General features: G+C 31.4%; 50 protein-coding genes and 3 tRNA genes. 30 read left to right on the top strand and 23 right to left on the bottom strand.

From position 1 onward, the window contains the following. The first annotated feature begins 9 nt into the window (after positions 1-9). The gene (locus QHG34_RS13765; protein ID WP_282630802.1) at positions 10-2,232 is read left to right on the top strand and encodes a TonB-dependent receptor; all 2,223 of its coding nucleotides are present in this window, start codon (positions 10-12) and stop codon (positions 2,230-2,232) included. A gap of 80 nt (positions 2,233-2,312) precedes the next feature. Next, positions 2,313-2,663, top strand: coding sequence for a lysozyme inhibitor LprI family protein (locus QHG34_RS13760; RefSeq protein ID WP_282630801.1), 351 nt, complete (start codon positions 2,313-2,315; stop codon positions 2,661-2,663). A 78-nt stretch (positions 2,664-2,741) separates the two neighbouring features. Here QHG34_RS13760 and QHG34_RS13755 read toward each other — a convergent pair whose 3' ends face one another. The 3 genes from QHG34_RS13755 to QHG34_RS13745 form a co-directional block, all read right to left on the bottom strand. Beyond that, positions 2,742-7,115 carry a S8 family serine peptidase gene (locus QHG34_RS13755; protein WP_282630799.1) on the bottom strand — a complete coding sequence of 1,458 codons (4,374 nt, stop codon included), beginning with the start codon at positions 7,113-7,115 and terminating at the stop codon, positions 2,742-2,744. 139 nt (positions 7,116-7,254) lie between these two features. After that, positions 7,255-7,614 carry a hypothetical protein gene (locus tag QHG34_RS13750; protein WP_282630798.1) on the bottom strand — a complete coding sequence of 120 codons (360 nt, stop codon included), beginning with the start codon at positions 7,612-7,614 and terminating at the stop codon, positions 7,255-7,257. Between the two features lie 59 nt (positions 7,615-7,673). Next, positions 7,674-8,519 (bottom strand): glycoside hydrolase family 25 protein, encoded by an 846-nt coding sequence (locus QHG34_RS13745; protein ID WP_282630797.1) that lies wholly within the window; start codon positions 8,517-8,519, stop codon positions 7,674-7,676. A 49-nt stretch (positions 8,520-8,568) separates the two neighbouring features. On the opposite strand from QHG34_RS13745, the gene menA reads away from it, so the two are divergent. Further along, positions 8,569-9,534, top strand: coding sequence for a 1,4-dihydroxy-2-naphthoate octaprenyltransferase (gene menA / locus QHG34_RS13740; RefSeq protein ID WP_407080916.1), 966 nt, complete (start codon positions 8,569-8,571; stop codon positions 9,532-9,534). 17 nt (positions 9,535-9,551) lie between these two features. After that, a complete protein-coding gene (locus QHG34_RS13735) occupies positions 9,552-10,232 on the top strand; it encodes a metal-dependent hydrolase (RefSeq protein WP_282630796.1) in 681 nt (226 codons plus the stop codon). 31 nt (positions 10,233-10,263) lie between these two features. Here the strand turns inward: QHG34_RS13735 and QHG34_RS13730 are convergent, their stop codons facing one another. Then, positions 10,264-11,016: a PA3715 family protein gene (locus tag QHG34_RS13730; protein WP_282630795.1), complete on the bottom strand. Its 753-nt coding sequence runs from the start codon at positions 11,014-11,016 to the stop codon at positions 10,264-10,266. Positions 11,017-11,155: 139 nt separating this feature from the next. On the opposite strand from QHG34_RS13730, the gene QHG34_RS13725 reads away from it, so the two are divergent. The 3 genes from QHG34_RS13725 (at position 11,156) to QHG34_RS13715 (ending at position 14,582) form a co-directional block, all read left to right on the top strand. After that, positions 11,156-12,787 carry an ABC-F family ATP-binding cassette domain-containing protein gene (locus tag QHG34_RS13725; RefSeq protein WP_282630794.1) on the top strand — a complete coding sequence of 544 codons (1,632 nt, stop codon included), beginning with the start codon at positions 11,156-11,158 and terminating at the stop codon, positions 12,785-12,787. 101 nt (positions 12,788-12,888) lie between these two features. Further along, positions 12,889-13,692, top strand: a complete 804-nt coding sequence (locus QHG34_RS13720; protein WP_282630793.1) for a helix-turn-helix domain-containing protein — start codon at positions 12,889-12,891, stop codon at positions 13,690-13,692. Between the two features lie 125 nt (positions 13,693-13,817). Then, complete coding sequence (locus QHG34_RS13715; RefSeq protein WP_282630792.1) at positions 13,818-14,582, top strand: hypothetical protein; 765 nt, start codon at positions 13,818-13,820, stop codon at positions 14,580-14,582. 28 nt (positions 14,583-14,610) lie between these two features. On the opposite strand, the gene QHG34_RS13710 is transcribed toward QHG34_RS13715, so the two are convergent. After that, positions 14,611-15,189: a PhnA domain-containing protein gene (locus QHG34_RS13710; RefSeq protein WP_282630791.1), complete on the bottom strand. Its 579-nt coding sequence runs from the start codon at positions 15,187-15,189 to the stop codon at positions 14,611-14,613. 111 nt (positions 15,190-15,300) lie between these two features. Between QHG34_RS13710 and QHG34_RS13705 the strand changes: the two genes are divergently transcribed. After that, positions 15,301-16,152 (top strand): ATP cone domain-containing protein, encoded by an 852-nt coding sequence (locus QHG34_RS13705; RefSeq protein WP_282630790.1) that lies wholly within the window; start codon positions 15,301-15,303, stop codon positions 16,150-16,152. Between the two features lie 41 nt (positions 16,153-16,193). Here QHG34_RS13705 and QHG34_RS13700 read toward each other — a convergent pair whose 3' ends face one another. Next, positions 16,194-16,661 (bottom strand): DUF4268 domain-containing protein, encoded by a 468-nt coding sequence (locus tag QHG34_RS13700; RefSeq protein ID WP_282630789.1) that lies wholly within the window; start codon positions 16,659-16,661, stop codon positions 16,194-16,196. A gap of 118 nt (positions 16,662-16,779) precedes the next feature. Between QHG34_RS13700 and QHG34_RS13695 the strand changes: the two genes are divergently transcribed. From QHG34_RS13695 to QHG34_RS13680, 4 genes are all read left to right on the top strand, one after another. Further along, positions 16,780-17,268 (top strand): TlpA family protein disulfide reductase, encoded by a 489-nt coding sequence (locus QHG34_RS13695; RefSeq protein WP_282630787.1) that lies wholly within the window; start codon positions 16,780-16,782, stop codon positions 17,266-17,268. A 271-nt stretch (positions 17,269-17,539) separates the two neighbouring features. Next, entirely contained in the window at positions 17,540-18,505 is a 966-nt protein-coding gene (locus QHG34_RS13690) for a zinc metalloprotease (RefSeq protein WP_282630786.1), read from the top strand. A 92-nt stretch (positions 18,506-18,597) separates the two neighbouring features. Continuing rightward, positions 18,598-19,053 carry a hypothetical protein gene (locus QHG34_RS13685; protein WP_282630785.1) on the top strand — a complete coding sequence of 152 codons (456 nt, stop codon included), beginning with the start codon at positions 18,598-18,600 and terminating at the stop codon, positions 19,051-19,053. A gap of 1 nt (position 19,054) precedes the next feature. Beyond that, on the top strand, positions 19,055-19,954 hold the full coding sequence (locus QHG34_RS13680; RefSeq protein WP_282630784.1) for an MBL fold metallo-hydrolase: 900 nt from the start codon (positions 19,055-19,057) through the stop codon (positions 19,952-19,954). A gap of 47 nt (positions 19,955-20,001) precedes the next feature. On the opposite strand, the gene QHG34_RS13675 is transcribed toward QHG34_RS13680, so the two are convergent. Continuing rightward, the gene (locus tag QHG34_RS13675; protein WP_407080915.1) at positions 20,002-20,943 is read right to left on the bottom strand and encodes an NAD(P)H-dependent flavin oxidoreductase; all 942 of its coding nucleotides are present in this window, start codon (positions 20,941-20,943) and stop codon (positions 20,002-20,004) included. A gap of 168 nt (positions 20,944-21,111) precedes the next feature. Between QHG34_RS13675 and QHG34_RS13670 the strand changes: the two genes are divergently transcribed. From QHG34_RS13670 to QHG34_RS13655, 4 genes are all read left to right on the top strand, one after another. Next, a complete protein-coding gene (locus QHG34_RS13670) occupies positions 21,112-21,333 on the top strand; it encodes a DUF2795 domain-containing protein (protein WP_019976296.1) in 222 nt (73 codons plus the stop codon). Positions 21,334-21,461: 128 nt separating this feature from the next. Continuing rightward, positions 21,462-24,584 carry a preprotein translocase subunit SecA gene (gene secA / locus QHG34_RS13665; protein WP_282630783.1) on the top strand — a complete coding sequence of 1,041 codons (3,123 nt, stop codon included), beginning with the start codon at positions 21,462-21,464 and terminating at the stop codon, positions 24,582-24,584. Between the two features lie 113 nt (positions 24,585-24,697). Further along, complete coding sequence (locus tag QHG34_RS13660) at positions 24,698-25,201, top strand: YqiA/YcfP family alpha/beta fold hydrolase (RefSeq protein ID WP_282630782.1); 504 nt, start codon at positions 24,698-24,700, stop codon at positions 25,199-25,201. Further along, positions 25,201-25,722: a hypothetical protein gene (locus tag QHG34_RS13655; protein ID WP_282630781.1), complete on the top strand. Its 522-nt coding sequence runs from the start codon at positions 25,201-25,203 to the stop codon at positions 25,720-25,722. Before QHG34_RS13660 ends, QHG34_RS13655 begins: the two co-directional genes overlap by 1 nt. 45 nt (positions 25,723-25,767) lie before the next feature. Here QHG34_RS13655 and QHG34_RS13650 read toward each other — a convergent pair whose 3' ends face one another. The 7 genes from QHG34_RS13650 to QHG34_RS13620 form a co-directional block, all read right to left on the bottom strand. Then, positions 25,768-27,414, bottom strand: a complete 1,647-nt coding sequence (locus QHG34_RS13650) for a dipeptidyl-peptidase 3 family protein (protein WP_282630780.1) — start codon at positions 27,412-27,414, stop codon at positions 25,768-25,770. Positions 27,415-27,996: 582 nt separating this feature from the next. Next, complete coding sequence (locus QHG34_RS13645) at positions 27,997-28,821, bottom strand: hypothetical protein (protein ID WP_282630779.1); 825 nt, start codon at positions 28,819-28,821, stop codon at positions 27,997-27,999. A gap of 86 nt (positions 28,822-28,907) precedes the next feature. Further along, positions 28,908-28,983: transfer RNA gene (locus QHG34_RS13640), tRNA-His, on the bottom strand. Between the two features lie 43 nt (positions 28,984-29,026). Next, positions 29,027-29,102: transfer RNA gene (locus QHG34_RS13635), tRNA-His, on the bottom strand. Between the two features lie 43 nt (positions 29,103-29,145). After that, positions 29,146-29,221, bottom strand: a tRNA-His gene (locus QHG34_RS13630). 116 nt (positions 29,222-29,337) lie between these two features. Then, positions 29,338-30,039: a bacillithiol biosynthesis deacetylase BshB1 gene (gene bshB1 / locus QHG34_RS13625; protein ID WP_282630778.1), complete on the bottom strand. Its 702-nt coding sequence runs from the start codon at positions 30,037-30,039 to the stop codon at positions 29,338-29,340. A gap of 3 nt (positions 30,040-30,042) precedes the next feature. Beyond that, the gene (locus tag QHG34_RS13620; protein ID WP_282630777.1) at positions 30,043-30,639 is read right to left on the bottom strand and encodes a glutathione peroxidase; all 597 of its coding nucleotides are present in this window, start codon (positions 30,637-30,639) and stop codon (positions 30,043-30,045) included. 252 nt (positions 30,640-30,891) lie between these two features. Between QHG34_RS13620 and QHG34_RS13615 the strand changes: the two genes are divergently transcribed. Next, positions 30,892-31,956: a 3-oxoacyl-ACP synthase III family protein gene (locus QHG34_RS13615; protein WP_282630776.1), complete on the top strand. Its 1,065-nt coding sequence runs from the start codon at positions 30,892-30,894 to the stop codon at positions 31,954-31,956. Positions 31,957-32,029: 73 nt separating this feature from the next. On the opposite strand, the gene ccsA is transcribed toward QHG34_RS13615, so the two are convergent. Continuing rightward, positions 32,030-35,323: a cytochrome c biogenesis protein gene (gene ccsA, locus QHG34_RS13610; protein ID WP_282630775.1), complete on the bottom strand. Its 3,294-nt coding sequence runs from the start codon at positions 35,321-35,323 to the stop codon at positions 32,030-32,032. A 270-nt stretch (positions 35,324-35,593) separates the two neighbouring features. Here ccsA and QHG34_RS13605 point away from each other — a divergent pair, with 270 nt between their 5' ends. The 4 genes from QHG34_RS13605 to QHG34_RS13590 all read left to right on the top strand — a co-directional run bounded on the left by QHG34_RS13605 (position 35,594) and on the right by QHG34_RS13590 (position 38,832). Continuing rightward, the gene (locus QHG34_RS13605) at positions 35,594-36,031 is read left to right on the top strand and encodes a CC0125/CC1285 family lipoprotein (protein WP_282630774.1); all 438 of its coding nucleotides are present in this window, start codon (positions 35,594-35,596) and stop codon (positions 36,029-36,031) included. Positions 36,032-36,606: 575 nt separating this feature from the next. Beyond that, positions 36,607-37,863: a Y-family DNA polymerase gene (locus QHG34_RS13600; protein ID WP_282630773.1), complete on the top strand. Its 1,257-nt coding sequence runs from the start codon at positions 36,607-36,609 to the stop codon at positions 37,861-37,863. 7 nt (positions 37,864-37,870) lie between these two features. Further along, positions 37,871-38,317: a LexA family protein gene (locus QHG34_RS13595; RefSeq protein WP_282630771.1), complete on the top strand. Its 447-nt coding sequence runs from the start codon at positions 37,871-37,873 to the stop codon at positions 38,315-38,317. A gap of 56 nt (positions 38,318-38,373) precedes the next feature. Next, a complete protein-coding gene (locus QHG34_RS13590) occupies positions 38,374-38,832 on the top strand; it encodes a hypothetical protein (protein WP_282630770.1) in 459 nt (152 codons plus the stop codon). Positions 38,833-38,867: 35 nt separating this feature from the next. Here the strand turns inward: QHG34_RS13590 and QHG34_RS13585 are convergent, their stop codons facing one another. After that, the gene (locus QHG34_RS13585; protein ID WP_282630769.1) at positions 38,868-40,241 is read right to left on the bottom strand and encodes a hypothetical protein; all 1,374 of its coding nucleotides are present in this window, start codon (positions 40,239-40,241) and stop codon (positions 38,868-38,870) included. A gap of 314 nt (positions 40,242-40,555) precedes the next feature. Between QHG34_RS13585 and QHG34_RS13580 the strand changes: the two genes are divergently transcribed. Beyond that, complete coding sequence (locus QHG34_RS13580; RefSeq protein ID WP_282630768.1) at positions 40,556-40,804, top strand: type B 50S ribosomal protein L31; 249 nt, start codon at positions 40,556-40,558, stop codon at positions 40,802-40,804. 131 nt (positions 40,805-40,935) lie between these two features. Further along, positions 40,936-42,108: a proline dehydrogenase family protein gene (locus QHG34_RS13575; RefSeq protein ID WP_282630767.1), complete on the top strand. Its 1,173-nt coding sequence runs from the start codon at positions 40,936-40,938 to the stop codon at positions 42,106-42,108. Between the two features lie 54 nt (positions 42,109-42,162). Here the strand turns inward: QHG34_RS13575 and QHG34_RS13570 are convergent, their stop codons facing one another. The 4 genes from QHG34_RS13570 to QHG34_RS13555 form a co-directional block, all read right to left on the bottom strand. Beyond that, positions 42,163-42,474, bottom strand: a complete 312-nt coding sequence (locus QHG34_RS13570) for a hypothetical protein (protein WP_282630766.1) — start codon at positions 42,472-42,474, stop codon at positions 42,163-42,165. 20 nt (positions 42,475-42,494) lie between these two features. Further along, positions 42,495-43,019 (bottom strand): hypothetical protein, encoded by a 525-nt coding sequence (locus tag QHG34_RS13565; RefSeq protein WP_282630765.1) that lies wholly within the window; start codon positions 43,017-43,019, stop codon positions 42,495-42,497. A 46-nt stretch (positions 43,020-43,065) separates the two neighbouring features. Then, positions 43,066-43,377 carry a cupin domain-containing protein gene (locus QHG34_RS13560; protein ID WP_282630764.1) on the bottom strand — a complete coding sequence of 104 codons (312 nt, stop codon included), beginning with the start codon at positions 43,375-43,377 and terminating at the stop codon, positions 43,066-43,068. An 82-nt stretch (positions 43,378-43,459) separates the two neighbouring features. Further along, positions 43,460-44,032, bottom strand: coding sequence for a hypothetical protein (locus QHG34_RS13555; protein WP_282630763.1), 573 nt, complete (start codon positions 44,030-44,032; stop codon positions 43,460-43,462). A gap of 153 nt (positions 44,033-44,185) precedes the next feature. Between QHG34_RS13555 and priA the strand changes: the two genes are divergently transcribed. Next, on the top strand, positions 44,186-46,645 hold the full coding sequence (gene priA, locus QHG34_RS13550; RefSeq protein WP_282630762.1) for a replication restart helicase PriA: 2,460 nt from the start codon (positions 44,186-44,188) through the stop codon (positions 46,643-46,645). Positions 46,646-46,702: 57 nt separating this feature from the next. On the opposite strand, the gene QHG34_RS13545 is transcribed toward priA, so the two are convergent. The 3 genes from QHG34_RS13545 to QHG34_RS13535 are packed head-to-tail and all read right to left on the bottom strand — an operon-like array spanning position 46,703 to position 47,991. Continuing rightward, positions 46,703-47,080 (bottom strand): hypothetical protein, encoded by a 378-nt coding sequence (locus QHG34_RS13545; RefSeq protein WP_282630761.1) that lies wholly within the window; start codon positions 47,078-47,080, stop codon positions 46,703-46,705. Between the two features lie 12 nt (positions 47,081-47,092). Then, positions 47,093-47,440: a hypothetical protein gene (locus QHG34_RS13540; protein ID WP_282630760.1), complete on the bottom strand. Its 348-nt coding sequence runs from the start codon at positions 47,438-47,440 to the stop codon at positions 47,093-47,095. Positions 47,441-47,490: 50 nt separating this feature from the next. Beyond that, positions 47,491-47,991 carry a GbsR/MarR family transcriptional regulator gene (locus QHG34_RS13535; RefSeq protein ID WP_282630758.1) on the bottom strand — a complete coding sequence of 167 codons (501 nt, stop codon included), beginning with the start codon at positions 47,989-47,991 and terminating at the stop codon, positions 47,491-47,493. Positions 47,992-48,142: 151 nt separating this feature from the next. Between QHG34_RS13535 and QHG34_RS13530 the strand changes: the two genes are divergently transcribed. The 6 genes from QHG34_RS13530 (at position 48,143) to QHG34_RS13505 (ending at position 57,487) form a co-directional block, all read left to right on the top strand. Then, complete coding sequence (locus QHG34_RS13530; RefSeq protein ID WP_282630757.1) at positions 48,143-48,832, top strand: ABC transporter ATP-binding protein; 690 nt, start codon at positions 48,143-48,145, stop codon at positions 48,830-48,832. Between the two features lie 62 nt (positions 48,833-48,894). Beyond that, the gene (locus QHG34_RS13525) at positions 48,895-50,124 is read left to right on the top strand and encodes an ABC transporter permease (RefSeq protein ID WP_282630756.1); all 1,230 of its coding nucleotides are present in this window, start codon (positions 48,895-48,897) and stop codon (positions 50,122-50,124) included. Beyond that, complete coding sequence (locus tag QHG34_RS13520; RefSeq protein WP_282630755.1) at positions 50,124-51,380, top strand: ABC transporter permease; 1,257 nt, start codon at positions 50,124-50,126, stop codon at positions 51,378-51,380. Before QHG34_RS13525 ends, QHG34_RS13520 begins: the two co-directional genes overlap by 1 nt. A 25-nt stretch (positions 51,381-51,405) precedes the next feature. Further along, positions 51,406-52,542, top strand: coding sequence for an efflux RND transporter periplasmic adaptor subunit (locus QHG34_RS13515; RefSeq protein WP_282630754.1), 1,137 nt, complete (start codon positions 51,406-51,408; stop codon positions 52,540-52,542). Positions 52,543-52,998: 456 nt separating this feature from the next. Beyond that, on the top strand, positions 52,999-56,037 hold the full coding sequence (locus tag QHG34_RS13510; protein WP_282630753.1) for a SusC/RagA family TonB-linked outer membrane protein: 3,039 nt from the start codon (positions 52,999-53,001) through the stop codon (positions 56,035-56,037). A gap of 13 nt (positions 56,038-56,050) precedes the next feature. Next, positions 56,051-57,487 (top strand): RagB/SusD family nutrient uptake outer membrane protein, encoded by a 1,437-nt coding sequence (locus QHG34_RS13505; protein WP_282630752.1) that lies wholly within the window; start codon positions 56,051-56,053, stop codon positions 57,485-57,487. The last annotated feature ends 184 nt before the right edge of the window (positions 57,488-57,671 follow it).

Raw genomic sequence — 57,671 nt, 5'->3', positions numbered from 1 at the left:
TTTTACTCTATGAAAAAAAATCTTATCTATTTAGGAATATTTTTCGGATCACTTTCAACAACATATGCTCAAACAAATGATAGTATTTCTACAAATCTTAATGACGTTGTAGTTGTAGCTTCTCGTAAACCTCAGAAAATAGCCGATTTGGCTGGTACTGTTTGGGTAATTAATCAAGAACAAATAGCTCAGCAAGCAAAAAATGGAGTTCCATTAAAAGAAGCTTTAGCTATTATGATTCCTGGGATGGATGTTGGTTCGCAAGGACGTTCTAATTATGGTCAAAACATGCGTGGGCGTTCTATGTTAGTGATGTTAGATGGTGTTTCGTTAAATAGTATTCGTAATATTAGCCGTCAGTTGGATGCAATTGATCCGTTTAATATCGATCGTATTGAAGTTTTATCTGGAGCAAGTGCAATTTATGGTGGAAATGCAACAGGTGGAATCGTAAATATTGTAACTAAAAAAGCTTTGAAGAGTGGAATTAGTGGTGATACTGAATTAGGAATTAGAACTGGTTTTGCAGGTAGTGATGATCATGATTGGCGCGCTGCTCAATCTATTGCTTATAAAAATGATAAGTTTACAGGACGAGTTGCATTGGCTTTTCAACAAAATGGAGGAGCTTATGACTCGGATGGAGATCAAGTTTTTGCAGATATTTCTCAGTTAGATTTACAATACAATCGTTCTTTTGATGTTTTGGCTACAGCTGGTTATAAATTTAATTCTAAGCATCAAATCAATGGATCTTTTCAATATTATAATTCAAAATTTAACGGAGATCGTAGTTTGTATTTAGGTGAAAACATTAGTGCTTTAACAAAAGGAGATGCTTCTGTTTTAGAAATGCGTGATGGTTTTGATTCAGATAAAAACCCAGGTACAGAGCGTGTTATGGGGACATTGAGTTATAATGGTACAAATATTTTGGGAGGACAAGACGTCTATGTACAATTTGCAAGTCGACTAGAAAAATTAGGATTTTATCCTTTTCCAGGTACAATTGCTTTGCCAAGCGGTACTGTTCCGTATATGTCTGCATCGCAGCAGAACACTACTTATACAGGACTGAAAGCTGTTTTGGTTAAGGATTGGAATAAATTTAAATTAACGTATGGTGTTGATGTAGATTTTGAGAAATTTGACGGACAACAAAATGTGTTTGATTCTAAAAAATCATTATCAAGTGGTGGATTAATCAATAAAACAATCTATACAGTAGATCGCTATCCAACAAATCATTCAACAAGTTTTGCAGGTTATGCGCAAGCGGAATATGAAATTTTGCCGAAATTAAAAGTTTCTGGAGGAATTCGTTACCAAGATATTTCGATTGATTTGGACGATTTTATTGGTTCTGCTCAACAAGTACAAATGCAAAATGGTTATGGAGCTTCTGCTGACTACATTCCTGGAGGAAAAAGTAGTTACAACATGACAATGTTAAATGCAGGTTTGTTGTATAAAATAAATGAAATGAATCAAGTTTGGGGAACATATTCTCAAGGAGTTTCTTTAGCTGATCCTTCTAAATTTTATGGTTACGGAAACTACAAATTTAATCAAACAACTAATCATTGGGACTTAGCTTCTAGTGTTAATGTAAAAGATTCGCCACTTTCTGGAGTTAAAACAGGACAGTTTGAAATTGGTTATCGTTTCAAAACAACGAACGGTTTTAAAGGTCAAATATCTGGATTCATCAGTAATTCGGACAAAAATATTGCTCTAAAACGTGAAGGTTTAAATCTTTGGGTAGAAGTTGTTGATCAAAAATTACGCAATACTGGAGTTGAAGCAGAGTTTTCTTACACAAATAATGGTTTTTATATTGGAGCAAGTACATTGTTGATTAAATCTGAAGTTGAGAAAAATGGTGATTGGCAAAAACAAGATGTTTCGACTTCTGGACCATCAAAAATTACAGCTTTTGCAGGTTATGGATTTGATAATTGGAATTTCAGATTTCAAACATTACAAAGTTTAAAATACACAGATGGTTTGAAAAATGTAATTGATTCGTACAACACCTCAGATTTAATGATTGGTTACAAATTACCTTTCGGGAAAATAAATCTTGGTGTTCAGAATATCTTTAATACAGATTATCAAACAATTTGGAGTGCAAAATCTCAAGTTTTATATTCTGCATATAAAGTTCCAGAATTATTTAACTATGCTGGACGCGGAAGAACATTTAATTTGAACTTTACGTATAGTTTCTAAATAATTAAAAGCGAATCATTTGATTCGCTTTTTTTGTATATTTAATCAAAATCAATCAAAATCAATCAAAATCAATCAAAATGAAAAAATACGCTGCACTACTTCTTTTTTTGTCAATTATGTCTAATGTAGTTTCAGCTCAAACACAAGCTGAGATGAATACTGAAGCGATGAATGCTTATAAAGAATCTGACAAAGAATTGAATATTTATTATAAAAAATTAGTCAATACTATTGATAGTAAATCCAAAGAGAAATTAATTAAAACACAAAGACTTTGGATACAATATAGAGATACTTATTGTGATTTTGACACTAGTCCTTATGAAGGAGGAACGATTAAACCATTAATGAAATATTCGTGCTTAAAAACGTTAACTGATCAACAAATTGATAATTTGAAGAATAGTTATAATAGGAGAGATGATTAATTTTTATCAGGAGAATTAACCAATGTTATTTTTAGAATAGAAAAGGCTCGATATTTATCGAGCCTTTTTGTTTTAAGTTTATTTCTTAATTAATTTAGTTTTGTAAGCTTTACCGTTATTTTTAATAACAAGTATATAAGCTCCACTTGATAAATTAGAAATATTAAGTCCTTGATTTGTTATTTCGTCCTCTGAAAGTCCTTTAGAAATAACTTTTTTACCATCGATAGAATAGATTTCTACTTCAGCCTTACCAATTAGTTTTTCAGCAAATTTTACTTTAACCACATCAATTACTGGATTAGGGAAAGCAGAAATTTCACTTATTTTATTAAGATCTAATGTAGATAAACTACTTACGACAACAACAGCGTCTGGAGATGCATCTGATTTATTGATTTGATCATAAATAGCATACAAATTATATGTGTAAGTACCATTTGCAGTTATAGAATTATCAATATAAACAACATCTGCTGCAGGCACAGTACCAATTACTTTTTTATCTCTTGTAATTTCATAAGAAGTAATATTGCTTGTTGGACCTACACTTAAAACACTCCAATTAGTAGGTTTTGTAGTTGCTTCGGTAGAATTATCAGGAACTACAGCACCATTGCTAGTATCAAATTCAGGTTGCGCTAAAATTGCTTTGTTCGCTTCAATTACTGGTTTGTTACCGATATACATTTCAGTAAACATTCCTGGTTTAGAGATATTAATGTTATCTAAAGCAATATAGGTGTTTTTGTCAGATTTTACATTAGAGCTTAGGAAAGCTAATCTAAATGGAGTTCCGTCTACATTGTTACCTAAATCAAAAGTTTTAAATATTTTGTTTACAGATGTAACAGCAGGACCATCAAAGATAAGTGTACCAGCTTTTATTTCAGCCTCTGTCAAATCTTTTACTTTATCAGTTTTTACAAAATAAATTTTTAAATTATCATTTCCAGCAGTAACACTTCCATAAATAGTCATACTTAACTCCTTATAATCAAGTGGAAGATTAGAAACTACAGGTGATATTAAATAATCATTCGTCGCCTGTGCTTGAGATGATATGTATGCAAAATAATCAGTTGTATTAGGTGAAAAATATGTTCTTCTCCATTTTACATTATCTGTATTACCATCTAACAGTTCCCATCCTGCAGGAGGAAAGGTTGTAGATTGAAAATCTTGCGAAAGCAAACTTATTTTGTTTCCTGGGATTGGTTTTTCCCAAGCAAGATTTACTTTACCATCTGTTAATACAGCCTTTAGATTTTGAGGTGCATTCGTATTTGCATCTACCTTTATAATGTTATTTCCTGTGACAACACTTTGATTACCGTTGTATAAAGCAGTGTATTTTACACTATATGTACCAGCTTTATTAAATTTAACATTAAGATGCTCAGAATTAGCAGATGAGCCTTCTAAATATTCAAATGCTCCTGTTTCGTTAGGAGTAATTTCCCAAACATGAGAAGAAGGATTAGGGAAACCAGACGTAGTGTTTGTAAACTGAACATTTTCTTTAGAGTAGATACGAGGACGATCTATACTAAAACCAGCTTTTATTGTAGGTGCTACAGCTTCAATCTGATTATTTAATGTTGCATTCCCAGTTCCTAAGCTGTTTGTAACATTAAGTGTAATGTTGTATTTACCTTCTTTATCGAAAATCACACTAGGTGTTTCACTATTTGCAGTTGTACCATTTTTATAAGTTACAGTATTTGGTGTAATTGTCCATAAATATGAAGTAGCTGTTGGATTAACAACATTTTCATTTAACAATTTAACTTCTGTTGCAGTTGTAATTGTTTGTGAACCATCTTGTATAGTGTAATTTATGAATGGATTAGGACTTGCACTTTCAATATTTTCAATTTTGAAGTTTTCTAAACCAATGTTATAACTGTTGTTTGCTGAAGAAAAATGATGTAAACCTAAATATTGTATACCATCAGTAGTAGCTGTAAAAGTAAATTCTCTTTTAATCCATGCACTTGGTAGTGTTTGATCCCAAGTAAATTTGTTAATAGAATTAGTCATAGCAGCAATTGTGCTTGCAGCTCCTGTAAAAATTTCTAAATTTTCGTTTCTTGAAGTATTTTGAGAAAACTTCATCGTGTAATACGAAACTTTGTATTTGGAACCAGCTTTTAATTTTACAGGATTTGTAAATAACCAATCATCAGCTTTAGCTCCAGCAGGGAAATTCCATGCAACAGGAGAGCCATTCATAATATAATTAGCTTGTGAAGAAATGACCCAAGTTTTACTATCTTTATTTTCATCAATTACTTTCCAACGAATATCATCCATTAATAATGTATTAAAATCTTGTAACATAGAAGATCCATTTTTAGAAAGATCTATAATAGATGATTTAAAACTTTTCTCTTTGTAGTTATTTGATTTAATAATATCTTCTGTTGATATAATTTCTGCTTTTACAGTATAATTGTAGTAAGGAATAGAAAAATCAAATGTTGTAATTACTTCTGTAGAAGCTCCTGCAGCTAAACTAGCAACTGAAGATGTTGTTTCGTTTACTATTTTACCATCTTGATCTTTAGTTGTAAATTTTACATCAAATGGACCAAAGTTATCTGTTCCATTATTTTTAATAGTTGTCCCTACTTTTGTTTCAATTCCTATTTCGTCATCCGGAACTTTACTTTCAATTTTTTCAAGAGATAAATCTTTATTTGTTGTAAGTCCAGTTACACTAAGTCCATAGTCTACACCATTTGCTTCAAGAGTTTTTTTGTGAGTAAATGATAAAGTAATAGTACCAGTTTTTGGATTTGGAATATAAATTTGTTCTATATTATCTACAATATTGTCTCCAGTTGTAGCTACATTAGCTGGATTGGCTGGATCTAATTTGTAAGGAAGGTATACAACGCCATTTTGTTCTACTCTCAAATCTAAATCATCCATTAATTTAGGAGTTCTATCATTTAGAAAGGATGCATCTCTAGTACCAGTTTTTGGTACTCCAGGTCTATCTAACCAAGCTAATGTAGCTTTAAAAGGAACACCTTCAATAGTATTATATGTTAATGTAACAGTTTCTCCATTTTTAAGATTCCCTTCTTTATAATCAGCATTTTTACCTTTGTTTTCGATATTATCAACAGAGGCTTTTGCATCAATAAGTCCAAAACCATAAATATAATCAGGACCTAAATTACCCGCTTCTTTTGCTGTATTTGTAATAATACTTTTTATAAGAGCTGAAGTAAAATAGTTTCCTGTTTTTTTCTTAGCAAAATCCTGTATTAATGCTATAGCTCCAGTTGTAGATGGAGTAGCCATAGATGTACCACTCATTTTTTCATAAGCACTATCAGAATCAATAGATGTAGAGTATAAGTTTGAACCATCTGCAACAACTGTAGGTACTATACGTCCATCATCTGTTGGTCCCCATGAACTAAAACTAGTCATTATAACACTTTTAGGACCTTGATAATCTAATACTGGTAATACAGCACCAACAATAATAGCATTTTTGGGTAAACTTCCTGTACTTACACAATCATATCCTGTTGCACCTCCATCTTTTTCACCAAGAGTTGTACCTGTACCTGCTGTAGAAGGACCTTCTCCTCTATGATTACCAGCAGATCGTACAAATGTATGCCACGGAGCAGCTTTTAATAGAGCATCTATAGTTTTATCTCTATCAGAATAAAAACCAAACTTATAATCTATTGTAGGACTAACATTACTATCTCCTGACCAAGAATAGGTTGAAGTATTACTATTGTAGGTATACCCTGCATTTTGTCCATAAGAATGGGTAGAGATTAATCCTTCTTGATTAGATAATGACGTATTAACTTCTGATTCTAAGCTGTTAAAATCATAACTAACAATTTTAGAGTCAGGAGCCATTCCTTTTGATAAAGGGTCAATACCAGTAGCTAAAATAGTTCCTGCTACGTGAGTAGAGTGAGCACTAAGTTCATTGACAATAGATCCAATATCGTTACCTATACTTATTTTTCCTTTTAACTCTTGGTGTGTTTCTCTAATACGACCTGCATCCCATTCTAAAACTTTAATATCTTTTCCAGTCAAATTATAACCAGAAATTCCACCTACTTGAAGCTGATTAACACCTGATGTTATGGCAGAATATACATTATCTGTAGAGATATAAATAGGATTTCCATTATCTTCGATTCCTACAAGTTGTGTAATTCTACCATTTTTTTCAACAATTCTGTACGGAATGTTTTTTTGTTCTGAGATAGACTTTAATGTCTTTTCCGGAATAATAGAAGTTTTTAATTGTTTGTTCAATAAATTTAATGCAGTTAAATCTGTTTTTGCTTTAAGAATTTTAGCATCTTCAGCAGTTTGTGCATTTAAATTAATAGAAAGTAAACATAAAAATCCGGCAGTAACAAATACTGTTTTGGGGTTTCGAAAGTAAATTTTCTTCATATTTAATGTTATTTTTGAGTAACGAAAATATAAAAAAAATGTTAAGAAAGAGATTGTTTTTAAATGAAATACTCTTTAAACATAGCTAGTTAGCGATAATTTACTGTTAAAAAAATGATGAAAAACAAAGAAATTAGAATTATTTTTTATTAGAAGTTTCCTCTGTTCGTAATTCTTCTGTGTTTTTTAAATTTATAGTAGAATTTTCTTCTGTCGAAATATAAATCGGAGTTCCATCTTTTTCGATATCTATAAGTTGCGAAATCCTTCCATTTTTCTCAACAATTCTAAACGGGATATTAAGTTTTTTGGCTTGTCTTTTCAATCTTCGTTCAGATTTTGGACAAGTATCGGTTGTTGATTTTAAATCATTTAATGCTTTTTGATCAGTTTTTGCTTTTAACTTTTCTTGATCTTCCTTTGTTTGAGCAAAAGCATTTGAAGTTAATAACAAAAGAAAAGCAGTAAAATATAAAGTATTTTTTAAAGTTGATTTCATCATTAATAGTTTTATAATAGAATATCAAAAATAATACCTATTAAATTTATATCAAATTATTAAAGTGTCAACCCTTCCAAATCATCAACTGTTCCGTTGTAGATATTTACATCAACTTTGTAGCGTTCAACACCATCTATGGTTGCTTTTTCGGTAAATTGCCAAAAATCCCAATGACCTTTCATTTCTTGCACCCAAAAATTGTAATTAGCGATCCAAATAATGTAACCATCAAAATGATCTTGTAAATAATCTTCGAAATATTTGTCCGATGTGTAAATAATCGGTTTGATATTGTAATGCTCCTCAACTATTTTGCACCAATTCTTGATTCCTTCCACTAAACGATCCATCGATTGTGTTTTAGGTAAAGTTTCTATATCCAAAACTGGAGGCAAATCACCGTTTTCTAATTTTACTTTTGCAATAAAATTTTGTGCTTGTAAAGTTGAATTTTCGTCTGGACGATAAAAATGATAAGCACCACGCATAATATTATTTTCTTTCGCACCTTCCCAATTATCCTCAAAAGTCTCATCAATAGATGAAGTTCCCATTGTAGAACGGATAAAAGCGAAATTTATCGGATACAAATTGTAAATCGTATGCATTTTCGTCCAATCAATTTTTCCTTGATAATGCGAAACATCAACACCAAAAGTTTTGAGATAATATTTATCCATCACCTCAATATTTCGGATATCAAATTTTGTAACTTTATCATCAACCAATTTTTCGCCTTTCAGCGATTTTTCTACAACAGAAAAATAGTAATGTATACCATGGCGATAACGATACGCAAAAAAAATAACACACAAAATCAGCAAACTAATCACATAAGTCGAAAGTTTGATTTTTTTTAATGTATTAAAAATAGATTGTTGTGTTTTCTTTTTACGAGGCATTTTAGTAGTTGAAATAGATAAATTCTATGCAATATTACTTCAATTTTCGATGATAAAAAAAGTAAAATCTTCATTATCTTTGTTCAGTATGAAAAAATGGATATTAGCCGCAAGGCTTCGCACATTACCACTTTCTTTGAGTGGATTATTATTGGCTGGATTTATTGCAAAATCAGAAGGAATCTTTCGAAATGATATATTTTTCTTATCTCTTTTAACAACTTTGGCTTTTCAAATTTTATCAAATTTCGCGAACGATTATGGCGATGCGGTAAAAGGAACAGACGCAAATAGAGTAGGAGAACAGCGTGCTGTAGCATCTGGATTGATAACTCAAAACCAAATGAAAGTTGCCATCGGTATTATGATTGCGATTTCTTTAGTTTGCGTTGCTGCGTTATTGTATGTGTCATTTTATCCAAATGATATGAAATACATTTACATTTTTCTTGGCTTGGGTGTTGCTTCTATTTTTGCAGCAATGGCTTATACAATGGGGAAAAAACCATATGGATATATTGGTTTAGGTGATATTTTTGTGTTCTTATTTTTCGGGATTTTAGCAGTTGCTGGTGGAGAATTTTTATATTCAAAAGATTTTCAATGGCAAATTTTATTACCTGCAGCGTCTATGGGATGTTGGAGTGTAGCAGTGTTAAATTTGAACAATATGCGAGATGTGAAAAATGATGTCAAAAACAATAAAATTACCGTTGCATCAAAATTAGGTTTTCAAAAAAGTAAATATTACCAAATGGCTTTAATGACGATTCCATTCGCATTAAGCGCATTATATGTAACGATGTCACCACTTAAACAAGGTAAATTATCTGGTTTTGTATTTTTAATTTTAATCTTTTTTGCGAACGCCATTCGTCGTCAAATTTTTGCAGTGAAAGATCCGAAAGATTTCGATCCATTCTTGAAACAAGTAGCAATGTTAGCTTTATTTTTCGCTGTATTATTAGGATATAGCTTAATCGGTTTCGATTTTATTGATACTTTAATTCGTTAATCACAAAAAAATATATAATGAAAATTCAATACTTAGGACATGCCTCTCTTGCGATTGAAGCAAATGGTAAACATATTGTTGTTGATCCATTTATTACACCAAATGAATTAGCGAAAAGCATCGATTTCGAAACTTTAAAAGCAGATTATATTGTCATTACGCATGCACATCAAGATCATGTGTATGATGTTGAAGAATTGGCAAAACGTACAGGCGCTTTGATTATTTCGAATGCAGAAATTGCTTCTTATTATTCGGAAAGAGGCTTGAAAGCACACGGAATGAATACGGGCGGTAAATTTAGTTTTGATTTTGGTTCGATTCAATCGACGATTGCATTTCATTCGAGTTCATTTGCTGATGGAACGTATGGAGGAGATCCGAATGGTTACATTATCGAAAGCGAAGGAAAGCGTGTTTACATCGCTGGTGATACAGCTTTGACGTACGAAATGAAGTTGATTCCAGACACAATTGGACAACTTGATTTAGCAATTTTACCAATCGGAGATAACTTTACTATGGGTGCAAAAAGTGCTTCTATTGCTGCAGAATATGTACAAGCAACCAAGGTTTTGGGTTATCATTATGACACTTTTCCACCAATTAAAATTGATAAAGCAGAAGCAAAATCTATTTTCTTTTCGCGTCATATTCAATTGATTTTATTAGAAATTGGAGAAGATTTAACAGTTTAAGAAATTCTTTACAACATATTAAAGCTCGAGATTATCTCGAGCTTTCTGTTTCAACATATTCAGTATTATTATATTTCAATTTTTTTGTTGTTTTAGAAGAAAGATGTTTCTCTAAACATTTATTATTTTCAAGATAATTGAATTGATCCTTTATAGTGGTTCGAATAATCAGATTATAAAAATTGTTCATCCCAAATTTGTCAATATCAATTGTAGAATTCATAATTTGATTATCTCTTGTACATATTAAGTCCATTTCTCCTCCTTGAAAATAAATTGGATATTTATTAAGAATTTTTTTTATTTCATTATTTTCAGTGATATATAATGACAAGTTTGTTTCATATGACTGATGAAGTTTTTCACTAACATGATGTGAAACTCTAACTCCAAATGCTCTTGTATTATTATTTAAATTATATAAACCAGTATCAATTTCAATTTTCTCTAATTTTTCTGGTGAATTTGACCAGATATTTTGTTCGATATATTCATGAAGAATTATTCCAGAAGTATTGTCTATAATTAATATATAAGAATCAAATTCATTAAAAAGATTACCATATTTCTCCTTTTCATTATTATATTTAGGGAAAACTATTATTGATTGATTAGGCTTATTAGGTATTTTTTTTTCAACTGCTAGATTATATTCTATTTCATTTGGATTAATTTTTAATTGACTAATCGCTTTTGTAAAAAGAGTAGATACATTATTCTGGGATAAAGTATAGTTTGACAGAAACAAAAGAATACAAATGAAAAAGATTTTGTGTAATTGCATAATAGTTATGGTTTCAATAAATATACATTACTTTTTTGATGCTATATATAGTTCTAAAATAAATATTCATCAATTATTTAAAGTTTTTTAATATTCTTTCTCATTCGATTATCTTTGCCGCAATTATTCGATAAAATTTATGATTACAGTTAATGATATTGCCGTTCAATTCGGTTCTTCAACGTTGTTTAGTGGAGTTAGTTTTGTGATAAACGAAAATGACAAAATTGCCTTAATGGGTAAAAATGGAGCAGGAAAATCTACTTTACTTAAGATTGTTGCAGGAATCAATAAACCTTCTTTGGGAAATATTTCAGCGCCAAAAGATGCGGTAATTGCTTATTTACCACAACATTTGTTAACCGAAGATAATTGTTCTGTTCGCGAAGAAACGTCAAAAGCTTTTGCCGAATATTTATCAATGAAAAATGAAATTGATGAATTAAATGAGCAATTAACTGTACGAACTGATTATGAAAGTGATGATTATATGAAGCTAATCGAGCGCGTTTCGGAAGTCAGTGAAAAATTTTATTCGATAGAAGAAGTGAATTACGAAGCCGAAGTGGAAAAGGTTTTGAAAGGAATGGGATTTGCGCAAGAAGATTTGGATCGATCAACTTCTGAGTTTTCGGGAGGTTGGCGTATGCGAATCGAATTGGCTAAAATTCTTTTGCGCAAACCAGATTTGATTTTATTAGATGAGCCTACAAATCACTTGGATATCGAATCTATTCAATGGTTAGAGGATTTCTTGAAAAATCAAGCCAAAGCTGTGATGGTGATTTCGCACGATCGCACATTTGTCGATAATATTACGAATCGTACAATCGAAGTGACAATGGGACGAATTTATGATTATAAAGCCAAATATTCTGACTATTTAGTGTTGCGTCAAGATCGTAGAATTCATCAGCAAAAAGCTTATGATGAACAACAAAAATTCATTGCTGAAAATAAATTATTTATCGAACGTTTTCGTGGAACTTTCTCTAAAACAGAACAAGTGCAATCGCGCGTTCGTATGCTAGAAAAGTTAGATATAATCGAAGTTGATGAGGTTGATACTTCTGCTTTGAAATTGAAATTTCCAGCAGCAGCTCGTTCGGGACAATATCCTGTTATTGTAGAAAATTTGAATAAAACGTATGGCGATCATATTGTGTTTAAAGATGCAAATATGGTGATTGAACGTGGACAAAAAGTAGCGTTGGTTGGTAAAAATGGTGAAGGAAAATCGACGATGATTAAAGCCATCATGAATGAAATTGATTTCGAAGGAAAATTAGAAATCGGTCATAATGCACAAATCGGATATTTTGCTCAAAATCAAGCCGCTTTATTGGATGAAGATTTAACAATTTTCGAAACGGTAGATCGCATTGCAGAAGGTGATATCAGAACACAAATCAAAAGTATTTTGGGTGCGTTTATGTTCAAAGGTGATGATATCGACAAGAAAGTGAAAGTGCTTTCTGGTGGAGAAAAAACACGTTTGGCAATGGTGAAATTATTGCTAGAACCTTTTAATGTATTGATTTTAGATGAGCCGACAAATCATTTGGACATGAAAACAAAAGATATCATCAAAGATGCGTTAAATGAATTTGAAGGAACGGTAATTTTAGTTTCTCACGATCGTGATTTCTTAGATGGATTGGCTGAAAAAGTTTTCGAATTTGGGAACAAACGTGTCAAAGAACATTTCGAAGATATCAAAGGTTTTCTTGCAACAAAGAAAATGGAAAACTTGAAAGAAATAGAAAAATAAATTCAATTTTAGATATACAAAAAATCCTTAAAATTTATTTTAAGGATTTTTTTAATGTTTCAAATTACCTTTACATTTAAAGAGATTACGGACTTTCTATTATGAATATTGAATACTACAAGCCGAAAAATAAAATTTTACAGAAATATGTTGATGGATACTATTTTATACAAGAAGATAAACAGTCAGGAAGTATAGAGTATGAAACATTTCCTAATAACAATATTTATTATACGATTAATCGTAATACGAGTATTAATGAGCAAACAGATAAAATTTCACTAGATTCCTCTGATAATAATTCGCATGTTGGTTCTTTGGTTTTGAGTTATTCTAAGCCTCTGAGAGTTTTTTATACACATTTGCTAGACGAAATAACAATTTGTTTTAAGCCTTTAGGTATATTTCATTTTGATGTAACTAATTTTAATTCAGTAAATAAAAAGACATTAATTCATTATAATTTGTTTGAAGATATAACTGAATTTTCTGCCAAATTATTTGATTTAACAGTGAATGAAAAAGCAATTGAATTAGAAAAATATTTGATTTCAAAGTTGATAGAAGTTGATTTATCTTTTATGGAGAATATAATTACAGATGTAGAAGATGAAATTAAAATTGAAGATATCTCAGCTAAATATTCAATTTCAAGACAATATCTAAACCGAATTTTTAAAAAATATTTAGGAAAATCTCCTTCCGAATACAGAAAAATATATCGATTCAGAAATTCTTTACTCAATAAAAAAGAAAGTAAAAATTTAACCGAATTGTCATCAACTGATTATTACGATCAATCACATTTTATCAAAGAGTTTAAATCAATCACAAAACTAAAACCAAGTCAATTTTTTAAGGAAGTAGAGATTAATAGCCAAACAATTTTTATATTTTTTGATTAGTTTACATTCTTACAATTTTGAATCTTTTTATTAAAATATTTTAGCCAATAAATTATTTTTACATGATCAATTGGAGAAAAGTTCACTATTTTACTTATACATTTTGTCGCTATTTTTTAGCAACCATGATTATTTCCTACGCTTTTGCAAAAATTTTTAAAACCCAGTTTGTTTCGCAACCAAGTTTATACGATAAACCTATCGGAAATCTAACAGGATTCGAACTTACGTGGTTTTATTATGGTTATTCATATTGGTATGGATTAGTGATAGCTTTTACGCAAATTGTTAGTTCTTTGCTACTTTTTTTCAGACAAACAACAAGAATTGGCATCATCTTATTTTTAACTTTTATGGTTAATATTTTAATGGTAGATTTTGCTTATAATATTGATGATGCAAAAGGAATGGCGATTATCTTAACCATTATGGCGCTTTTCGTTTTCTTTTCTGATTATAAAGAATTGATTAAATATTTTATAAAAACGCCTCCACTATTTGAGGAACAAAGAACTGCTAGGATTAATAAAATAAGTAAACTGAAATTGATTTATATACCTCTTGTTTTTATTGGTTTATATTTTACAATTACAACTCTAAAAGAAAAATATATGAGTCAAAATCAATTTTTTGGAGCTTGGGAAAATGTAGAAAATAATGAACGAATTTATTTTGAATCGGTTAATACATTTCGAAAAGTTGATAATTCTACCTTCAAACCAATTAATTCAGGAATGTATAGTTTTGAGAAAGACTCGATTTATTTAAAAGGAATGCAAGAGGAAAATCAAACTCCTGAAATTATTCTTAAAGGTAAATTTAGGATCAATAATAATGAATTGAAAATAGAAACTTCCAAAGGAGTAGAAACCTATAAAAGAATAAGATAAAAAAATCCACTCAACTGAGTGGATTTTTTTATTTCTTTACAAACTTCGTTAAAATAACGATTAATTGTCCGTCTACTTTTCCTTCAATTTGTTCGGTATTATCATGAACTAAACGAATGTTTCGCACAGCAGTTCCAATTTTTGCATTAATAGAAGAACCTTTTACGTCTAAATCTTTAATCAATGTCACCGTATCTCCATTCACCAAAATATTTCCGTTGCTATCCTTGTGCAAATCTACACTTCCGTCACCTTCGTGATCGCCAGAAGCTTTTGCCCACTCCATATTTTCGTCATCCAAATACATCATATCCAAAGCGTCAGCAGCCCAAGATTCGTTTCTGAAACGATTCAACATTCGCCAAGAAAGCACTTGTACAGCAGGAACTTCACTCCACATAGAAGAAAGTAAAAATGATTCCCAAAACGAAGCATCTAATTCTTCTTTCTTTTCAATTTGGTTGATGCATTTTTGAGTTATATAGACATTTCGATCCGGATTGCTACTCGCATCAGGATTTACTTCATAAATAGTTAAATTTTCTGTAGAACCAGTTAATTCGCACTGATTACCACTTCTTTCTTGTAAAAATGTTTCTAATTTCATGTGTTGATTTTAAAACTTTTGCAAAGATAACCTTTATTTAGAATTTAAACTTTTAAGGTATTTTAATCAGAATTATTTAAATTCGTTAAGAATAAAATTCAACCTTAAAATATGTTAGTAAAGAAAAACTCGGGCGAGTTAATCCCATATGATCCAAAAGCTTTAAAACGTTCGTTAACGAAATCTGGTGCAAAAAAAGAGGAAGTTGAAGAAGTTTTCGAATTAGTTTCGAAAGACTTATACGATGGAATTTCGACCAGAGATTTGTATAAAAAAGCATTTCAATATCTCAAAAATTACCGTAGTTCTTATGCAGCAAGATATAGTTTGAAACGTGCTTTGAGAGATTTGGGACCAGAAGGTTATTATTTTGAGAAATGGATTGGTAAATTAATGGAATCTGCCGGTTACGAATCTCTGCATTCGGAAGTTGTACAAGGTAATGCTGTAACACACGAGATTGATGTAGTAGCTTCTAAAGGAGATCAATTGCTTTTTTGCGAATGCAAATTCAGAAATGATGAAGATGCAAAAATTTCGGTAACAACACCAATGTACTTTTTATCACGTATGAAAGAAGTACAAGATCATACTTATCATTTTTTTGGGCGTGATATGAAACCTACGAAAGGTTTTTTGGTCACAAATGCTTATCTAACGACAGATAGTATAGATTTTGCAAATTATTACGGAATTGGATTAATTTCGTGGGATTATCCAGAAGATTTGAGTATTAAACACTTGGTTGATAGTGCTGCGCTTTATCCAATAACATGTTTAACGACGTTGACAGACGAACAAGAAAAAGTATTATTATCTAAAGAGTGTATTTTAGTAAAAGATTTAAAAGATAATCCAAAGGTTTTAGATTCGTTAAATTTAGGGCAAGATCAATTAAAAGAAGTTCTAGAAGAAGCGAATGAATTGTTAGAAATTGATAATTTTACCTGTGTAATAGAATAGAAAATAGACAAAAGAAGCTCGATATCGAGCTTCTTTTGTTTTTATAATTGTTCGAAAATTTCAAAACTTTCTTTGTGATCACACCAAAATTCATCCAAATTAATCATTCTATCTTTTAGGAATGGAATAATTTGTGGCCAATCAGTTTCTCTAAAAATACTAATGTTTTCTAAACGTGTTTTTATCGTCGAAATCATTTTTCCGTCATCATCATAATCTTCTTTTGTCCAAATCCATTTTTCGCCAAGATAACTTTCCAAAACATTTTCATATTCCTCAAACTGCTCATAAATCATTAATTGAACTGATGGATCTGGGTGTGAAATTTCTATCGAAACCTCTGCAAACTTACGTTCAACATCGGTTCTAAAATATATTCCTTTTACATCAGTTTTATAATTTATCCAATTAATACGCGTTCCTTCGGCATTCATTTGCAATTTCATATATGTACCATACGAAATCCAAAAATCTTTTTTTATGCGATAAGCATCTTCTTTTGAAAACAAATTGATTATTTTTTTACAAAAATCGGTTTAATATTCTAAATCAACAAAATTTAGAGAAAAATAGCTTGGTTTGATTCTTGTTCTATTACATTTGAACAAATATTTTTAAAAAGTAAATATGAAATTATTTTCTTTCCTAGGATTAATGGGAATTTTAGCTTTTTCTACTGTAAATGCACAATCTGTAGAAACGGTGAAATATGAAACTTTGCACGAAAAAATAGCAAGCTATAAAGATCAAGTTGTGGTGGTTAATTTTTGGGCAACTTGGTGTGCACCTTGTGTTGAGGAGATTCCTGCGTTTATGGAAATTAACGAAAAATACAAGGACAATCCAAACTTCAAGATGTTGTTGGTTTCATTAGATCGACCAAAAATTATCGATAAAGTGAAAAAATTTATGGTTGATAATAAGATAAATGCTGAAGTTGTTTTGTTAGATGATACTAAACGAATGAATGAATGGATTCCGTCATTTGATCTGAAATGGGCAGGAAATATTCCTGTTACAATCGTTTATAACAAAGGAGAAAAAAAATCATTTCATGGACAGGCTATGACGAAGTTTGAGCTTGAAGATGAAATTTTAGAGTACTTAGAGCAGTAGTCCAATCTGTTTAACGAATAATATTTTAAAACACTTTACTTTTTTTTGTAAAGTGTTTTTTTTTATTGAATTTATAATTCTTATTCAGTAAAAAAAGATTGATTTTCAGATAATTAATATGTTGTTTTAGTAATTATGATAAATTCATAAATAATTAGATAAATATGAATTAACGTCATAAATTATGGTGTATAAATATATTTTTGTTAAAATATATTGTGTATTTCATAATAAAATGTATTTTTGATATACACTAAAAAATGAAAATTATATGAAAAAACTTATGTTCGCATTATCTACGTTAGCTGTTTTATCAGCTTGTAGTGACGAATCTTCAAAAAGTGAGATGGATGTTCAAGCTGATGTAGCTAATCAAAAGGTAGCAAGTAGAACTTGTGCTTCTGATGATGTACTAAAACTACAATTATCTGAAAATCCTGCTTTAGCATCTACAATGGCAGATATCGATGCACATGCAGAGCTTTTTGAGAAAACACAAGCTAAATTAGTTAACGGAACTATTGTTATTCCAGTTGTTGTAAATGTTTTATATCGTACTGCGGCAGAAAATATTTCGTTAGCACAAATTCAATCTCAAATTGATGTATTGAACAAAGATTTCAATGCTCAAAATTCAGATTTTACGCAAGTTCCAGCTTTATTTTCTTCTGTTAAGGCAAATGTTGGAATTAAATTTGAATTAGAAACTGTAAATCGTAAACAGACATCAAAATCATCTTGGGGAACAAGAGATGCAATGAAAAAAAGCACTGGTATTTTACCAACTTCTCCTACAACTAAATTAAATCTTTGGGTTTGTACAATAGGAAGTGGAATTTTAGGTTATGCTCAATTTCCTGGAGGAAGCTCTGCAACTGATGGTGTAGTAATTGATTCAAGATATTTTGGAGATATTGGTACTGCAACCTCACCTTTCAATTTAGGACGAACTGCAACACACGAAGTAGGACATTGGATGAATCTTCGCCATATTTGGGGAGATGGAGGAGGATGTTTAACAGATTATGTAGACGATACTCCTTTTCACAATGCGCCAAATTATGGGATAGCAGCATATCCTCATTATAGCACTTGTACAGGAAATCCAGTAGAAATGACAATGAACTATATGGATTATAGTGATGACAGAGGTTTGTACATGTTTACAGAAGGACAAAAAAATAGAATGTTATCAATTTTTAGCCCAGGAGGTGCAAGATATAGTTTTGCTCAATAATAGGTTGTAGAAGTTGAAATAAAAAACTCTTGAATGAATAGTTCAAGAGTTTTTTATTTTTTGTAAGTTTATATCAACATAAAACAACCGAAATGAGTAAAAAACATATCAGAAAAGATGTAATTCAGCATCTTATTCAATTAAAACAAGAAGAAATAAATGCCTTAAAAGAATCTGAACGAATATACGCAGAAGGTGCTGATTTAGATGAAGAATCAAGTTTAGAGTTAGATGATTTTGCACAACAAAGTCAATCAACAGATGCAGCAAGAAATTTACAGATTCGTATTAATCAAGCAACGGACGATTTAGAAGAATTTAAAGCGTTACGACCAGAATTAGTTGACGAGATAACAGAAGGAAATGTTGTATTGACTGATAAATTAAGTTTTGTAATTGGTTTATCTTTTAAAGATTTTGAATGGGAAAACAAAAAGTTTGTAGGAATTAGTACACAAGCGCCTATTTTTGATGCTTTAGTTGGTAAACGTGCTGGTGATAAAGTAGAATTTAACGGAATTAAGTATACGATAGAAGAAATCTTGTAACATGCCAAAAATACATACAATCGATCTGAATTTTCAGAACGAGCAAGAAGCAATAGCTACTTATTTAATTGAAACCGAGCAAGGACCAGTTTTGGTTGATCCAGGGCCATATTCAACTTTTGAGAGTTTGAAAGCAGGAATTGAGGCATTGGGTTGGCGAATTATTGATATTGAAAATATATTAATTACACATATTCATTTTGATCATGCTGGTGCTGCATGGAAATTCACAGAACATGGTGCGACAGTTTTTGTTAATCCAATTGGTTTACCACATCTTAAGAATCCTGAAAAATTGTGGGATTCTGCAAAGATGATATATGGTGATGATATGGAACGTTTGTGGGGCGAAATGAAACCAATTGACGAAGAATTTTTGGTTGGTTTATCAGATGGACAAAGTGTGGAATTTGGAGACGCAGTTTTCGAAACCATTTATACACCAGGTCATGCTGTGCATCATAATGCGTATGTAATGGACGATGTTATTTTTACAGGAGATGTTGCTGGCGTAAAAATAGAGAATGGCCCAGTTTCTCCTCCATGTCCTCCTCCAGATATTAATATAGAATTGTGGAAGGAGTCAATTGCTAAATTGAGAAAAGTAAAAGCAAAAGGAATTTATCCAACGCATTATGGTTATCACGAAGATTTAGAGAATCATTTTGATCAATTAGAAAAATCATTAGACGAATGGTCAAATTACATCAAACCAATGTATGATGATCAAATTCCGACCGAAGAAATTGTTCCAGTCTTTGTCGATTATGTAACAAAGTCCTATAAAGAATTAGGTTTGACTGAAGATCAAATTCAGGTGTATGAATATGCCAATCCGTGTTGGATGTCAGTTAATGGCTTAATGCGTTATTGGAAATTAAAAGAGCAAGGTAGATTGTAAAAGATAATAAAGCTAAAAAAGCTGTCAGTACTGACAGCTTTTTTAGTTTATAAACGTAATAATTTATCTTTTGTCTGATGATAATCGACTAATAAATCGTCAAAAACTTCTGCAACTGTCGGTATTGAGTCAATTAAAGCAGAAACTTGACCAATTTCTAATTCTCCATTTACCAAATCACCTTCAAACATTCCTTTCTTAGAACGTCCTCTGCCCAAAAGTTCTTTCAATTCTTCAGCAGTTGTTCCTTGCTGATATTTCTCTTGTACTTGATTGTAAAATTCATTTTTAATTAATCGTACAGGAGCCAATTCTTTCAGTGTTAATTGTGTGTCACCTTCTTGAGCTTTAACAATAACATCTTTAAAATCTTGATTTGCTGATGATTCTTTTGTAGCTGCAAAACGAGAGCCTATTTGTACACCATCTGCACCCAAAGCCATTGCTGCCAATATTTGTGATCCAGTTCCAATTCCTCCAGCAGCAATTAAAGGAATTTCGATATGACGTCTGACATTTGGTATAAGACATAAAGTTGTCGTTTCTTCTCTGCCATTATGTCCACCGGCTTCAAAACCTTCTGCCACGACAGCGTCAACACCAGCATCTTGAGATTTTAACGCAAACTTAGCACTGCTTACAACATGAGCAACTGTAATTCCTTCTTTTTTTAAGGTTTCAGTCCAAGTTTTAGGGTTTCCAGCCGATGTAAACACTATTTTTACATCTTCTTCAATAATAATTTGCATAATTTCCTCAATATTAGGATAAAGCATAGGTACATTAACCCCAAAAGGATGATTTGTAGCAGCTTTACACTTTTGTATATGCTCGCGTAAAATATCAGGATACATGCTTCCAGCACCGATTAAACCTAGTCCTCCAGCGTTGCTAACAGCTGAGGCTAAGCGCCATCCACTGTTCCAAATCATACCTCCTTGAATAATTGGATATTTTATTGAGAATAATTTTGTTATATTCGTGTCCATTTGTCTATATTTAGCGATAAAAATAATTAAATCCGAAAGAACAAAAAATTTAATTTTAACATAAATACTGACAGTTTGACTTTGGCAAATTATTTGATTTGCAAAAAATCGAAAAAACGAATTGAAATAGAGTTTAATTGTCTCTACTAATAATAAAAAAATAAAACTATGTATTGGACTTTAGAATTAGCATCTTATTTGAGTGATGCACCTTGGCCAGCAACAAAAGATGAATTAATTGATTACGCTATTCGTACTGGTGCTCCTTTAGAGGTCGTAGAAAACTTACAATCTATAGAGGATGAAGGAGATTCTTACGAAAGTATTGAAGAAATTTGGGCTGACTATCCAACGGATGATGATTTCCTTTGGAACGAGGACGAATATTAAAAATAGAAAAGCCCAAATTGGGGCTTTTTTCAATTCTATAATCTATAACTAACATAGTTAACGTATATTTGCATCTAAATTAGTCTCAAATATATTGTAGCTAATTTGGACGAAGAACGCAGAAAAATATGAATATTTTAAACAAAATTTTACAAGGATTCTTAGGTGATAAGAATGCTAAAGATGTAAAAGAATTACAAAAATATGTTGACTTAGCAAATGAAGCTGGTCAAAAGCTTAGTTCATTAACTATTGATGAATTAAGAGGAAAAACTTTAGGATTTAAAGAAAAATTAGCTGAAGCAACAAAAGATTTTAAATCTCAGATTGATGATTTAAAAAAGCAAGTTGAGGAAACGGAAGATTTTGGAGCTAAAGAAGATTTATATACTCAAATCGATAAGATAAATAAAGATGCATACGAAGTAGAGGAAAAGATTTTATTAGAAATCTTACCAGAAGCTTTTGCTGTTATGCGCGAAACAGGTAAACGTTTTACTGAAAATGAAACATTAGAAGTTACAGCTTCTGATTTTGATAAAGTTTTGGTAAGTCGTGGACATGATTTCGTTTCTTTAAAAGATGATCATTCTGCAATCTGGAAAAACTCTTGGGATGCTGCAGGTCGTCAAGTAACATGGGATATGTCTCATTACAACGTTCAGTTTATCGGTGGTTCGGCATTGCACTTAGGTCGTATTGCGGAGATGCAAACGGGGGAAGGAAAAACGTTGGTAGCAACTTTACCTATTTACTTAAATGCGTTGACAGGTCGTGGAGTACACTTGGTAACGGTGAATGATTACTTAGCTAAACGTGATATGGCGTGGATGCGTCCAATTTTCTCGTTTCATGGTTTATCAGTAGATTGTATTGATAATCATCAACCAAACTCACCAGGTCGTCGCGATGCATATGCTTCTGATATTGTTTATGGTACAAATAACGAATTTGGTTTCGATTATTTACGTGACAATATGGCAAATACGCCAGATGCTTTGGTGCAACGCGAATTAAATTTTGCAATTGTCGATGAGGTCGATTCTGTATTAATTGATGATGCTCGTACACCATTGATTATTTCTGGACCAGTTCCACAAGGAGATCGCCATGAGTTTGATGAATTACGTCCAAAAATTGATCGTTTGTATAATTTACAACGTGAATTGTTAGGAAAAACATTAAACGAAGCTAAAACATTATTCAAACAAGGAGATACAAAAGAAGGAGGTTTCAAACTTTACCAAGTTTTCCGTGGTTTACCAAAATACAAACCATTAATCAAATTCTTGTCTCAAGATGGTATTCGTGCTCAATTACAAAAAACAGAAGCGCATTTTATTCAGGATAATAACCGTGAAATGCCTAAAGTTGATGAGCATTTATACTTTGTAATTGATGAAAAACAAAATCAATCAGATTTAACAGATAAAGGTATTGAGTATTTGTCTAAAGGAATGGATGACGATAATTTCTTCGTTTTACCAGATGTTTCGACAAATATTGGGAAAATTGAAAACTCAGGAAAATCAAAAGAAGAAATTCTTCAAATGAAGGAAGAGTTTTTCCGTGATTTCTCAATCAAATCTGAACGTATTCATACACTTTCTCAATTGTTAAAAGCATATACATTATTCGAAAAAGATATCGAGTATGTTGTGGTTGAAGGTGAAGTAAAAATCGTTGACGAATCGACAGGTCGTATTATGGATGGTCGTCGTTATTCTGATGGTTTACACCAAGCAATTGAAGCGAAAGAGAATGTGAAAATTGAAGCGGCGACACAAACGTTTGCTACAATTACATTACAAAACTACTTCCGTATGTACAACAAGTTAGGAGGTATGACTGGTACAGCGGAAACTGAGGCTGGTGAGTTCTGGGAAATTTACAAATTAGATGTAGTTTCTATTCCAACAAACCGTCCAATTTTACGTCATGATAGAAATGATGTTGTTTTCAAAACGAATCGTGAAAAATATAAAGCAGTAATCGAAGAAATTGTCCGTTTATCTCAAGATGACAAACGTCCAGTTTTAGTTGGTACAACGAATGTTGAGATTTCTGAGTTATTGTCAAAAGCTTTAAAACTACGTGGAATTAATCACAATGTTTTAAATGCGAAATTACACAAAAGCGAGGCTGACATTGTAACAGAAGCTGGTAAGCCAGGAGCTGTAACAATTGCAACAAATATGGCTGGTCGTGGTACGGATATTAAATTAATCCAAGAGGTAAAAGAATCTGGAGGTTTAGCAATTATTGGTACAGAACGTCACGATTCTCGTCGTGTAGACCGTCAGTTACGTGGTCGTGCAGGTCGTCAAGGAGATCCAGGATCATCTCAATTCTTCGTTTCATTAGAAGATTCATTAATGCGTTTATTCGGTTCAGAAAGAATCGCGAAATTAATGGACCGTATGGGACACAAAGATGGTGATGTAATTGAACATTCTATGATTACAAAATCGATCGAACGTGCTCAGAAAAAAGTTGAGGAAAACAACTTTGGTATTCGTAAACGTTTGTTAGAATATGATGATGTAATGAACAAACAACGTGAAGTAATTTACAAACGTCGCCACAATGCATTATTCGGAGATCGTTTAGAGGTTGATATTGCTAACATGATTTATGATGTTGCTGCTTCTGTTGTAAAATCTAACAAAGATTTCGAAGATTTTGGTCAGTACGAATTAGATTTAATTAAATTCTTCACAATGGGTACGCCTGTTACGGAAGATGAGTTTAGATCTAAATCTGTAAAGGATTTAACAAATATTACATACGATGCTGCAATTGCAGATTACAAAGCGCGTATGGTATATGTTGCGGAAACGGCTTTCCCTGTAATTTCGAATGTTTTCGAAAATCAAGGACATATGTTCTCTCGTATTCAAGTACCATTTACAGACGGAATTCGTCAAATGACAGTTGTTTGTGATTTAAAAGAAGCTTACGAATCTCAAGCTAAAACATTAATAAAAGATTTCGAAAAATCTGTTGTTTTAACATTGATTGACGATAACTGGAAAGAGCATTTACGTGATGTGGATGATTTGCGTAAAACGTCTCAGAATGCTGTTTATGAGCAAAAAGATCCATTAGTAGTCTACAAACAAGAGTCGTTTATGATTTTCCAACGTATGTTAGATACGGTTAACAAAGAAATCATTTCGTTCTTATTCAAAGGCGAATTACCAAATGCACAAAAAGAAGAATCTGTAGAAGAGACTGAATCAGCTCAATAATAGATTTATTCATATAATTTTAACCCTTTCTGAAATTTTTGGAAAGGGTTTTTTAGTATTTTTACATTAACTACTGAAAGTATTCAGTATCAAATTATTAAATTTTTAAACAAATGAAATTTGCATACTTACACGGCTACCAAGGTTTTGTAACAGATGAAAAGAGAGAATATTTAGATTCTTTGGGAGAATGTTACGCACCAACAATTGATTACGATAACGCACCAACTTTGATTCAAGATTTGGTTGAACAATTTACAAAAGAACCGATTGAATTTATTGCGGGAACAAGTTTAGGAGGAATGATTAGTTATTATTTAGGATTACTATTAAATGTTCCTGTTTTGATGTTTAATCCAGCTGTAATTGCGGTAGAACGTTTAAAACCATTTTTGCCAGAACAATTATTAAAAGGCGTTCCAACAAAATCTAATTTAATTTTTACAGGTTTGAAAGATGATGTCATCGAACCAAAATTTCAGATTGAATTTGTAGAAAATCTTCAAAAACAAAACGCAAATGTCAAACAAATTTTTGATGCTGAAATGACACATTTAATCACATTGGAAGAATTCGAAAAAGCGTTTGAAACTTTTTTGGAAAATAAAAAAGTTTAATGACTATATTTTCTTTACTTTTTCAAGGATTTATTGTGCTTATTTTAGCAATCTCATTTTTCATTGGAATTGTAATGATGATAAATGGTTTTTGGAAAAATCCGATGAATAAGAATAGAATTTTAAAAGGATTTAGTTTATTTATTTTTCCTTTGTTGATTTTTATTTATTATTCGATAAAACCTTCATTGCTTTATGAAGTAACTGATGAGAATATTGTGGGAACTTACAAAGTTTCTGAATCATCAACTGTTGATGTTAGTCACTTAGAAAAAGTAAGATTGAAAATTAATCCAGATGGAACTTTTTATTTGAATGAAAAGATTCCAAAAGTTAATATTTGTCAGCAAGGAAAGCTTGAATATTCATCAGAAATTGAAGAGGAAAATGCTTTATCTTTTTATTGTGAAAACGTAATCAATGTACAAGGAATTAAACGAAATTTCACCAATTTTGAACTTGAATTTATGATTGGAGATTCAGATAGTAACGAAGTTGTATATTTAGAAAAGATAAATTAAAAGCCACTTATAAAGTGGCTTTAATTTATTTAATATCGGTTGTTATTACAATCCTAACATTTTAGGACCTTGCTCAAAAACTACATCTACAGGAATGTTTTTTGTTTTCAAGATATCTAAATCTTTTTGTAAATCTGTATGTATAGCTCCTTTGTCAGTGTATAATTTTTTTACACCATCATAATCACCATTTCCTTGTAACGTCAAAATCAATTCGGATAAACCATTCATTGCTTTTTCCATTTTTGGCACATTTACTTTGTAACGTCCATTCGCCGTTTTCTCAAAAGCACCATTTTCTGCAAAATAGTTAAATGCAATCATATTCGCTTGTCCGTGTGCGGAACTCGCTCCGAAACGAACCGAACGTAAGATTCCAGCCAAGAAAGTCACAAAATAATCTTCTTGTGTTCCTGTCAATTCACCTTTTTTCAACAATTGGTTGACCATATACAAACCAAGAATATCCGCTTTTCCTTCTTCTAAAGCTGAATTAGCTTCTTTCAAAGCTTCGCGAACAGAACCTTTTCCATTTACTGTATTTTTGATTCCTAAACCGTGCGCCACTTCGTGAAACATTACATTTGAGAAAAAAGCATCAAATTTGATGTTTTTTTGTTGGCTTTCATCAATCAAAGTAGTTGAAATTGGAACTAAAATTTTGTCAAATTTCGCTTTCATAGCATTTTTTAATTGCAAACGACGTGTACCTTTTTCTAACTGAACTTTTTCGTCATTTGGCAAATTAATCGCAATTGTTTTACCTGCCGCATTACAATCTCCAGCATAATAGACAACATCGTATGCGTTAAGATCAGAATCTGTACCCGGAACTTCTTTTTTGTAGTTTGCAGAAACAGGTAAATTCTTCTGTAATTCTGGTAAATATTGAACAAATTTTGCCAATTTTTTCGACCATTCAATATCTTTTACTAAAATATATGCCGAATAAGAAGTTTTATACCCAAATAATTGATCTTCGTAATTTTCGATTGGTCCAACAACCATGTCAATATTGGCATTTTTCATGTCCATCCAAGCTAAATCACTTGCATAGAAATCATCGCTCATCAAAGCTGTAGCACGTAATTTTAAATAATTTTTAAGTCCAGAATCTTCTGCTAATTCAGAAGCTTGGTTTAAATAATCTGCGGCTTTTGATAATTGATTTTTGAAATTTTCGTGATACGGAATTGTGTATAAATTACCTTCGCGATTACGACGAATGATTGAGTAAGGTGATTTACCATCTTTGATGTTCGCTTGTTCAAATTCCTCTTTCGTCATATCTATTGGATAGAAAGTTGCTCCAGCAGGTTTTGCTCCAATACCTTTTATAAAAGGCGCTTCGTTATTCAATCTATCCCAAGGCCCATAGTTTATTTTTGCATATTCTTTGGCTTCACCTTTCGTTTCGTCCATCAAATCTATTTTTGCACCGTAAGCTTGTTGCCAAAATAAATCGTCCATAATATCAGCTGTTTTGAACATCAAACGTAGAATTTCTTTTTCGTTTTGTGTTAAATGCGAAATATCGGTTTTTAATGGAACTTGAGCGTAGTATTGAAAAGCGTAATCTTTTGTCATTTCTGTTGAGGTTTGAGTTGATTCTGTTGCCGTTTTTTGAGTTGAACAAGAAGATAACAATCCCGAAATGGCAACTAAATTCACTAATATTATGGATTTTTTCATTATGTATGTTTTGGTAAATTTAAGGAGAAATGAGTTTTTATATATGAATTATAATAATATTTACAATCAATTATAGTTTTCTCTAGAAAGATCTTCAAAATATTCTTTGTAAGATAGAAACATTATTTTATCCATTATAAATCCAATGATTAAAGGTGTAGGAATAAATATTAGTGCAATGGTGAGATTTTTAAATTCATTTTCCTTAAGTAAAAACACAGTTATGCTAAATCCTAGTACTAAAAGTATTAAGGCATAGAATATTGAGACGATGATTCTGTTTTTTCTATGAAAATATTTTTTGAAAAGATAATTATAAGTAATTGAGAATAAAATAATAATTAAAAATGGATAAACTAACCTAATCATGAGAACTGAAGTCAATAAGTAAGTATATAGAAAATCACCAATACACCAAAAATTACTAATACTACAATCTGAAGTTGAATAGTTTATAAAAGATATTATTGGTATTGTAAAAATGAATATTGAAGTTATGATAATTAATATATGTTTTAATATGTTCATATTAATTTGGTTTTGAGAGTCTTGTTGAAATTATGAAGAAAAAATATAATTGAGTTACTTTTTTATTTTCTTACCCATTAAAAAATAATAATTAATGTAGCCATATATCCCAATTCCTAATCCAAGTATAAAAAAGAGTAAGAAAAGGAAACCACCAAAACTAAAATTGGCTTTGTTGGTAATGTAATCTATCATTGCTGTGATTAAAAGAGCTTCAAAACCTATCATAACAAAAGGAATGAAAAAATATACGAGACTTTTCATTACGATGCTCAAATTTAATTTATGATTTTTTTTTAAACCTAAAGCGTAAGGAAAGAAAATCAAAGATCCTGCTGTAAAAACATAGATAAAAAGGAATAGTCCAAAATACATAATTGTTCTGTTTCGTCCTTTCTCATTTGCGTAAGAATTACCTTCTTTATAATAAACTTTTATTTTCTGTCCAATTTTATATGGAGATTGTCTTTGGGTATTACTTTCAATAGTGTCTGTATAACTTGCAGTTTTATCATTGTAAACAGCTATCAGCGCACTATAGTATTTTTTATTTTCTTCATCATAACTTTTGTTATATAAGGGATCTACAACTATTGCTTCTTTTTTGTGAGAGGTTACAGTTTCTTTAATTAGTAAAAAAGTAGATGAATATAGATGACTAATAAATATGAATAAACAGAAACTTACAATAGAGATGTAAGTAACACTAATCCATCTAAATTTTTGAAATTTATCGTCTCGATCTGTTGTTTTTTTATGAATAGAGTAATAACCAACACCTAAAGAGATAATCGCAAATAAATAATAGATAATACTAGGGAAACTTGCAGTAGGTAATTGCATGGTAAAACCATCCATTAATTGCTCTTGATATTCCATTTGAGTAGATTAGTAATTCTAAAATAAGCAAATAATATATAGGAATAAAAAAAATCTCAACTTCTACTGAAATTGAGATTTAATCTGGGTGAATGATGGGTCTCGAACCCACGACCTCCGGAACCACAATCCGGCGCTCTAACCAACTGAGCTACAATCACCATTTGGTGCGAATTTATTTTGAAACTAATTCTAAAGTTTTTTAGGGTGAATGATGGGTCTCGAACCCACGACCTCCGGAACCACAATCCGGCGCTCTAACCAACTGAGCTACAATCACCATTTGGTGCGAATTTATTTTGAAACTAATTCTAAAGTTTTTTAGGGTGAATGATGGGTCTCGAACCCACGACCTCCGGAACCACAATCCGGCGCTCTAACCAACTGAGCTACAATCACCATTTAATTTGAAATTAACCTTTAGTTAATCTCTCAATTGGATTGCAAATATAGCCTATTAATCGGTACTTGCAAATAATTTTCAGAAAAAAATAAAGGTTTATTCAACCTTTATTTCTAAATCAAAGAATCTAAATTATTTACACCAATGTAACTTCTCGAAATAAATCCTTCTCCACCTTCGGTTCCAATTAATCGTCCTAAATCATAAGCACGATATCGAATTGAATCGGTAAAGTTTTTTGAAGAAATTGGCGTTTGAGGTTCATCAGAGTTTGGATCAAAAAATTGTGTTTTATACGCCAAACATGCTTCAACTTTTATATCAATAAAACCTGTAATATCCACTACAAAATGCGGCTCTAATGGTAACCATTGTATGTAATGAAAATGTTTTTTTGGACGCCAAGCTGGTAAACCATTTTCAATTTTTGGTAAACCTGATAAGAAAATTGCCGTGTTTACTAAATCTGAACCTTTTCCATGATCTGGATGACGATCATGTGGCGCATTACTTAAAATAACATCAGGTTGATATTTGCGAATAACTTCAATGATTTTTAATTGATTTTCTTTATCATTTAAGAAAAAACCATCAGGAATCCCAAGATTTTCGCGAACAACAACACCTAAAATATTTTTGGCGTTATCAGCTTCAATACGGCGTGTTTCATCTGTTCCACGCGTTCCTAATTCGCCTTTTGTTAAGTCTAAAATTCCGACTGTTTTACCATTTTTTATTTCTTTTGCAAGCGTACCACTACAACCCAATTCGACGTCGTCTGGGTGCGCACCAATTGCAAGAATATCTAATTTCATTTGTTATTTATTTAACCAATCAATAATTTCTTTACTATCTGGAGTTACTTTTGATGGGTAAGAGGCTTCTAAAGTTCCGTCTTCGTTAATCAAAAATTTAGTAAAATTCCATTTCACTTCATTGTCAGATTTTCCGTTTAATGATTTTTGTGTTAGGAATTTGAAAATTTCATTTTGATTTTTTCCTTTTACATCACTTTTTGTCATCAATGGAAAAGTTACTCCATAATTTAACTTACAGAATTGAGCAATTTCTTCGTTGTTATCAAATTCTTGCCCACCAAAGTTGTCAGAAGGAAAACCAACAATTACCAATCCTTGATCTTTATATTCTTGATAAACTTTTTCTAAAGCATCATATTGAGGTGTGTAACCACATTTTGAAGCTGTGTTTAGAATCAATACTTTTTTTCCTTTCAGATCAGCGAAGTTAAAATCATCATCGTTGATATCCTTGAACGTATAGTTATAAATTGTTTTCACTTTTTGTGGTGTTTTAGTGTTTTGATGAATAGGTGTCTTTTTAGAAACAGTTTTCTTAGTTTCTTGCGCATTACAAGCCATAAATAGACCCATAAATCCTATTAATAAGTATTTCATATCTTATTGATTTTATAACAAATTTACACAATCTGTGTTAATTTGAAGGTTAAAGACAATTTAAAATTATTCGTTTTTTTGAGTAACAGTACTTTTCAATTTGATAAGTTTGAATCTTAATAATTGTGAATTAGTTAAAAATAGTAGCTAAGCTTTTGTTTTCTATTTTTTTTCTTGCTAGAAAGAGTATATTTACTCGCGCTTTGAATATTTTTTATCAAAAAAGTGACACTAATAAGTGAAAAATTATAAATGACAACGAGTAAAATAATAGGTGTAGGTAACTACATTCCAGAAGAAACTATAACGAATTTGTTTTTCGATCAACATGTTTTTTTAGATGAAAAAGGAATTGCATTAAAACAAAATAATGCAATTATTGCTGAGAAATTAAAACAAATCACAGGAATTGAAGAAAGACGTTATGCGAGTAAGAATCAAGTTACATCAGATTTAGGATTAATTGCTGCGCAACAAGCTATCGAAGATTCTGGTATAGATCCTGAAACGTTAGATTACATCATATTTGCACATAATTTTGGAGATGTACATTTTGGGACAGTACAATCTGATGCTGTTCCTAGTTTAGCATCTCGTGTAAAACATTTATTGAAGATTAAAAATAATTTTTGTGTTGCTTATGATGTGCTTTTTGGTTGTCCTGGTTGGGTAGAAGGCGTTATACAAGCAAATGCATTCATCAAATCTGGTATTGCTAAGCGTTGTTTAGTGATTGGTGCAGAAACTTTGTCAAGAGTTGTGGACATTCATGATCGTGATAGTATGATTTATGCAGATGGAGCGGGAGCAGTGGTTTTAGAGTATACTGAAGAAGGTTCTGAGGGTATAAAATCTCACTTATCTGCTTCGTATACACTTGAAGAGAAAGATTATTTATTTTTCGGAAAATCTTATAATAATGAAGCTTGCCCAAACACGAGATTTATTAAAATGAATGGACGTAAGATTTATGAATTTGCTTTGACTAATGTTCCAGATGCAATGAAACAGTGTTTTGATGCGAGCGGATATTCGATTAATCAATTAAATAAAGTAATTATCCATCAAGCGAATGAAAAAATGGATGAAGCAATTGTAAAACGTTTTTACGAATTATATGATCTTCCGATTCCAGAAAATATTATGCCAATGGTGATTAGTAAGTTGGGAAATAGTAGTGTAGCAACAATTCCCACTTTGCTTAAAATGATTAAGAATGGTGAGTTATCTTCTCATGAAGTTAACAAAGGAGATGTTATTTTATTTGCTTCTGTTGGTGCTGGAATGAATATTAACGCAATTGTTTATCAATGTTGATATAAGTTGGTTGAATGATATAAAAAAAGCTCCGAAATATTTCGGAGCTTTTTTATGAAATAAACTGAAATTATTATTCAGCTTTATCTTTTATGTGATGCACTTTAGTGTGTAAATACCACGAAGCAAATGTTAAGACTAACATTCCGATTGCTGTTAAGTAAACCCATAAAGGAACCGGAATTGGATCTCCGGCTGCGTACGAATGTAATCCTGATAAGTAATAGTTAACTCCAAAATAAGTCATAATTACAGACCAAATAGACCACATTGCAGCAACATTAAAGGCAAATTTACCTCTAAGCCCTGGAACTAAACGCATGTGTAAAACTACTGCGTAAACAATTACAGAAACAAAAGCCCAAGTTTCCTTTGGGTCCCAAGACCAATAACGTCCCCAAGATTCATTAGCCCACATACCTCCTAAGAATGTACCAACAGCAAGTAAATAAATACCAATTGTAAGAGACATTTCCGAAACGTATGTCATTTCTTTCAACGAGATTTCAATTTTCTTGTTAGGTTTAATCATCATAATAATTAATGAGAAAACACCTAAAATAGCACTCAATCCAAAGAAACCATATGATGAAACGATAATCGCAACGTGTACAATTAACCAATAAGATTTAAGTACTGGTACTAAAGGAGTAATTTGTGGATCTAACATAGAACCTCCGTGTGCAAATCCCATCATAATTACAGCAACCATAGCTCCTGTAGTCGGAATAAATGCATTTCGGTTTTTGTATAACAACAAACCTGCTAATACACTAATCCATGAGATAAATACAATAGCTTCGTAACCATTTGACCAAGGAGCATGTCCAGTTAAATACCAACGTACACCAAGCCCAGCAGCTTGAATTACAAAAATGACTACCAATAATCCTAAACACACATTAATGATGCGGTGTAATAATTTACTTTCAGAGAATAATTGGATAAATGATAAAATCATTAAAACTCCTCCAACAGTACAGTATGCAACCATTACCCAGAAGAAAACGTTGTATTTGTTGTATAAAACCTCAATTTCTACTTTAGTAGGAGAAGGAACAACATTTTTACCCCATTTTTGTTGGTATTTATCGATATAATCTACTGCATTATCAGCAGGTGTCCAATCACCATTTTCTACACCTTTTGACACCATATTGAAATAAACACTTACCATTCCAAGTGCCATAGTGTCGATTTCTACTGGGTTTTCTTGTGTTTGATAAATCCAAGATGTCCAACGTTCAGCAGGATCATTTTGAACTGGAATAATTTTTAATTGGTATCCTTTTGCTGTTTGATCTAAAATATTGAAACGTTCTGTTACTTTTATAACTTCTTCATCAAATTTAGATCGTTCCGAAGGTTTTCTTGAGAAAGCTTCGTTGTACGCTTTATCTAATTTGAAACGAGTTGTTTTAGGATCAATTAAGTTCATTAAAGACGTGTAACCATCTTCGTTTGCACTTGTAATTTTCTTTAAACGATCACCACCTTTTTCACCTACTTCAATCATTGGGGCATTTACCCAATATGCAGGATCTAATTGTAAAGAGATAAACCATTTGTTAGCAGATAACCCGTGAAATTTATCTTTTTTGTAAACTTTTCTAAGGATTTCTAATGCTTGTGTATTAACAGGTTTTATACGTCCTTCGATATCTTGAATCAATAAGTGACCAAATTTATCAGCATGTTCGTCAGAGATTTTTACATTTTTTGCTAATTCATCTCCATCAGCCATTTTTGTAGAAAAATTACCAATGTGTTCTGATGAATGTACATTACCTTTCTCTGATTCTGTTGTGATTTTTTGATGTCCTGTTTTTCCACCATCAGTTGTACTTGGATTTTGAGCAAAAGCTAATCCAGATAGTAAGAACAATGGTAATAATACATTGACTTTCTTTTTATGTAAACCTTTCAATAAAGAGTTTAATTGTAAGAAACGTGTTCCTTTCCAGAATAATGAGACAAACATACCTCCAAATAACATAAAGTATCCTAAATAAGTAATGTTAGTACCCCACCAATCTTGGTTTACAGATAAAATTGTTCCGTCCTCCGTAGGGAAATAACTTGATTGGAAGAAACGATAACCTTTGTAATCCATTACATTATTCATATAAATATGTTGTTTTGTTTCTTTGCCTTCGTCTATAACTGTAATGTTAGATTCGAATGAAGATGGATTTGTTGAACCTGGATAACGATCTAAAACAAAATCATCTAAACGAATGCTAAATGGAACTTTCTCCATTTTTGATCCATAACCTAATGAGATATTCATTCCGTCAATTTGTACATCAGCAGAGTAATTTGATACTCCTTTACCACCAACAATTGTTACAGTATCGCGTTTATCGCCAACAATAACTTCTGCTTTGATAGCTCCAGGAAGGTTTTTCTCTTCTGCTTTAAATTTAGAACCTTGTCTATATAAAACTTCTCCTTTGAAAGCTGGATTTGGAACCACAAATTGTGCTCCGTTAATTGTATACAACGAGCGAAGTTTAAGAGGAGCAGGAACGTTGAATTCAACTTTACCAGCGCCTTCTTGCAATTTCTGCATATCTGTAATCTGTCCTACTTGTTGTCCTGCCATTTGCACAAATTCACCTTCAAAAGGAGATTTGATAACCAAATTCTCACCTTCACCTGTAATTTGTACAGCACCATCTTGTGGTCTGTTATACGAAACTAATGTTCCGTTTACACTTTTTATTTCTCCATTTCTGATGAAAACAGAGTTACGTCCACTTTGACCAACTGTAACGATTTCTAAAACGTTAATTCCGTCTTTTCTTCTAACAACTGTATCTAAAGCATGAGGAATGTAATCAAACGTTTTTAGTTTGATGACTTTATCTTTGAATTGATATTCTCCTTCAAAATGTCTGTGAAATAAACTACTTGTACTATCTTTTCTGTCGAAATACGTCATGTTGTATTGATGATTGTCATACGCTAAACGCTGTGTACCATCATCAACCATCATCTTGAAATAAGACTTGTACGATGTAATTTCGTTACTTGTTCCTCCTTCTGGGATAGGCATTTCGCCTTCAAAACTGATGTAACGAGTAATTCCTCCTCCAATAAAAATAAACAAAAAAGCTAAGTGAAAAACCAATAAAGGTAGTTTTTCCTTTGACCATAAGCGGTAACGTTTAATGTTCATTAAAAACAGAACAATTAACCAAACCATCAATACCTCAAACCACTTTGCTTCGTAAATGACAGCTTTTGCAGTAGCTGTATCGTAGTCATTTTCAATGAAAGTGGCATAACCCATAGCGATTGCGTAGATGAAAAGCAAGACCGTCATGGTTCTGGTAGAAAATAAATATTTTTCTATTTTACTCATTACTAAAAATTGATTTACAAAAATAGTCGAGTTTATCAGATAAAGCATTAAAACTTAAATGATTTTTATTAGAATGCAATCGTTAACGTAATGTTAATTGATCTAGATCAATTGGTTGGTAAATGATTTGTTTTTAATGAGATATGAAGTGTTTTATTCTGAAAGTTAAACTTTGATAAAATAATTTTAAGAAAATATTTAGAAAATTTAGAAAATAATAGTTAAAGGGTACAACTTTTGTTAAGCTTCAATTATCAAATTAATATTATTATGAAAAAAGTAATTCAATTTTTATTTGCTGGAGTTTTAGTCTTGACTTTAGCAAGTTGTAACAACAGTAAAGCCGTGGCTTATCAGAAAGATAATGGTTCTGGTGGATACACAGAAGAGAAGGTGAATAATGATACTTATATCATCAGTTTTGATGGAAATGAGCATAATAAAAAAGATCGTAACTTTGATTATGCTTTATTGAGAGCTGCAGAAATTGGAGAGCGTAATAATTTTGACTATTTCGCAATTTTGAGTACAGTGAACGATAAAGTTTTGGAAAAAAGTAATAGTTATACAAAATTAGATAACAATGATACGTGGTTAAAAGTTCAGTTTTTTAAGAACAATAAACCAATGAAATATCAAACAGTTTATGAGCCTAAGGTTGTTATAAACGATTTACACAAGAAATATAAAATCAAATCTAAAAAATAATGAAAATCCGCAATTTGCGGATTTTTTGTTATTACATTATTTATTGATATTCAATTAGAAATGGTTAGTATATATGACGATAAGTTATTAATCCGATAATAAATAGTTATTTTAGTTGACTTTTTGTAAAATAAATGTGTATTTTTACCATAACAATCGCCTCTACTTATTCTGAAGATATTTATATCTTTTTGTCATTAGTTTTTTAAAAATTAACATTAACACATTTTTATAAAACTTTACACAAATGAACTTTAAAAGTTTAGTCTTAACTACATTATTGCCGTTACTAGGATTTTGTACCACATTATCTGCACAAACACAGAATACATTACATCATCACCTTAAGAATGTAAAAATTAATATATACGAACATCACCAAGATTTAAGTATTATTAATAATTATATGGCACTTTTGATGCTTGTAGGTTGTATTTTAGGATTTAAATACCGCGACAAATATTTTAAAGAATAAAGAGTAAGAAAGAGATGATAAGTTTGTCTCTTTTTTTTTATGGAATAAATTAACATTTTCGACGACACATTGTAGCGTTTAATCTTCTCAAATTTGTACGATGTACGCATTAGTAGATTGTAACAATTTTTACGCAAGTTGTCATCGTATTTTTGAGCCAAAGCTTTTGAATAAACCAATTGTTGTGCTTTCTAATAACGATGGTTGTGTTATTTCGCGCTCGCAAGAAGCAAAAGATATTGGAATTCCGATGGGAGCACCTGCTCATCAATATCAGAAAATGTTTGATAAAAATAGAATAGAAGTCTTTTCGTCTAATTATCAATTGTATGCTGATATGAGTAATCGTGTCATGAAAATTTTATCGACTTATTCTCCTGATCAAGAGATCTATTCGATTGATGAATGTTTCTTAAAATTTGAAGGTTTTGATCGATATGATTTAACAGATTATGGCAGAGAGATAAAAGCAAAGGTTTTACAATATACAAAATTACCTGTTTGTGTAGGAATTGCGCCAACAAAGGCTTTAGCGAAATTAGCTAATCTTATTGCAAAAAAATTCCCGCAGTTTCATCAAGGAGTTTTTACACTCAAAACAGAGGAGCAAATTTATAAAGCGTTAAAATGGGCTGATATTGAAGAAGTGTGGGGAATTGGTCGTCGTTTTTCGAAACGATTACGAATGATTGGAGTTCATAAAGCATTGGATTTTGTGAATTTAGAAGACGAATACATTCGCAAAGAATTTTCGATAGTAGGACTTCGTCTTAAAAAAGAATTATTAGGTGAATCTGTTCTTGATTTAGATATGATTTCGCCCAAAAAAAGAATTGCAACTACACGTAGTTTCGAAAAATATACCAACGATTTTGAGTATGTAAAAGAACGCGTTTCTACTTTTGCGGTGAGTTGTGCAGAGAAATTGCGTAAACAAAATTCATCATGTAATTTACTTACCTTATTTATACAAACTAATCCGTTTGACAAAGAAAAAGCACAGTATTATAGAACAATTTCGATTCATCTTCCGTATCAATCTAATTCGAGTATAACATTGTCAAAAGTTGCGGTAAGAGCCTTTGAACAAATTTATAAAGATGGTTATGCGTATAAAAAAGCAGGAATTATTGTGTCTGGACTTGTGCCAGAAGATCAACGACAACTTTCTCTTTTTGAAGAAGAAAATACACATCATCCTAATTTGATGAAAGCGATGGATGTTTTGAATAAAAAGTTTGGCGCAGCGAAAGTAAAATTAGCTTCGCAAGATTTGGATAGAACATGGAAAATGCGACAAGAACGCCTTTCGCCTTGTTATACTACAAAATGGAAAGATTTATTAATTGTTTATTAATTAGAAAGTGAAAATTTTAGATAAAGAATTGAATATATATTCGATAAAATCAGACGGAAAAAAGCAATATATACCAAATTTTGGTTTTGTAAATGCAGGATTTCCATCACCAGCAGAAGATTTTGTAGATGATAATATTAGTTTGGACGAGCGTTATTTGATGCATTCAGAATCTACTTTTATTATTGTAGTTGGCGGAGATTCGATGTATCCAGTGTATCAGAAAAATGATTTATTGATTATTAGAACCGATTTGGTACCATTGCACAATGATGATATTATAGTTTCTGTAAATAAGGAAGATTATACATTAAAACGTTTTGATAAAATAAACAATAAATTAGTCGCATTAAACCCGAACTATAAAAATTGTGTCAAAATAAAAGAAGAAGATGAAGTAATTATTTTGGGTGTAGTAGGAGTGTTAGTAAGAGAAAAAAGTAATCGAATTTAACCTCTGTTGTAACTTTTTTGTAAATCGTGCATCTAAGTAGAAAAGATACTATGTTTATGAAAAAGTTTATTTTATTATTTTTTGTAATGATTTTGACACAATCTTGCGTGACAATTTCTACGATTACTGATGCAAATACAAATTCTTCGAGATATTTAAGTTTAGATGGTATTTATAAGGCTGAGGAAACTACGTTTAATGCAAAGAAAGTTATACGAAGAAATAATAATCAAATTGTGTTAGATTTTTCAAAGTTGCAAGGCGAAGTTTATTATTTTTTGAAAACCAATCAAGACATTGATCTTTTGGTAAACTACGAAGTAAAACAAAAAGATGGTTTGTTAGATTTTACAATTACAGATGATACGGGTAAAGAGCTTACACAAGTAGGAAGTGTATCTCAAGGGAGATTAAAAAATAGTGAAGAAATACATTTATTATCTTATAAGAGATATAAAATAAATTTTAAAGGAGAAGATTTTAAAGGAAAAATTACCGTTTCGTTAGATCAATAAAAAAACTCGAAGTTTTAACTTCGAGTTTTTTTATTTTATTGCAAAGCCCCAATTGTAGGAGTTGTTCCACGTGGTTGTCCGTTATAATCTAACGGATATTGTTGTGCAAAAGCTAATTTACCTTTTCCCTTTGCAGGCGATTCTTTTTTTACAGCAAGTTTGTTTGCAGTGTAATTTGTATTCACAAACATCGGATCGAGCGTAATACTTGCCAAGAAATTTGGCGCAGTTGTTACATTTAACGTTGATGTATCTACATTACGAATAATATTGGTATCAAATAAATAATTGAAAGCCGCACCATCTTTTTTATCCAAGAAGATTGCATTTGACTTATTATCATTATAAAAAATACAATTCCCGAACGTAGCCTTAGTTAAAGATGCTGTATTTTTATCTTTATCAAAATTACTTAAATACACAGAATAAGCTGGACCAACACCTGTCGAAAAGTTGAAATAATTGGCAAAAGTAGAATGGTAAAATTCGTACGAACCTCCATATTCAATCGCTAAACTTGCCAAATTACTATTATTCATAATCAAATTATATCCCGTAATAGTCGCGTTAGTAGCTAATATTCCGTATGATTGATTGTTGACGATTTTGGCATTACGAATATCTAATTTAGCTTTATTTACATGTAATCCAGTATCAGCACCAATAATTTTAGCATAATTTATTGTAGAAATACTATTTGGAGATAATTCGATTTTATTCCATTGATCAGGAATCGAGTCATATTTTTTGTCATGACGTGCCGAACGAAATTTTACTTCTTCATTCAAAGCTCCATTTACAGTAAGTTTAGCATTATTTGCAATTGTTAAACTCGCTCCCTTTTTGAAATAAACTTTAGTTCCTTTGTCAATTGTTAAATCACTTGTTACAGTCAAATTTCCATCAATTACTTGCGCTTCATTTACATTCCAATTTGCAGAAGAAATTGTTGCATCCTTTGGATAAATTTTAGCTTTTTCGATCCAAGAAAGTAATTTTATTTTTTTTGAAGAATTAATTGTCTCAAAATTGATTTCGTCATCATACAATGGATTTGCAGAAGCATCTTTTGCATTAACTTCTACAAAAATGAATAAACTATCTTTTTTTCTGATCGGTACATTCTCAAAACTTGTTCCTGCTTTTCCATCTACATTGATATTAAAAAAAGATTGATTTCCTTTTGATAGATAGATTTTTGGAATAACACGATCATCGTTTTCAGGATTATAAACCTTTAAAACATAGGTCTCTGATTTTGAAAAATTATAGACCGTATCAACAGAAATAGTGTCTTTACTAAATTTTAATTCTGACGAAATAGGATCGTAATCAAAATCATCGCGACATGATTGAAAACCAATTAATGACGCAATTCCTAATCCAACGAAAAATGTTTTTATTTGCATAAATAGTGATTCATTCTTACAATTAAACAACAAAAGAAAGGTTTTATTGTTTGTGAAACAAAGATAAAAGTTTGAAAAATTATCCGTATAATCTTTCGAAATATTTGTACAAATTACTAAATTGATTATATTTGCACACGAAAAAATTGTGCGTAAGAAGTACAGATTTAGTTTTAAGAAGCCCATTACACTCGAAATTAAGTCTGTTTAACGTAGTATTTAGAATGATATTTTTTTAGAAATAATCTTGTAACATTCTCAAATAGTATTATCTTTGCACACCAATAAAGTTAACAAAGAAGATTTTAAAAAAGATGAAAAAAGATATCCACCCAACAAATTACCGTTTAGTAGCATTTAAAGATATGTCTAACGAAGAAGTATTTATTACTAAATCTTGTGCTGATACTAAAGATACATTAGAAGTTGACGGAGTAGAGTACCCATTAATCAAAATGGAGATTTCTTCTTCTTCTCACCCATTTTACACTGGGAAAACTAAATTGGTTGATACAGCTGGTCGTATCGACAAATTCAGAAGCAAATACGCTAAAAAAGGATAAGAATAGGCAACTATTTAAGTTCAATATAATATACAAAAAACCTGTAAGAATTTCTTGCAGGTTTTTTTAGTTTAATTGCGTTTTAGTTTTAAATTTGTAAACGTTTTAGTAACATTAAAAATTAAGCTCACATGTCTTTATTTGACAATACACAATTTGCTTTTGAATCTAAATCTGATAAAGATCTTAAAAAAGCATATTACTTATACAAATTAATTGGTAGCCCCACATTAACTAAATTAGGAACAAAAGTTTTTAATTTACCTTTTGCAGTCGATATTCCATTTGTAAAACCTATTATCCGCGAAACTATCTACAAACAATTCGTAGGAGGTGAAACGGCAGAACAAGGAGTTGTAGTTGCAAATGAATTATATAAATACCACGTAAGTTCTATCCTTGATTATTCGATTGAAGGATTAACAGAAGAAAAACAATTTGATGAAGTACGCGATGTAATGTTGCATTTGGTAGATTTAGCAAAAGCAAATCCATCAATTCCTTTTGTAGTTTTCAAACCAACTGCATTTGGACGAATCGAGTTATTTGAGAAAGTAGGTAAAAATCAAACGTTAACTGCAGAAGAAGAAAAATCTTGGGCAAATATTCGTCAACGTTTTGAGGCTGTATGTCAAAAAGGATATGATTTGGATGTTAACATCATGATTGATGCAGAAGAAACTTGGATGCAAGGTTCTGCAGATGATTTGACAGACGAAATGATGGTGAAATTTAATACAAAACGTGCTTTAGTTTGGAATACTTTACAAATGTATCGTCACGATCGTTTAGCTTATTTAAAAGAAATGTTTGCAAAAGCTGAGCGAGAAGGATATTACTTAGGATTCAAAATTGTGCGTGGAGCATATATGGAAAAAGAGCGTGCACGTGCGCAAGCCGAAGGTTATCCATCTCCAATTCAACCAAACAAAGAAGCTTCGGATAGAGATTATAACTTAGCGTTAGAATTTATTGCGGCTCATCACGAGCGTTTTGGATTATTCGCTGGTTCTCATAACGAAGAAAGTTGCGAGTTGTTAATCAAATTAATGAACGAAAACGGAATTGAGAAAGGAAATCCAAACTTCTGGTTTGGACAATTATTCGGAATGAGTGATAATATTTCATTCAATTTGGCACATTTAGGTTACAATATTGCAAAATATTTACCTTACGGACCAATCAAAGAAGTAATGCCTTACTTGGTTCGTCGTGCGCAAGAAAATACATCTGTTGCAGGACAAACAGGACGCGAATTGATGTTGATTGAAAAAGAATTAGAGCGTCGTAAAAAATCGAAATAATCGTATTTTATATAAAGTAAAAATCCACTCAATTTGAGTGGATTTTTTTGTTTATTAAAGTGCTTTTTTGATTCTAATTTTACCTTTATGTTCATGAAACATCATACAAGTAGCTTGTTTTTCAAGATCTTTGCATTCTTTTTCAGATTCATAAACAATACTCGCTGTTTCGCCATCTTCCTTTCCTGAAAGTAAATGAGCGTTACACACCAAATAATCTACTTTATTATCAACTCGGATATAAGTTCCAGTACAATCTCTCACAACCGTTCCGATAACCGTACGATCTTGTGGGATAGATGGAATTGAGGAGCACGAAGATAATGTTAAGGTAAAGAGAGTAGTTAACATAAATAGTGTTCTCATATAAAGTGATTTAATGTATTTTATAATTCTAAAGTCAAGATACTTTGCGGTTTCAATTCAGAATTTAAGTAGTTAATTCCTTCTTGTTTTCCGTTTATATGTTTTTTAATTTTTAATAATTCTTTTTGCTGTTCTTGAGATAGAGGTTTATCTTCTTTAACACTTGTTGTGTAACTTAAGAACGTTACATAACCAACAATAGGCTTGCTTTTGTCCGAATTTTCGGCAACATGTTTTTCAAGTTTTTTTAAAGATTCAATATTTTTTAGGTCAAGATCAAAATCCGGCTTTTTAAGATTTTTTCTAAAATCTTTCCCATGAATAGGAATAACACTCAAAACTTTCATCGAATCAACTTCCACTTTCACATAATCTGGTAATTTTGAAACTGAATTGATGTGAAACATCGAGTCAAGTTTCTCCGTTTGAGTTTTAATTGCGGCATTTTCTACTTCAATTTTACTTTTTTCTTGGCTTAAGTTTTCTTTGTTGCAAGAAAATAGTAAAAGGATAGAAGTTAGAGTTAATAAGTTGATGTATTTCATTTTAGTGATTGATTTTTATAAAGATACACTTATTTTGAATTGATTTTTAAAAACTTTTTTCACTAAAATTTAGAATAACCAACATCATCGAATCTTGTAAGGAGGTCACTTGATGAATAACTTTTGGAGGAAGAATGTATTCGTCAAATTCTTTTAGATTAACAATTTCTATTTTCGAATCAATTTCTATTTCACCTTTCAACATCAAAATTTTTGCATTTACAGGTAATTGATGATCGATTAATTTCAAACCTTTTTTCAGTCCAAAAGCAACAACACGCGTATCATCATTTCTGAAAATGATTTTTATAATTGGTTTTTCTGATTCCGAAATCTGATCTAAAATGGCATGTAACATAATGATAGTTTTTGAATTATCTTAAAGTTAGAATTAATTCTCTAAACTATCTGGTAATGAAGTATTAATAATTTGTGAAATTTTATTTTAAGTAATAATATTCTAATGTTTCAGAACTAATTCTAATGTCTGGTCTGTGTTTAATTATTCCTAAAATAAATCGTTTCTCCAATTCATATTTATTATCCATTAATTGTAATGTTTTTTGTTCTAATATAACCTTTTCAATATCTCTATCTGTTGTTTTGCTGAAAACTAAATAGTATAGTGGTTCAGACAAAAATGTGTCAGATTTTGCTATATGAACATCATATTCATATTTTGGAGAAGGACTGATGGAAGAATATAGAATTTCATAATCAATATTTTTGTATTTGTAAAAAAACATACCATCATCATTGACAATTATTTTATCTATATTCGAAGTGAACTTGAAAATAAGATTTGTAATATAATAACTAGGAAGAATTGCAATAACTCCTTTTATTATTATAGAAGTAGATTCATCGTAGTTGTTACTTAAATGATAAAGAACTTCAATTAACGTTAGAATTTTATAAAATAAGAAGAATAATAGAATGTATAATGCTATTTTGGCTTTTATTAATTTACTTGGGTCTTGTACAGAAGTTACTGTTTCAAAATCGTTGTTCATAGGTAGGTATTTTATACAAAAATCTTGATTTTATCACAACTAAAATTCACTATAATTAGCTAATTTAATGTAGTAGAATTTATTCTAAATATCAATTTTGATTTTTTTAATACTTCTAAAAATCTTCCTAACTTGCTGTTTTAAAATTATAGAATGACAACGAATTATTTTGCCGAAATTATTTTACCACTTTCATTAAATGGAACGTTTACGTATCATCTTTCTGAAATTGATTTACAGCAAATTAAAGTTGGTCAGCGTGTTTCCGTGCCTTTCGGAACGCAAAAATTGTACACAGGAATTGTACATTCTATTCATCAAAATGCACCAGAATTGTACAAAACAAAGGCAATTCATGCTTTTTTGGATGACGAACCTTTGGTCACGCAGACACAAATTAATTTTTGGGAATGGATGGCGAATTATTATATGTGCTCGTTGGGTGATGTTTTTCGAAATGCGTTTCCTTCTGCGTTAAAATTAGAATCTCAAACTTTTGTTCGATTAATTAATCCAAATTACGAAACAATTGAAGAGCTAAATGATTATGAATTTTTAGTTTTTGAAGCGTTGAAATTAAGAGAAATCATTTCGGTTGAAGAAGCAGCTTTAATTGTAGACGAGAAATCAGCAATTCCAACACTTAAATTATTAATTGATAAAGGAATTATTCGGTTAGATGAAAAACTCAACGAAAAATATACGCCAAAAATTGATAATTATGTCAGATTACATCCAGATTTAAAAGGAAATGAAACTGCTTTTATCGAGATTTTAAATCAATTAAATAAAGCACCAAAACAGCGCGAAACCTTGTTGCAGTTAATTACATTAGAAACTCAATTGCAAGAAAAACCGCTAAAAGTGGCAGATTTTGTAAAACAAGGTGCGACAAATGCAGTACTTAAATCGTTAGCAGAAAAAGGAGCGGTCGAAATTTATCAACATCAAACGTCTCGTGTAGAAGAACAGGAGAAAGATGTAACTGAAATTTCAGAATTAACCTTGAAACAAACCGCAGCACTAAATCAAATCAAAGAAGATTTTAAAGATAAATCGACTGTTTTGTTGCATGGTGTAACATCAAGTGGAAAGACAGAAATTTATCTGAAATTAATGGAGCAAGTAATTGCAAAAGGAAATAAAATCTTGTATTTATTGCCAGAAATTTCTGTGACAACGCAAATTGTTCATCGTATAAAAAAGCATTTTGGAGAAAGAGTAGGCGTTTATCATTCAAAATTCAATCAAAATGAACGTGTCGAATTGTGGCAAAAAACCTTGAATGGCGATTTCGATATTATCATTGGTCCACGAACAGCGTTGTATTTGCCTTTTGATAATTTGGGAATGATTATCGTCGACGAAGAGCATGAATCGTCTTATAAACAGATGGATGTGAAACCTTTTTTTCATGCGCGCGATATGGCGATGCTACTTGGAGGAATGATGAATGCAAAGGTTTTGTTAGGTTCGGCGACGCCTTCGGCCGAAAGTTATTATAATGCGAAAAATAAGAAATATGGTTATGTCGAATTAACGGAACGTTTTGGAAACATAAAATTGCCCGAAATTAATTTGGTTGATCTCAAAAAAGCGCAAAAGGAAAAAGAAATTACAGAAGATATTTCGCATACACTTCGTGATGAAATTTTCAATCAATTGCATCAAAAAAAACAAGTCATATTGTTTCAGAATCGTCGTGGATATGCACCGATTATGGAATGTAATACGTGTGGTCATACGCCCGAATGTCCAAATTGCGATGTTAGTTTAACGTATCATAAATTTTCTAATCAATTAAAATGTCATTATTGTGGTTATGCGCAAGCGAAACCTTTGCGTTGTCCAAGTTGTGGTTCGCACGAATTGAATACAAAAGGTTTGGGAACGGAGCAGATAGAACAGCAAGTTCAAACGATTTTTCCTGATGCAAAAGTTCGACGAATGGATGTTGATTCGATGCGCGGAAAATTTGCTTACGAAAAATTAATTGAAGATTTCGAGAACAAAGAAATTGATATTTTAATCGGAACGCAGATGATTACAAAAGGTTTTGATTTTGGAAATGTTAATTTTGTTGGTGTTATTCGAGCAGATTCTTTGTTGAATTTTCCTGATTTTAGAGCGCACGAAAAAGCATTTCAATTGTTAACGCAAGTCTCTGGTCGTGCAGGTCGTAGACAAGAGCACGGAAAAGTATTGATTCAATCTTTTCAACCTGAGCATCAAATTTTGCAAAATGTCACAACTTACAGTTATGCGCCAACGATGAAGGATATTTTGTATGAGCGCAAAGAATTTTTGTATCCGCCTTATTCTCGGTTAATCAAGTTGCGTTTCAAGCATAAAAATAAAGAGCGTTTGGATAAAACTGCGGCTCAATTGGTTGTTTTGCTTAAACCAAGTTTTGATGCAAAATGTTTACTTGGTCCAGAAGCGCCTTCGATAGGACGAATCAATAATTTATATATTACAGATGTGATGATAAAAATTCGACCAAATCAATCACCTCAAAAAGTAAAAGATTTAATTCAATCAAAAATAGATCAACTGCATACAATTGCAGCTTTCCGTTCTGTACGAATTGATGTAGATGTAGATCCTGTATAAAACGAAATTTCCCAAAAGTTTGCTTTTGGGAAATTTCGTTTTTTAGAGATTGATTAGTTAAACAGGAAGCGTATCCATTTGTTTTCGTTGCATTGATTTTCTTCGACCTTTCATAAATAGTAAAAGATTTAGCATTAACATTACGCCTAAATATATCGCGAATCCTCCAATTTTAGTGCTTAATCTTACAATGAAATCTTCTGTTGTTGTAATTTCTGTCATGTAAACGATTAACATGGCAAAACCAATGTTTAAAAGGTAAAATCCTATTTTGAACAATGAATTTGTAGCTGTTGCAATATCTTCTTTTTGATGAAAAATATCGTACATAAATATTTTTCCGTTTTTGAATAATACGTTAGAAACTGTGATTGTCATTAATATTGCTACTGGTAAGTAAACCAAATATGCAATTAGATTGAAATTTGTTGTCATAACTTGTTGTGTTTAAGAGTTTATTTTTTTGTTTTTTCTTGCGATATAAATAATCGATAAATTGATAAAATGTAATATTCCGAGGACTAATAATATAAAGCCAATTTTGTACGATAAGGACGATAACATAATTGTAATTGTGTCAACACGCTCCCAGTTTTGTAAACTTATTGCCGAAAAACCTAAGTTGACCAAATAATATCCAATCAATAATAAATTGTTAATCGATTGATAAACAGAGTGGTTATCGATTAAGTTTTCTAAATAAATGAATCCCAGTTTGTAAACTCGCCATCCTACAAATATTGTGATGTAAAAGGTGATGATTATATAAACGATGTATGAAATTATATTATACATATTGTATTTTCAATAAATTTTGAAACTTATACTTAAAAAAAACGAACTGATTATTTCATCAAATTCGTGATTTTTCCAACTAACCAATGCTCATCAGATTTGATGGCAAGATCCATTATATTATTGATTTTTGTTGAAACAGAAGATAAATCATTCAATAATTTACCAAACTCTTTTGCTTCATCCGATTTGTCATCAATATTTGATAACGAATCTAAAAAATCAATTACCGGCTCAATTTCACGTTTTCTACGTTCTTTAGTAATTTGTTTGAATAAATACCAAACATCTTTATCTGCAATAAAAAATTCTTTACGTTCTCCTTTTATTAATTCTTTACGCACAATTCCCCAATCCATTAATGCTCTCAAATTCATGTTGGCATTTCCTCGCGAAATTTGTAATTCTTCCATTATCTGATCTGTAGAAATTGGTTCTGTACATGTCAATAATAAAGCATGAACCTGAGCCATTGTACGATTTATTCCCCAGTTAACAGCAAATGTTCCCCATGTCTGAATAAATTTTTCTTTTGAATCTTCTAATGTCATTTTGTAATCTTTATTCAAATGTATATATAATTTTTTAAACTTTCAATAATTATTGAAAATTTTTTATCAAAAAATAATACTTGCTGAAGAATGTAACTTTTTATCAATAATTTAGACTTATCTATTATCTTTATTGAAATTTAACTAACCTATGATATCTATCCGAGATTTGAACAAATCATACATAATGGGAAAAAACAAACTCCATGTATTGAAAGGCATCAACCTTGAAATTGCAGAAGGAGAATTTGTTGCGATTATGGGATCTTCGGGTTCAGGAAAATCTACTTTACTGAACATCATCGGAATGTTAGATGTCCATGATACGGGGATTTATGAGTTAGATAATGTAAGAATCGAGAAATTAAACGAGACGAAAGCGGCTAATTATCGAAACAAATTCTTGGGATTTATCTTTCAATCATATAATTTGATTAGTTTCAAGAATGTGTTAGAGAATGTTGCACTTCCTTTATATTATCAAAAAGTAAAACGTTCGGATCGAAATAAAATAGCACTAAGTTACTTAGAGAGAGTAGGATTAGAACCTTGGGCTTCTCATATGCCAAACGAGCTTTCGGGAGGACAAAAACAACGTGTTGCAATTGCACGTGCACTTGCTGCAAAACCAAAATTATTATTGGCAGATGAACCGACAGGAGCTTTGGATACAAAGACTTCGCAAGAGGTTATGCATTTGATTCAAGAAATTAATGATGAAGGAAAAACAATTGTAATGGTTACACACGAAGATGATATTGCGAAAATGTGTAAACGTATCGTACGCCTTAAGGATGGTGTAATTGTAAGTGATGAAAAGGTAGAACAAGTGAGAGTGTAAAGAAATTAGGATGTTTGATTGTTTATTTTTGTACTTCTTAATTCTAAAATCGTAATTAAAATATGTTTGATACAGATCGTTGGCGAGAAATATGGTCGTCCATTTCAAGTAATAAACTGCGTACATCGCTTTCGGGATTAACGATTGCTTTGGCGCTTTTCGTGTTTATTACGTTGTATGGATTGGGTAACGGTTTGCAAAACGGATTTCAACAAGAGTTTTTTAAAGCAAACTCTTTAAATATAACAGTTAACGGAGGCACGACAACTGAACCATACAAGGGTTTTAAACAAGGACGAACAATTGAATTAGATATTAAAGATTATCATTTTATCAAAAATTCTTTTCCAGAAGAAATTAAGTACATTGTTAGTACTATTGATAAAATGGATACAATCCGAAACGAAGCTAATTCAGGAAGTTACTCGATAACAGGTGTTTATCCTGAGTATGAAAGTATGATTAATGAAACTGTTACTTCGGGTCGTTTTATTAACCAAAAAGATATGGAAAATCAAGCAAAATCTGTTGTTGTAGGACGATTGGTTGCGCAAGATTTTTTTCCAAACCAAGTTGCAATTGGTAAATATTTGCAAATTGGTAAAAGTGTGTACCAAATTATTGGTGTTTTTGAGAGTAAAGATGGCGGCGATAATGCTGATAGAGTTTTATATGCTCCTTTTTCAACTTTCAGAACAATCTATGCAACTGACAAAGTTTCGTCTATCATAATTACACCAAAAGACGGAATGGCTTTATCAGATATTTCAAAATTAGCCAATGCAATAGAGTTCAATTTGAAAGGTCGTCATAATGTTGCGCCTTCAGATTTTGGAGGATTGTGGGTAAGAAATGCTGCTGATGCGATGGAAGATACCAATCAGTTTTTTGTAATCTTAACTATAATTGTGTTTGTAATTGGTGGAGGAAGTTTAATTGCAGGAATTGTAAGTATCGGAAATATTATGGTTTTTAGCGTAAAAGAACGTACCAAAGAAATTGGTATTCGCAAAGCTTTGGGAGCAACTCCTGCAAATGTTTTGGGATTGATTTTACAAGAAGCTATTTTAATTACCATTATTTTCGGCGCTATCGGAATTGCTTTGGCAGCTTTGTTAGTTGAAAATATTGGCGATAGTTTAGAAGAATATTTTATTTATAATCCAGGTGTAGAAACCAATTCGTTGGTAATGGCTTGTATTATTTTGTTTGTTGCAGGAACAGTTTCTGGATTGATTCCAGCCTTAAATGCAGCACGTATTAAACCAATTGATGCCTTAAGAGACGAATAATGAACTTTGTAAAATTTGTTTTTGACCCAGATGCTTGGAGCGAAGTCTACGCGGCGATTCGTAAAAATAAGTTGCGTACTATTTTGACGATGATTGGTGTGGCATGGGGAATGTTCTTATTTGTATTATTGTTAGGTGTAACACGTGGTTTGCAAAATGGTTTTGACCGAAATTTAGCAGATGCAGCAACTAATTCATTATTTGTTTGGGGCGAAACGACTTCAATGCCATATCAAGGATTTCAGAAAGGTCGTACAATTGAGCTGAAAATGAGCGATGTTCGTCAAATTCAGGCTCGTTTTCCTCAAATAGCTTTATTGGCGCCTCGAAATTCTAAGCCAAATTCTATTTTAACCTTCGGAACAAAATATAATTTTTATACCGTTAATGGAGATTATCCAGATCAGAACAGAATGTTTGGAAAAGATATTATTCAAGGACGTTTTATTAACGAAGATGATATCAAAACCGAATCCAAAATTTGTGTAATTGGAATAGAAGTTTCTGAACAATTTTTCGGTGAAAATGCGCATCCATTAGGTAAACAAATCCGTATTAGTGATAGTTATTACACGATTGTCGGAGTTTATGATACGCCGTCCTCGCCTGTAGAAAGTAAGGATCAAGTTTTTATACCGTTTACAACATTCCAGAAAGTATATAATCAAGGAGAAGTTATTCAATATCTAAGTTTAAGTTTGCCAAATAATTACGATATTGTTGCTTTTGAGAAAGAGTTAAAAGCTTATCTGAAACAAATTAAAAATATTTCGCCAGACGATGATCAAGGAATTGGAGGTTTCAATTTAGGAGAAATGCTTGGTAAAATCATGAAATTTGTAAAAGGGATGCAATTTTTAGCGATTGTTGTAGGAGGAATGACGCTGTTTTCGGGAGTTATTGCGATTGCAAGTATTTTATTGATTACAGTTTCGGAACGAACAAAAGAATTCGGAATTAGAAGAGCTTTGGGAGCAGTACCAGCTCAAATCAGAGGACAAATTTTGTTAGAATCTGTGGTTTTGACATTAATTGCAGGTTTAGGCGGAATTATTTTTGCCGCACTTCTGTTAATGGTTCTCAACGAAGTTATTATTCCAACAAATAAAAATATACCACTATATAATGCGTCAATTGATTTGTTTACTTTGTTTACAGCATTAGCTGTAATGGTGATTATGGCAACATTAGCAGGTTTAATTCCTGCGCAACGAGCTATACAAATCAAGCCAATTGATGCTTTGAGAGACGAATAACTAATACTAAACGAATAGAAAAAGAATGAAAAAATTTCTAAAAATTTTGATGATAATCCTTTTTATCGGTGCTGTAATCGGGGTGATTATGTATTTCGGTAATAAGAATAGCCAAGATAACGAGATCTACGAAACGACAACGCCTACAATAGGAAATATTGTAGTAAAAGCAGTTGCGACTGGTGAAGTGAAACCACTAGAAACAATTGAGATTAAACCAAATATTTCTGGAGTAATTAAATCAATTAATGTGGCTGAAGGTCAATATGTAGAGCGTGGTCAGTTAATTTGTGAACTGAAAGTTGTACCAAATGTACAATCGCTAAATGCGGCGCGACAAGCAATTCAAGCAGCCCAAATTACAGTAGATCAAGAGCGTCGTAATTTTAATAGAACTAGTACATTATATAATCAAGGAGTTTTACCACGTGCAGATTACGATAATTCTAATGCAACTTATAAATCAGCTTTACAGCAATTAAAATCAGCAGAAAACGAGTATGAAGTTGCGCAAACTGGTATAGCGCCAGGTTTAGAGGCTTATGCAACAACGCGTATTACGGCAACTACTTCGGGAATGATTTTAGATATTCCGGTAGAGGTTGGTAATATGGTGCAAGAGATTAATAATTTCTCTACAGGTACTACTATTGCTACGATGGCAGATGTTAAGAAAATGATTTTCCAAGGAAAAGTAGACGAAGCTGAGGTGGGTAAATTAAAAGAAGGAATGAAAATTAATGTTTCAATTGGAGCAATTCCGAACAAAACTTTTACGGCGATTTTAGATTTTATTTCGCCTCAAGGTGTTGCGAGTAATGGAGTTGTACAGTTCGAAATTAAAGCGCCAGTTCAATTAGATTCAGATAATTTTATTCGCGCTGGATATTCAGCAAATGCAGAAGTTGTAACGCAAGAAGTAAAAAATGTATTAATGGTAAAATCTGCGCATGTTCGTTATGATGAAAAGCAGAAACCTTATGTAGAGATTTTGACTTCGGGTAAAGGACAAGATGCTAAATACGAGAAAAAATATCTTACGTTAGGAATTACTGATGGTGTGAATGTACAAGTGAAATCAGGTTTAAATAAAACGGATAAAATCAAAATTTGGAATACAGATTTAGATAAAGCAAATAATAAAGGAAATGAACAACATTAATGTTTCATTATAATCCGAAAGATTTTATAAAAAAGCTCAATCATAATGATTGAGCTTTTTTTATAAATATACATTTTGTGCATTTATTGATGTACAAAAGTGAGTAAAATTGTAGCGAAATTAGTTAGATTGATTCTAATTAGTATAAATATACAAAATATATACATAACTTGATGTAATAATGGTTTGTTGTGTACTGTTGTTATCGAAAAGATTATCAGTTGATAATGATTTTTGTTTAACATTAGATAAAGTTCTTGAATTGATAAATATTGTGTTAAATATTTAATAATACGTAAATTTTTTGTTTGTATTTGTCGTTTTATCCATCTGCTTTATAAAATAGTGATGACAATTTAATATTTTAAATAATTTCTGCTTAATTGCTAATTGAATAAAATTTTAAGGTTTTATTAAAATACATCAACTTTGGTTCCCTTAAAATTTTAGAACAAAATGAAGAGAAGATTAACATCTTTGAGTTTATTAGCTTTCCTTGGTTTAGGAACTTTGGCTTTTGCTCAAATTACTGGTGTAGTAAATGATGCTGACGGTTTTCCTGAATCTGATGTTGCAGTTACAATAAAAGGTACTGATAAAGTGGTTTATACCAACTTAGAAGGTGCATTTGATATTGATGCTAAAATTGGCGATATATTGGTGGTTAATGGTAAAGAATTTACTGTTTCATCAAATAATTTAGGAACAATCAGTTATATTGATAAAATCAAGAATAACGAAAATATTGACTTGCAAACGGTTAATATTTTAGGTTCAATTAAAATTGATCCAACTCAAAAAATTGGTTCTTTCGAAACAATTAATCGTGGAGATTTAGAAACAACTCCTGTTGCATCTGTTGATGAGGTTTTGAATGGTCGTGTGGCTGGTCTTAATTTCTCGACAGGAGGTGGACAACCAGGTTCTGCAAATATTATTGCAATTCGTGGAGCAGGATCTTTCGTAGGGACTACAAATCCGTTGTATGTAATTGATGGCGTGGTAGTAGGGAAAGGTGATGATAACTCTGGAGTGATGACTTCTTTTAATCCATTATCATCTATTGATCCTAATCAAATCGAATCTGTTACAGTTCTTAAAGATGCTTCGTCTACAGCTTTATATGGAGCGCGTGGAGCAAATGGAGTTATTGTAGTTAAGACAAAACGAGGAAAATACAACCAAAAAACGAAATTTAATATTTCTTCTGAAATGTCAGTTCAAGATATTGCTTTTGATAAAACAGAGTTTATGAATGCAGAAGAATACTCTAAATGGGGAGGTTTGATTTTTTATAATGCAGGAGGTTTTGCTTCTCAGCAAGCTGCTCAAAATTATTTCAATAAAGATGTGATTGGTTGGGATGGAGTAACAAACGAAGATTGGGAAAAAGCCATTCAACGTGATATGTCTACTGTCAAAACATATAGCTTCTCAGCTTCTGGAGGTTCAGACAATACATCTTTCCGTACTGGTTTTTCTTACTATGACAACGATCCGTTAATTATTGATTCTAAATTTGATCGTATATCAGCTTCAGCTGCAATAGATCATAAAGCGTCAGATCGTTTCAAAATGGGAGCTAATTTTAATTATTCTCGCGTTAAGAACAAAACATATGCAGATGCTGGTGCTTATTCTAATCCATGGGCTACTCGTTGGGCTATTATTCCAACTTTACCTGTTTACAACGCAGATGGATCTTATAATTTAAACTTATTAGGAAACAAAGATTTTAATCCAGTTGGACTTCAAAAAGAAAACAATGTAGGCGGAACGGTTAATACTTTCTTGGCTTCTGTTTTCGGAGATTACCAAATTACAAAAGGTTTATCTTTTAACTCACAATATGGTATTCAATATCAAAATTTAGATGAAAACTTATACTGGAATCCAAATTTTGGTGATGGAAAAAATTACAATGGTTATTTGTACGAATCTCAGAATCAATATACAGATTGGAACTGGGTGAATACATTAACTTATGCAAAGAAATTTGCTGATCGTCACGATATCATCTTAAATGCAGGTTGGGAGTATCAAGAACATATTGGTGTTCAACGTTCTCAAGAAAAACAAAACTTTATCTTAGGAGCACCAGTGATGGATAATGCATCTCAAGTATTATCAATTAATGGAAATCGTATCAAATGGACGCAAATTTCATACTTTGGTCGTTTGAATTATGTTTTTGACGGAAAATATACCTTAAATGGGCAAGTTCGTCGCGATGCGAACTCTACTTTAGGTATTAATGATCGTGCTGGACTTTTCTGGTCTGTTGGTGCTTCTTGGAATGCGCACAAAGATTTACAAATTGATTTTGTAAATAATTTGATTTTACGTGCAAATTATGGTGAAATAGGTAATGTGCCATATGCAGATTCTTGGGCAAATACATATAATAGTTTCTCAACATTAGCTAATATCAGAAATTATGGAGAAGAAGGTTCTTTAAATTTAAACGTAGCTGGTAATCCTGATTTGGTTTGGGAAACGTCTAAGCAATTTAACATTGGTTTAGATTATGGATTGTTCAATAATGTACTATCTGGTTCTGTTGATGTATATAACAAGAAAACAATTGATGCTATCTTCCCAGTAGAAATTCCTGGTGAAACGCCTTCATCTCCTTCAACGATCATGAAAAACGTTGGTGAGATTGTAAATAAAGGAATTGAAACAACACTTACAGTTCGTCCATTCTTAAAAGGAGATTTTAATTGGACAATTAGTGGGAATTTTGCTTACAACAAGTCAGAAGTTGGAGATTTAATTGATAATTCTGCAATTTATTTAGAGGGAGGAGCAAAAGCAATTCAGTCAGGTCGCATGTTTGGTGAATACTACATGGTTGGTTGGGCAGGAGTTGATCCTACAAATGGAGATCCTTTATTTTATACTGATGGTACTAAAACTGCTACAACAAACAATTATGCAGAAGCGTCAAAATATTTTCAAGGAAAATCACCTTTTCCTAAATATATGGCTGGTTTAAGAAATGATTTAAACTACAAAAATTGGACTTTATCTGTATTCTTATCAGGTCAATTTGATTATTCTGTAGTAGATAATTTCTCAAAATTTGTTTACAACGACGGATCTTATTTTGATATCAATACGTACAAAGAAAACTTATACGATAGCTGGTCAGAAACAAATAAAAATGCTTCTATTCCTAAGCAAGTAGAAGGTAATGGATCAGGATCAAACAAAATGTCAACACGTTTCTTGCGCAAAGGTGATCATATTCGTTTGAAAGAAGTGAAGTTAGCGTACAGCTTAGGTGATAAATTAGAGTCAGCTGGGATTAGTAATTTAACGCTTTATGTACGTGGAACAAATCTATTGACTTGGGCTTTTGATAAGGATTTAACATTTGATCCAGAAACAAACTCTAACGGATTCTCTTACGGATGGCAAGGTAAAGGTGCTTACGATTACACTTCTCCAATCATGAAAAGTATTTCTGTAGGTGTTTCTATTGATTTTTAATTAAGATAATAAAATGAAAAAAATAACAATACTAGCTATTGCTGCGTTTATGACTTGTTTTTCTTCTTGTTCAGAAGATTTATTAGATCAAACGCCAGTTAATACAATTACATACGACGGATCATATACAATTAAATCAGAAAAAGATATGCAAGCAGCCCTTAATGGGATGTATAGCGAATTTGCTTCTGGAGATAATTTAGGTGCTGATGTTATTATTTTCGGAGAATTAATCTCTGATAATGCGTTTATTTCGAACAGAAATGATGGTCGTTTTAAAGTAACAAACGATATGTCATGGACGCCTTCAGACTCTAACACAGATTTTGCACAATACAATAAGTTATACGATGTTGTAGGAATGGCAAACATGATCATTAATACAAAAATAAACGAATCTGATGCTGTAAAAGGAATGAAAGCGCAAGCTTATGCGGCTCGTGGTTTAGCTTTTTATTATTTAGCGTCTTTTTATGCTGCTAATCCAACTTCTGGTGCAAACCAAGAATACGGAATTGCAATACATACAGGAGATTATAATCCAAATGCTTATTATGGACGCTCTACTGTTGCTGAAACGTATGCTCAAATCATTTCTGATTTAGAGAAAGGTATTTCTGAGTTTAATGAAAAACCAACTGATAAAGGATATTTATCTGCAACAGCTTCTCGTATTATTTTAGCAAAAGCTTATTTAACACGTGGCGCGGCTGGTGATTATCAAAAAGCAATTCAATATGCTGATGCAGCTTTAGCTTCATCAACAAGTTCTTTATTGAAAAAAGAACAAATCAAATCATATTTCTCAGGAACAACTTCTGCTGAAACTAAAAATCAACCAGAAACAGTTTTCGAAATTAATATGTCTTTAACTGCGAATCCTGGTATCAATGAGTCTATTTCGTCTTATTATGATCCAAATGGAGCGAAGAATTATTTAATGTTCCGTAAAGATTTTGCCGAATCATTATTAGCTTCAGATTCTCGTAAAGTATTATTTACACAAGAAAACGCTGCAGCAAATGATTCTCCAATGGGATATTATTTGTTAAAAAATAGACAAGAAATTGATGGATTAAATTTTGTTGGTAACGTGCGTGTTGTGCGTCTTACAGAAGCTAAATTCATTAAATGGGAAGCTATGGCGAAATCAGGTCAACAAGCAAATGCTTTAACAGAATTAAACGCTTTTACTGCTGATCGTGGCGGAAAAACATACTCTGGAGATGCTTTAACTGCAATTTTAGCCGAAAAACGTATCGAGTTTGCAGGAGAAGGACTTCGTTTCTTTGATCTTAAACGCAACAATTTATCAATCGTAAAAACGTCTAACATAAAAGGAAATGTAAGTACTGTCGCTCCAAGCGATAAATTATTCGTTTTACCAATTCCAAGTTCATCATTAAACTTGAATAAATTAATCAAACAATACCCAGGTTGGGGTAACTAATATTGATTAGTTTGTATAATATATATAGAAGGAGAGCAATTCGCTCTCCTTTTTTGGTTTTAATAGTGTTTTCTCAAGTCCCTTTCTCTTCGTTCAATCCCTTCCCAAGCTGTTAACCACAAAGTATCCGCTGTTGGTTAGCTTGAAACAGCAAACCATCACCGTCTAATCATTCCTCGCAGTA

This window comes from Empedobacter sedimenti (genome assembly GCF_030005555.1).
GTDB lineage: Bacteria > Bacteroidota > Bacteroidia > Flavobacteriales > Weeksellaceae > Empedobacter > Empedobacter sedimenti.
This window is presented reverse-complemented; position numbering and strand designations above follow the sequence as displayed.

Bases quoted from the DNA above. Each gene is read 5' to 3' on its own strand.
- QHG34_RS13765 (WP_282630802.1), top strand. From the start codon at position 10: ATGAAAAAAAATCTTATCTATTTAGGAATATTTTTCGGATCACTTTCA.
- QHG34_RS13760 (WP_282630801.1), top strand. From the start codon at position 2,313: ATGAAAAAATACGCTGCACTACTTCTTTTTTTGTCAATTATGTCTAAT.
- QHG34_RS13755 (WP_282630799.1), bottom strand. From the start codon at position 7,115: ATGAAGAAAATTTACTTTCGAAACCCCAAAACAGTATTTGTTACTGCC.
- QHG34_RS13750 (WP_282630798.1), bottom strand. From the start codon at position 7,614: ATGAAATCAACTTTAAAAAATACTTTATATTTTACTGCTTTTCTTTTG.
- QHG34_RS13745 (WP_282630797.1), bottom strand. From the start codon at position 8,519: ATGCCTCGTAAAAAGAAAACACAACAATCTATTTTTAATACATTAAAA.
- menA (WP_407080916.1), top strand. From the start codon at position 8,569: ATGATAAAAAAAGTAAAATCTTCATTATCTTTGTTCAGTATGAAAAAA.
- QHG34_RS13735 (WP_282630796.1), top strand. From the start codon at position 9,552: ATGAAAATTCAATACTTAGGACATGCCTCTCTTGCGATTGAAGCAAAT.
- QHG34_RS13730 (WP_282630795.1), bottom strand. From the start codon at position 11,016: ATGCAATTACACAAAATCTTTTTCATTTGTATTCTTTTGTTTCTGTCA.
- QHG34_RS13725 (WP_282630794.1), top strand. From the start codon at position 11,156: ATGATTACAGTTAATGATATTGCCGTTCAATTCGGTTCTTCAACGTTG.
- QHG34_RS13720 (WP_282630793.1), top strand. From the start codon at position 12,889: ATGAATATTGAATACTACAAGCCGAAAAATAAAATTTTACAGAAATAT.
- QHG34_RS13715 (WP_282630792.1), top strand. From the start codon at position 13,818: ATGATTATTTCCTACGCTTTTGCAAAAATTTTTAAAACCCAGTTTGTT.
- QHG34_RS13710 (WP_282630791.1), bottom strand. From the start codon at position 15,189: ATGAAATTAGAAACATTTTTACAAGAAAGAAGTGGTAATCAGTGCGAA.
- QHG34_RS13705 (WP_282630790.1), top strand. From the start codon at position 15,301: ATGTTAGTAAAGAAAAACTCGGGCGAGTTAATCCCATATGATCCAAAA.
- QHG34_RS13695 (WP_282630787.1), top strand. From the start codon at position 16,780: ATGAAATTATTTTCTTTCCTAGGATTAATGGGAATTTTAGCTTTTTCT.
- QHG34_RS13690 (WP_282630786.1), top strand. From the start codon at position 17,540: ATGAAAAAACTTATGTTCGCATTATCTACGTTAGCTGTTTTATCAGCT.
- QHG34_RS13685 (WP_282630785.1), top strand. From the start codon at position 18,598: ATGAGTAAAAAACATATCAGAAAAGATGTAATTCAGCATCTTATTCAA.
- QHG34_RS13680 (WP_282630784.1), top strand. From the start codon at position 19,055: ATGCCAAAAATACATACAATCGATCTGAATTTTCAGAACGAGCAAGAA.
- QHG34_RS13675 (WP_407080915.1), bottom strand. From the start codon at position 20,943: ATGGACACGAATATAACAAAATTATTCTCAATAAAATATCCAATTATT.
- QHG34_RS13670 (WP_019976296.1), top strand. From the start codon at position 21,112: ATGTATTGGACTTTAGAATTAGCATCTTATTTGAGTGATGCACCTTGG.
- secA (WP_282630783.1), top strand. From the start codon at position 21,462: ATGAATATTTTAAACAAAATTTTACAAGGATTCTTAGGTGATAAGAAT.
- QHG34_RS13660 (WP_282630782.1), top strand. From the start codon at position 24,698: ATGAAATTTGCATACTTACACGGCTACCAAGGTTTTGTAACAGATGAA.
- QHG34_RS13655 (WP_282630781.1), top strand. From the start codon at position 25,201: ATGACTATATTTTCTTTACTTTTTCAAGGATTTATTGTGCTTATTTTA.
- QHG34_RS13650 (WP_282630780.1), bottom strand. From the start codon at position 27,414: ATGAAAAAATCCATAATATTAGTGAATTTAGTTGCCATTTCGGGATTG.
- QHG34_RS13645 (WP_282630779.1), bottom strand. From the start codon at position 28,821: ATGGAATATCAAGAGCAATTAATGGATGGTTTTACCATGCAATTACCT.
- bshB1 (WP_282630778.1), bottom strand. From the start codon at position 30,039: ATGAAATTAGATATTCTTGCAATTGGTGCGCACCCAGACGACGTCGAA.
- QHG34_RS13620 (WP_282630777.1), bottom strand. From the start codon at position 30,639: ATGAAATACTTATTAATAGGATTTATGGGTCTATTTATGGCTTGTAAT.
- QHG34_RS13615 (WP_282630776.1), top strand. From the start codon at position 30,892: ATGACAACGAGTAAAATAATAGGTGTAGGTAACTACATTCCAGAAGAA.
- ccsA (WP_282630775.1), bottom strand. From the start codon at position 35,323: ATGAGTAAAATAGAAAAATATTTATTTTCTACCAGAACCATGACGGTC.
- QHG34_RS13605 (WP_282630774.1), top strand. From the start codon at position 35,594: ATGAAAAAAGTAATTCAATTTTTATTTGCTGGAGTTTTAGTCTTGACT.
- QHG34_RS13600 (WP_282630773.1), top strand. From the start codon at position 36,607: ATGTACGCATTAGTAGATTGTAACAATTTTTACGCAAGTTGTCATCGT.
- QHG34_RS13590 (WP_282630770.1), top strand. From the start codon at position 38,374: ATGAAAAAGTTTATTTTATTATTTTTTGTAATGATTTTGACACAATCT.
- QHG34_RS13585 (WP_282630769.1), bottom strand. From the start codon at position 40,241: ATGCAAATAAAAACATTTTTCGTTGGATTAGGAATTGCGTCATTAATT.
- QHG34_RS13580 (WP_282630768.1), top strand. From the start codon at position 40,556: ATGAAAAAAGATATCCACCCAACAAATTACCGTTTAGTAGCATTTAAA.
- QHG34_RS13575 (WP_282630767.1), top strand. From the start codon at position 40,936: ATGTCTTTATTTGACAATACACAATTTGCTTTTGAATCTAAATCTGAT.
- QHG34_RS13570 (WP_282630766.1), bottom strand. From the start codon at position 42,474: ATGAGAACACTATTTATGTTAACTACTCTCTTTACCTTAACATTATCT.
- QHG34_RS13565 (WP_282630765.1), bottom strand. From the start codon at position 43,019: ATGAAATACATCAACTTATTAACTCTAACTTCTATCCTTTTACTATTT.
- QHG34_RS13560 (WP_282630764.1), bottom strand. From the start codon at position 43,377: ATGTTACATGCCATTTTAGATCAGATTTCGGAATCAGAAAAACCAATT.
- QHG34_RS13555 (WP_282630763.1), bottom strand. From the start codon at position 44,032: ATGAACAACGATTTTGAAACAGTAACTTCTGTACAAGACCCAAGTAAA.
- priA (WP_282630762.1), top strand. From the start codon at position 44,186: ATGACAACGAATTATTTTGCCGAAATTATTTTACCACTTTCATTAAAT.
- QHG34_RS13545 (WP_282630761.1), bottom strand. From the start codon at position 47,080: ATGACAACAAATTTCAATCTAATTGCATATTTGGTTTACTTACCAGTA.
- QHG34_RS13540 (WP_282630760.1), bottom strand. From the start codon at position 47,440: ATGTATAATATAATTTCATACATCGTTTATATAATCATCACCTTTTAC.
- QHG34_RS13535 (WP_282630758.1), bottom strand. From the start codon at position 47,991: ATGACATTAGAAGATTCAAAAGAAAAATTTATTCAGACATGGGGAACA.
- QHG34_RS13530 (WP_282630757.1), top strand. From the start codon at position 48,143: ATGATATCTATCCGAGATTTGAACAAATCATACATAATGGGAAAAAAC.
- QHG34_RS13525 (WP_282630756.1), top strand. From the start codon at position 48,895: ATGTTTGATACAGATCGTTGGCGAGAAATATGGTCGTCCATTTCAAGT.
- QHG34_RS13520 (WP_282630755.1), top strand. From the start codon at position 50,124: ATGAACTTTGTAAAATTTGTTTTTGACCCAGATGCTTGGAGCGAAGTC.
- QHG34_RS13515 (WP_282630754.1), top strand. From the start codon at position 51,406: ATGAAAAAATTTCTAAAAATTTTGATGATAATCCTTTTTATCGGTGCT.
- QHG34_RS13510 (WP_282630753.1), top strand. From the start codon at position 52,999: ATGAAGAGAAGATTAACATCTTTGAGTTTATTAGCTTTCCTTGGTTTA.
- QHG34_RS13505 (WP_282630752.1), top strand. From the start codon at position 56,051: ATGAAAAAAATAACAATACTAGCTATTGCTGCGTTTATGACTTGTTTT.